General features: G+C 34.8%; 52 protein-coding genes, 7 tRNA genes and 1 pseudogene (1 of these 60 running past the window's edge). 18 read left to right on the forward strand and 42 right to left on the reverse strand.

The features are described from left to right. Nucleotides 1-201: 201 nt before the first annotated feature. Both IP023_RS00005 and IP023_RS00010 read right to left on the reverse strand, forming a co-directional pair. Nucleotides 202-289, reverse strand: a tRNA-Ser gene (locus IP023_RS00005). 90 nt (nt 290-379) lie between these two features. Continuing rightward, nucleotides 380-904, reverse strand: a complete 525-nt coding sequence (locus IP023_RS00010) for a YceI family protein (protein WP_241788195.1) — start codon at nt 902-904, stop codon at nt 380-382. Nucleotides 905-1,112: 208 nt separating this feature from the next. Here IP023_RS00010 and IP023_RS00015 point away from each other — a divergent pair. Next, a tRNA-Arg gene (locus IP023_RS00015) sits at nt 1,113-1,186 on the forward strand. Nucleotides 1,187-1,254: 68 nt separating this feature from the next. Here IP023_RS00015 and IP023_RS00020 read toward each other — a convergent pair. From IP023_RS00020 to IP023_RS00035, 4 genes are all read right to left on the reverse strand, one after another. Next, nucleotides 1,255-2,469, reverse strand: a complete 1,215-nt coding sequence (locus tag IP023_RS00020; RefSeq protein WP_241788196.1) for an exo-beta-N-acetylmuramidase NamZ family protein — start codon at nt 2,467-2,469, stop codon at nt 1,255-1,257. 196 nt (nt 2,470-2,665) lie between these two features. Further along, nucleotides 2,666-2,738 (reverse strand) — tRNA-Thr (locus IP023_RS00025). Nucleotides 2,739-2,757: 19 nt separating this feature from the next. Further along, a tRNA-Thr gene (locus tag IP023_RS00030) sits at nt 2,758-2,830 on the reverse strand. Nucleotides 2,831-2,852: 22 nt separating this feature from the next. Next, nucleotides 2,853-2,925, reverse strand: a tRNA-Thr gene (locus IP023_RS00035). Nucleotides 2,926-3,182: 257 nt separating this feature from the next. Here IP023_RS00035 and clpB point away from each other — a divergent pair. The 4 genes from clpB (at nt 3,183) to IP023_RS00055 (ending at nt 8,413) form a co-directional block, all read left to right on the forward strand. Further along, nucleotides 3,183-5,783: an ATP-dependent chaperone ClpB gene (gene clpB / locus IP023_RS00040; RefSeq protein ID WP_241788197.1), complete on the forward strand. Its 2,601-nt coding sequence runs from the start codon at nt 3,183-3,185 to the stop codon at nt 5,781-5,783. 204 nt (nt 5,784-5,987) lie between these two features. After that, on the forward strand, nt 5,988-7,070 hold the full coding sequence (locus IP023_RS00045; RefSeq protein ID WP_241788198.1) for a PCMD domain-containing protein: 1,083 nt from the start codon (nt 5,988-5,990) through the stop codon (nt 7,068-7,070). Nucleotides 7,071-7,074: 4 nt separating this feature from the next. After that, nucleotides 7,075-7,881 (forward strand): outer membrane beta-barrel protein, encoded by an 807-nt coding sequence (locus tag IP023_RS00050; protein ID WP_241788199.1) that lies wholly within the window; start codon nt 7,075-7,077, stop codon nt 7,879-7,881. Between the two features lie 79 nt (nt 7,882-7,960). Beyond that, entirely contained in the window at nt 7,961-8,413 is a 453-nt protein-coding gene (locus IP023_RS00055; RefSeq protein ID WP_241788200.1) for a GNAT family N-acetyltransferase, read from the forward strand. A 73-nt stretch (nt 8,414-8,486) separates the two neighbouring features. Here the strand turns inward: IP023_RS00055 and IP023_RS00060 are convergent, their stop codons facing one another. The 4 genes from IP023_RS00060 to IP023_RS00075 form a co-directional block, all read right to left on the reverse strand. Then, nucleotides 8,487-10,178, reverse strand: a complete 1,692-nt coding sequence (locus IP023_RS00060) for a GMC oxidoreductase (RefSeq protein WP_241788201.1) — start codon at nt 10,176-10,178, stop codon at nt 8,487-8,489. 30 nt (nt 10,179-10,208) lie between these two features. Continuing rightward, nucleotides 10,209-10,463: a hypothetical protein gene (locus IP023_RS00065; protein ID WP_241788202.1), complete on the reverse strand. Its 255-nt coding sequence runs from the start codon at nt 10,461-10,463 to the stop codon at nt 10,209-10,211. A gap of 140 nt (nt 10,464-10,603) precedes the next feature. After that, nucleotides 10,604-12,733 (reverse strand): cation:proton antiporter, encoded by a 2,130-nt coding sequence (locus IP023_RS00070; RefSeq protein WP_241788203.1) that lies wholly within the window; start codon nt 12,731-12,733, stop codon nt 10,604-10,606. A gap of 103 nt (nt 12,734-12,836) precedes the next feature. Beyond that, on the reverse strand, nt 12,837-14,054 hold the full coding sequence (locus tag IP023_RS00075; protein ID WP_241788204.1) for an ABC transporter permease: 1,218 nt from the start codon (nt 14,052-14,054) through the stop codon (nt 12,837-12,839). Between the two features lie 91 nt (nt 14,055-14,145). Here IP023_RS00075 and fmt point away from each other — a divergent pair, with 91 nt between their 5' ends. Beyond that, entirely contained in the window at nt 14,146-15,072 is a 927-nt protein-coding gene (gene fmt, locus IP023_RS00080; protein WP_241788205.1) for a methionyl-tRNA formyltransferase, read from the forward strand. On the opposite strand, the gene IP023_RS00085 is transcribed toward fmt, so the two are convergent. After that, complete coding sequence (locus IP023_RS00085) at nt 15,069-15,272, reverse strand: helix-turn-helix domain-containing protein (RefSeq protein WP_241788206.1); 204 nt, start codon at nt 15,270-15,272, stop codon at nt 15,069-15,071. The two genes, fmt and IP023_RS00085, sit on opposite strands and share 4 nt — an antisense overlap. Before the next feature lie 254 nt (nt 15,273-15,526). On the opposite strand from IP023_RS00085, the gene IP023_RS00090 reads away from it, so the two are divergent. After that, complete coding sequence (locus IP023_RS00090; RefSeq protein ID WP_241788207.1) at nt 15,527-16,387, forward strand: sigma-70 family RNA polymerase sigma factor; 861 nt, start codon at nt 15,527-15,529, stop codon at nt 16,385-16,387. 437 nt (nt 16,388-16,824) lie between these two features. Here IP023_RS00090 and IP023_RS00095 read toward each other — a convergent pair whose 3' ends face one another. From IP023_RS00095 to IP023_RS00120, 6 genes are all read right to left on the reverse strand, one after another. Beyond that, the gene (locus IP023_RS00095) at nt 16,825-17,694 is read right to left on the reverse strand and encodes a DUF808 family protein (RefSeq protein ID WP_241788208.1); all 870 of its coding nucleotides are present in this window, start codon (nt 17,692-17,694) and stop codon (nt 16,825-16,827) included. Between the two features lie 54 nt (nt 17,695-17,748). Beyond that, entirely contained in the window at nt 17,749-18,423 is a 675-nt protein-coding gene (locus tag IP023_RS00100) for a head GIN domain-containing protein (RefSeq protein ID WP_241788209.1), read from the reverse strand. Between the two features lie 10 nt (nt 18,424-18,433). Next, the gene (locus IP023_RS00105; RefSeq protein WP_241788210.1) at nt 18,434-18,934 is read right to left on the reverse strand and encodes a hypothetical protein; all 501 of its coding nucleotides are present in this window, start codon (nt 18,932-18,934) and stop codon (nt 18,434-18,436) included. A 128-nt stretch (nt 18,935-19,062) separates the two neighbouring features. Next, on the reverse strand, nt 19,063-20,196 hold the full coding sequence (locus tag IP023_RS00110; protein ID WP_241788211.1) for a serine hydrolase domain-containing protein: 1,134 nt from the start codon (nt 20,194-20,196) through the stop codon (nt 19,063-19,065). A gap of 13 nt (nt 20,197-20,209) precedes the next feature. Beyond that, entirely contained in the window at nt 20,210-20,938 is a 729-nt protein-coding gene (locus IP023_RS00115; RefSeq protein ID WP_241788212.1) for a DUF3307 domain-containing protein, read from the reverse strand. Next, the gene (locus IP023_RS00120; RefSeq protein ID WP_241788213.1) at nt 20,932-21,531 is read right to left on the reverse strand and encodes a SatD family protein; all 600 of its coding nucleotides are present in this window, start codon (nt 21,529-21,531) and stop codon (nt 20,932-20,934) included. The genes IP023_RS00115 and IP023_RS00120 overlap by 7 nt, the downstream gene beginning before the upstream one ends. Before the next feature lie 278 nt (nt 21,532-21,809). Here IP023_RS00120 and IP023_RS00125 point away from each other — a divergent pair, with 278 nt between their 5' ends. Beyond that, nucleotides 21,810-22,685: a PPK2 family polyphosphate kinase gene (locus IP023_RS00125; RefSeq protein WP_241788214.1), complete on the forward strand. Its 876-nt coding sequence runs from the start codon at nt 21,810-21,812 to the stop codon at nt 22,683-22,685. A 38-nt stretch (nt 22,686-22,723) separates the two neighbouring features. Here the strand turns inward: IP023_RS00125 and IP023_RS00130 are convergent, their stop codons facing one another. Further along, entirely contained in the window at nt 22,724-23,683 is a 960-nt protein-coding gene (locus IP023_RS00130) for a bile acid:sodium symporter family protein (RefSeq protein ID WP_241788215.1), read from the reverse strand. A gap of 142 nt (nt 23,684-23,825) precedes the next feature. Here IP023_RS00130 and IP023_RS00135 point away from each other — a divergent pair, with 142 nt between their 5' ends. After that, nucleotides 23,826-25,031, forward strand: coding sequence for a pyridoxal phosphate-dependent aminotransferase (locus tag IP023_RS00135; protein ID WP_241788216.1), 1,206 nt, complete (start codon nt 23,826-23,828; stop codon nt 25,029-25,031). Nucleotides 25,032-25,088: 57 nt separating this feature from the next. Here the strand turns inward: IP023_RS00135 and IP023_RS00140 are convergent, their stop codons facing one another. The 4 genes from IP023_RS00140 to IP023_RS00155 are packed head-to-tail and all read right to left on the reverse strand — an operon-like array spanning nt 25,089 to nt 32,193. Beyond that, on the reverse strand, nt 25,089-26,360 hold the full coding sequence (locus IP023_RS00140; RefSeq protein ID WP_241788217.1) for a glucose-1-phosphate adenylyltransferase: 1,272 nt from the start codon (nt 26,358-26,360) through the stop codon (nt 25,089-25,091). Nucleotides 26,361-26,362: 2 nt separating this feature from the next. After that, nucleotides 26,363-27,781, reverse strand: coding sequence for a glycogen synthase (locus IP023_RS00145; protein WP_241788218.1), 1,419 nt, complete (start codon nt 27,779-27,781; stop codon nt 26,363-26,365). Nucleotides 27,782-27,797: 16 nt separating this feature from the next. Further along, nucleotides 27,798-29,708, reverse strand: a complete 1,911-nt coding sequence (gene glgB / locus IP023_RS00150) for a 1,4-alpha-glucan branching protein GlgB (RefSeq protein WP_241788219.1) — start codon at nt 29,706-29,708, stop codon at nt 27,798-27,800. Between the two features lie 7 nt (nt 29,709-29,715). Then, nucleotides 29,716-32,193 (reverse strand): glycoside hydrolase family 31 protein, encoded by a 2,478-nt coding sequence (locus IP023_RS00155; protein ID WP_241788220.1) that lies wholly within the window; start codon nt 32,191-32,193, stop codon nt 29,716-29,718. 273 nt (nt 32,194-32,466) lie between these two features. Here IP023_RS00155 and queA point away from each other — a divergent pair, with 273 nt between their 5' ends. Beyond that, nucleotides 32,467-33,516, forward strand: a complete 1,050-nt coding sequence (queA, locus tag IP023_RS00160) for a tRNA preQ1(34) S-adenosylmethionine ribosyltransferase-isomerase QueA (RefSeq protein ID WP_241788221.1) — start codon at nt 32,467-32,469, stop codon at nt 33,514-33,516. Nucleotides 33,517-33,598: 82 nt separating this feature from the next. Further along, nucleotides 33,599-34,285 (forward strand): IspD/TarI family cytidylyltransferase, encoded by a 687-nt coding sequence (locus IP023_RS00165; protein ID WP_241788222.1) that lies wholly within the window; start codon nt 33,599-33,601, stop codon nt 34,283-34,285. Here the strand turns inward: IP023_RS00165 and IP023_RS00170 are convergent. Further along, on the reverse strand, nt 34,282-34,434 hold the full coding sequence (locus IP023_RS00170; protein WP_241788737.1) for a lmo0937 family membrane protein: 153 nt from the start codon (nt 34,432-34,434) through the stop codon (nt 34,282-34,284). The genes IP023_RS00165 and IP023_RS00170 overlap by 4 nt on opposite strands. Nucleotides 34,435-35,065: 631 nt before the next feature. On the opposite strand from IP023_RS00170, the gene IP023_RS00175 reads away from it, so the two are divergent. After that, a complete protein-coding gene (locus IP023_RS00175; protein WP_241788223.1) occupies nt 35,066-36,481 on the forward strand; it encodes a glycoside hydrolase family 76 protein in 1,416 nt (471 codons plus the stop codon). Nucleotides 36,482-36,579: 98 nt separating this feature from the next. Here IP023_RS00175 and IP023_RS00180 read toward each other — a convergent pair whose 3' ends face one another. From IP023_RS00180 to IP023_RS00215, 8 genes are all read right to left on the reverse strand, one after another. Then, the gene (locus tag IP023_RS00180; protein ID WP_241788224.1) at nt 36,580-37,356 is read right to left on the reverse strand and encodes an MBL fold metallo-hydrolase; all 777 of its coding nucleotides are present in this window, start codon (nt 37,354-37,356) and stop codon (nt 36,580-36,582) included. A gap of 5 nt (nt 37,357-37,361) precedes the next feature. Next, on the reverse strand, nt 37,362-37,628 hold the full coding sequence (locus IP023_RS00185) for a hypothetical protein (RefSeq protein ID WP_241788225.1): 267 nt from the start codon (nt 37,626-37,628) through the stop codon (nt 37,362-37,364). A 27-nt stretch (nt 37,629-37,655) separates the two neighbouring features. Beyond that, nucleotides 37,656-38,663: a glycosyltransferase gene (locus tag IP023_RS00190; protein WP_241788226.1), complete on the reverse strand. Its 1,008-nt coding sequence runs from the start codon at nt 38,661-38,663 to the stop codon at nt 37,656-37,658. Between the two features lie 6 nt (nt 38,664-38,669). Further along, complete coding sequence (locus tag IP023_RS00195; protein ID WP_241788227.1) at nt 38,670-39,620, reverse strand: glycosyltransferase family 2 protein; 951 nt, start codon at nt 39,618-39,620, stop codon at nt 38,670-38,672. Between the two features lie 23 nt (nt 39,621-39,643). Beyond that, the gene (locus tag IP023_RS00200; RefSeq protein WP_241788228.1) at nt 39,644-40,219 is read right to left on the reverse strand and encodes a DUF4199 family protein; all 576 of its coding nucleotides are present in this window, start codon (nt 40,217-40,219) and stop codon (nt 39,644-39,646) included. 3 nt (nt 40,220-40,222) lie between these two features. Continuing rightward, on the reverse strand, nt 40,223-40,891 hold the full coding sequence (locus tag IP023_RS00205; RefSeq protein ID WP_241788229.1) for a hypothetical protein: 669 nt from the start codon (nt 40,889-40,891) through the stop codon (nt 40,223-40,225). Between the two features lie 4 nt (nt 40,892-40,895). After that, nucleotides 40,896-42,164 carry a dihydroorotase gene (locus IP023_RS00210; RefSeq protein ID WP_241788230.1) on the reverse strand — a complete coding sequence of 423 codons (1,269 nt, stop codon included), beginning with the start codon at nt 42,162-42,164 and terminating at the stop codon, nt 40,896-40,898. 177 nt (nt 42,165-42,341) lie between these two features. Beyond that, a complete protein-coding gene (locus IP023_RS00215; RefSeq protein ID WP_241788231.1) occupies nt 42,342-42,908 on the reverse strand; it encodes a UbiX family flavin prenyltransferase in 567 nt (188 codons plus the stop codon). 318 nt (nt 42,909-43,226) lie between these two features. Between IP023_RS00215 and IP023_RS00220 the strand changes: the two genes are divergently transcribed. Beyond that, nucleotides 43,227-43,880 carry an ankyrin repeat domain-containing protein gene (locus IP023_RS00220; RefSeq protein ID WP_241788232.1) on the forward strand — a complete coding sequence of 218 codons (654 nt, stop codon included), beginning with the start codon at nt 43,227-43,229 and terminating at the stop codon, nt 43,878-43,880. Here the strand turns inward: IP023_RS00220 and IP023_RS00225 are convergent. Both IP023_RS00225 and ribD read right to left on the reverse strand, forming a co-directional pair. Continuing rightward, nucleotides 43,873-45,156 carry a DUF2851 family protein gene (locus IP023_RS00225; RefSeq protein WP_241788233.1) on the reverse strand — a complete coding sequence of 428 codons (1,284 nt, stop codon included), beginning with the start codon at nt 45,154-45,156 and terminating at the stop codon, nt 43,873-43,875. The genes IP023_RS00220 and IP023_RS00225 overlap by 8 nt on opposite strands. 107 nt (nt 45,157-45,263) lie before the next feature. Continuing rightward, nucleotides 45,264-46,319, reverse strand: coding sequence for a bifunctional diaminohydroxyphosphoribosylaminopyrimidine deaminase/5-amino-6-(5-phosphoribosylamino)uracil reductase RibD (gene ribD, locus IP023_RS00230; protein ID WP_241788234.1), 1,056 nt, complete (start codon nt 46,317-46,319; stop codon nt 45,264-45,266). A 66-nt stretch (nt 46,320-46,385) separates the two neighbouring features. Here ribD and prmC point away from each other — a divergent pair, with 66 nt between their 5' ends. The 5 genes and pseudogenes from prmC (at nt 46,386) to IP023_RS00250 (ending at nt 50,505) form a co-directional block, all read left to right on the forward strand. Continuing rightward, the gene (gene prmC / locus IP023_RS00235) at nt 46,386-47,240 is read left to right on the forward strand and encodes a peptide chain release factor N(5)-glutamine methyltransferase (RefSeq protein ID WP_241788235.1); all 855 of its coding nucleotides are present in this window, start codon (nt 46,386-46,388) and stop codon (nt 47,238-47,240) included. A gap of 158 nt (nt 47,241-47,398) precedes the next feature. Then, nucleotides 47,399-47,471: transfer RNA gene (locus IP023_RS00240), tRNA-Lys, on the forward strand. Nucleotides 47,472-48,417: 946 nt separating this feature from the next. Then, nucleotides 48,418-49,773, forward strand: a complete 1,356-nt coding sequence (gene clcA, locus IP023_RS00245) for a H(+)/Cl(-) exchange transporter ClcA (RefSeq protein ID WP_241788236.1) — start codon at nt 48,418-48,420, stop codon at nt 49,771-49,773. Between the two features lie 163 nt (nt 49,774-49,936). Next, a pseudogene (locus IP023_RS16010) lies at nt 49,937-50,200 on the forward strand (transposase); the annotation flags it as partial. Nucleotides 50,201-50,432: 232 nt separating this feature from the next. Then, nucleotides 50,433-50,505, forward strand: a tRNA-Lys gene (locus tag IP023_RS00250). Between the two features lie 553 nt (nt 50,506-51,058). Here the strand turns inward: IP023_RS00250 and idi are convergent. The 9 genes in view from idi to uraH are tightly spaced (at most 18 nt apart) and all read right to left on the reverse strand, a layout consistent with a single transcriptional unit that may run on beyond the window. Continuing rightward, nucleotides 51,059-51,580: an isopentenyl-diphosphate Delta-isomerase gene (gene idi / locus IP023_RS00255; protein WP_241788237.1), complete on the reverse strand. Its 522-nt coding sequence runs from the start codon at nt 51,578-51,580 to the stop codon at nt 51,059-51,061. Between the two features lie 18 nt (nt 51,581-51,598). Then, nucleotides 51,599-52,906: a cryptochrome/photolyase family protein gene (locus IP023_RS00260; RefSeq protein WP_241788238.1), complete on the reverse strand. Its 1,308-nt coding sequence runs from the start codon at nt 52,904-52,906 to the stop codon at nt 51,599-51,601. An 8-nt stretch (nt 52,907-52,914) separates the two neighbouring features. Beyond that, nucleotides 52,915-53,634: a lycopene cyclase domain-containing protein gene (locus IP023_RS00265; RefSeq protein ID WP_241788239.1), complete on the reverse strand. Its 720-nt coding sequence runs from the start codon at nt 53,632-53,634 to the stop codon at nt 52,915-52,917. Then, on the reverse strand, nt 53,631-54,089 hold the full coding sequence (locus IP023_RS00270; protein WP_241788240.1) for a sterol desaturase family protein: 459 nt from the start codon (nt 54,087-54,089) through the stop codon (nt 53,631-53,633). The genes IP023_RS00265 and IP023_RS00270 overlap by 4 nt, the downstream gene beginning before the upstream one ends. A gap of 11 nt (nt 54,090-54,100) precedes the next feature. After that, nucleotides 54,101-54,559 carry an SRPBCC family protein gene (locus IP023_RS00275; RefSeq protein ID WP_241788241.1) on the reverse strand — a complete coding sequence of 153 codons (459 nt, stop codon included), beginning with the start codon at nt 54,557-54,559 and terminating at the stop codon, nt 54,101-54,103. A 3-nt stretch (nt 54,560-54,562) separates the two neighbouring features. Further along, complete coding sequence (locus IP023_RS00280) at nt 54,563-55,015, reverse strand: hypothetical protein (RefSeq protein ID WP_241788242.1); 453 nt, start codon at nt 55,013-55,015, stop codon at nt 54,563-54,565. Then, complete coding sequence (locus tag IP023_RS00285) at nt 55,012-55,848, reverse strand: phytoene/squalene synthase family protein (protein WP_241788243.1); 837 nt, start codon at nt 55,846-55,848, stop codon at nt 55,012-55,014. Before IP023_RS00285 ends, IP023_RS00280 begins: the two co-directional genes overlap by 4 nt. Before the next feature lie 5 nt (nt 55,849-55,853). After that, complete coding sequence (locus IP023_RS00290; protein WP_241788244.1) at nt 55,854-57,326, reverse strand: phytoene desaturase family protein; 1,473 nt, start codon at nt 57,324-57,326, stop codon at nt 55,854-55,856. Between the two features lie 13 nt (nt 57,327-57,339). Beyond that, nucleotides 57,340-57,671, reverse strand: the 3' portion of a protein-coding gene (gene uraH, locus IP023_RS00295; RefSeq protein WP_241788245.1) for a hydroxyisourate hydrolase. 79 nt of this gene lie beyond the right edge of the window; 332 of the gene's 411 nt are visible here — the last part of the coding sequence; its start codon lies beyond the right edge, outside the window; the stop codon is at nt 57,340-57,342.

A 57,671-nucleotide genomic window follows, 5' to 3' on the forward strand; every position in this document is an offset into this window, starting at 1 on the left:
TGCGATTAAGCTTTTGTTGGCGGAGAGCGAGGGAGTGGTTTAGCCACACAGACCCCAAACGCAACCCTAAACCTTCATGAATCGAACCCACCCAACCCTTCTGGCTCGAATCTTATCGTGATTTCTAGGAAAATAACAGTGCTAGATAGGCAGGAAATGCATATAAAACAAAAAAGCTTAATCTTGCGATTAAGCTTTTTTTGGCGGAGAGCGAGGGATTCGAACCCCCGAACCTGTGACAGTTAACAGTTTTCAAGACTGCCGCATTCGACCACTCTGCCAGCTCTCCGCCACAAAGGTAGAAATTCAACCCTTATTTCCAAAATATATTTCAAAAAAAATGCCTTTAAACTAAATTAAAAGCACTTTTTACTGATTTCTAACCTTTTACAAGTTGAATATCTGCAGTAAATTTAACCTCATCAGACAACATTACACCACCAGTCTCTAATGCGGCATTCCAAGTAAGGCCAAAATCAGCACGATTGATAGCACCTGTTACGGTATATCCCACTTTGGCATTACCCCAAGGGTCTATTGCTACACCTCCAAGCTCTACTTTGAAAGTTTTAGAATTCGTAACTCCTTTGATCGTTAAATCACCAGTAACTTCAAAATCTTCGTCTGATTTTTTAACAATGTTGGTCGATATAAATGTAATCTTATTGTTTTCGGCTACGTTAAAAAAATCTGCATTTTTCAAGTGCTCATCGCGTTGCTCATTATTGGTATTGATCGAGTCTACATCGATGCTTACCGAAATCTTAGCTTCAGACAAATCTTCGGACGCACTCTCTACATTGATATCAAAATTATTAAACTGTCCTTTTACAGTCGAGATCATCATATGACGCACTTTAAACTCTATTTCACTGTGCGATTTGTCTAAATTCCATGTTGCCATTATCGTAATATTTTAAATTTTTATAATTATTTCCTTTTAACAACACAAAGATATATTCCATATGAAATACAATTCTTAATCTAGATTAAGAAATTAAAAAAAATATTCACTTGAAATGCAAACAGTTAGTGTTTTTCACTAAAAAAAAGATTAAAATATTTTGGATATCACGGTTAAAACCCTACTTTTGTTGAACCGAAAGGCAAACGCGCCAATAGCTCAGCTGGATAGAGCATCGGTTTTCTAAACCGACGGTCAGGGGTTCGAATCCCTTTTGGCGTACTCAAAACCACTTCTAATTCATTTAGAAGTGGTTTTTTGCTTTACAGCAGTTAGTAAACCACAGCCCATCAATCTGGATATAGCAAATATTTTTTGCGCATATCTTTATACGAAGACAAACCAGGCTCCCATGATGCTCTTATCTGTTCCTCAGACCAACCGGACTCTATCTGCTTACGAAAAGCATCGACCCCCACCAGCTTTTCTATACTTCCTATCTGTTTGGAGTAGCTCTGATCAAAAAACTTATCTTTCTCTGGCGAATTAGCATACAACTCTATTATCCAGCCTAGATTAAGCTTTTTACGATCCACCAAGGCCTGCAAATCATAATCACGCAAATCCAAACCATAACACACCTCCCCCATAAACAAAGGAGACTCACTCTTCCCCTTTTTACTAACAGGAACAAACGAAAAATCATACAGCCCCTTATACATCGGAGACCCAAGAAATACAAATGGAAAATCCGTCCCTCTACCATGATTAATCTTCACCCCCTCAAATAGGCATGTGCTAGGGTACAGAATAATACTTTGCTCGGTATTTAGATTTGGCGAAGGGTCAACAGGTAGCTTATACAACATATCATGCCTATAAGATGCAATAGGAACAATCTTGAGCTTTAACTTATCCGCACCCACCATCCATCCTTCTCCTTTTACCATCTGTGCAAATTCAGCAGTGGTCAATCCATGTGCTATAGGCAGTGGAAACTGACCAATACCAGATTTGTGCTTCATATCCAGTATAGGACCATCGATAAGATAGGCATTAGGATTGGGACGATCTAGAATCATCAACTCTTTGCCATTTGCTGCACACGCCTCCATGAGATCGCGCAACACATTGATATAGGTGTAAAAACGAACTCCTAGATCTTGAACATCATAAATTACAATATCTACATCCGCCAAATCCGCACGCGACGGCTTCTTTTTAGCGCCATACAATGAAACGACAGGAATATTGGTCACAGGATCTACCTCATCATGCACTACGGTACCATTACTTGCATTGCCCCGAAAACCATGCTCAGGACCAAAAATCTTCACTACATCGACACCCATAGCACGCAAAGTATCCACCAAATGCACCGCTCCTACCACTGAGGAAGGATTTGCCAACACAGCCACACGAAGACCCTTTAGATATGGAATATACTGCTCTGTCTGCTGCGCTCCCGTTCGTACAGAATCATTACTATAGACTAATTTTGATTGAGACTTTAAGTTAAGCGAATACAAAACACAAAGAAATACAAATATCACGCGCAGTACCATAGGTTTAAGTTTATTGTACTTCTAAATTAACATAAAAAAATCAAACCAAGAACAGTTACATTATATTACATGTATAGAATAGACTAACACAAAGATAGAGGGTTCAAAAAATAAGGTTGGTACCATTGACATTAAGGACTAACACCTCAAAACAAGGGAAACAAAAAAAGCTCATCCATTATTGGATGAGCTTTTGAGCCTCTTATCGGAATCGAACCAATGACCTACTGATTACAAGTCAGTTGCTCTACCAGCTGAGCTAAAGAGGCTTTACTGTTTTATTTTTTGAGCCTCCTATCGGAATCGAACCAATGACCTACTGATTACAAGTCAGTTGCTCTACCAGCTGAGCTAAGGAGGCATTCTTGAAATATATTGCTTTGAGCCTCCTATCGGAATCGAACCAATGACCTACTGATTACAAGTCAGTTGCTCTACCAGCTGAGCTAAGGAGGCATATCCTTTTCAAGAATGTGATGCAAATATCGAAACATTCAACCTAAAAATCAAGTACAAAATGCTTTTTTTCGCCCATAAACAGCTAAAAAACTGAAAATCAGTCAGAATTTTTTTTATCAAAACAGCAACAGCCTGAATTTTTGACATACCCATACAATAAATAGCGACAAAAATTCAGTTTTAGTTTTTAAAAAACAGTTGGGCATTTCCTTTGTTAACTACATAATATAACTTGAAAGGAGAAGTATTATAAAATGAATTTTAACAATTATACGATCAAAGCACAAGAAGCGATACAGAAAGCTTCAGAAATAGCTGTAGGCAATCAGCAGCAAGCGATTGAACCTGCACATATATTAAAAGCACTGCTTACGGTTGATGAAAATGTAATCAGTCATTTATTAAAAAAACTAAATGCTAACATCAATTACATCACTACTGAGGTAACTAAGCAAATAGAAAGTCTTCCCAAAGTATCTGGTACAAATGTATACCTGAGCAATAGCGCTAATGCGGTACTGCAAAAGGCTCAGAGCTACCTTAAAGAATTCAATGATGAGTTCGTATCAATAGAGCATATATTGTTAGGCTTGCTATCTGCAAATGATAAAACGTCTTCGCTGTTAAAAGACCAAGGCGTCAATGAAAAAGATTTAAAAATTGCAATTAAAGAATTGAGAGGAAATAATAGAGTAACAGATCAAAATGCCGAAGCCACTTATAATGCGCTAGGTAAGTATGCACGTAATCTAAACGAATATGCGGAATCTGGAAAATTAGACCCTGTAATAGGTCGCGATGAAGAAATACGCCGTGTCATGCAAATATTATCGCGTCGCACAAAAAATAACCCCATCCTTGTGGGCGAACCTGGCGTCGGTAAAACTGCGATAGCCGAAGGTATTGCACACCGTATCATAAAAGGTGATGCGCCAGAAAACTTAAAGTCTAAAACAGTATTCTCTTTAGACATGGGTGCCTTAATTGCTGGCGCTAAGTATAAAGGTGAATTTGAAGAAAGACTAAAGTCTGTGGTCAAAGAAGTAGCAGATTCAGATGGTGAAATAATCCTTTTTATTGACGAGATACACACTTTAGTCGGTGCTGGTGGTGGTGAAGGTGCAATGGATGCTGCCAATATCCTCAAACCTGCATTAGCAAGAGGTGAATTACGTGCTATTGGAGCTACAACATTAAATGAGTATCAAAAATACTTTGAAAAAGATAAAGCCCTAGAGCGTCGTTTCCAAAAAGTAATGGTCGAAGAGCCCGATACACAAGATGCTATCTCTATATTACGAGGTTTGAAAGAACGCTATGAGACGCATCATAAAGTACGTATACTCGACGAATCTATCATTGCGGCAGTAGAATTATCGCAACGCTATATAACAGATCGTTTCTTGCCTGACAAAGCCATTGACTTGATAGATGAAGCGGCTTCTAAGCTACGCTTAGAAATGGATTCAGTCCCTGAGATAGTAGATGAATTGGACCGTCGTATCATGCAGCTAGAGATTGAACGTGAAGCGATAAAAAGAGAGAAAGACGATAAAAAAGTAGCAGAACTTTCTGAAACAATAGCTAATCTTTCCAACGAACGTGACTCTTTAAAAGCAGCTTGGCAATCAGAAAAAACATTGGTAGACCGTGTCAACCAAGAGGTACAAAATATTGAAAACTACAAGCTTGAAGCAGATCAAGCAGAGCGTGCCGGTGACTATGGCAAAGTAGCCGAATTGCGCTATGGAAAAATCAAAGAAGCGCAAGATCAAGTAGAACAATTAAAAGCCGAGTTGAACGAAAAGCAACAAAGCTCACGTATGCTGAAAGAAGAAGTTACTTCAGAGGATATAGCTGATGTAGTATCAAGATGGACGGGCATTCCAGTGAATAAAATGATACAATCCGAGCGTGAAAAGTTATTAAATTTGGAGGAAGAGTTGCACAAACGTGTCGCCGGTCAAGAAGAAGCTATTGAGGCTATCTCTGATGCTATACGCCGTTCTCGTGCCGGATTGAGTGACGCTAAGCGTCCTATAGGATCTTTTATATTCCTAGGGACAACTGGTGTAGGTAAGACCGAATTGGCTAAAGCTTTGGCTGAATTTCTATTTGATGATGAACAGGCACTAGTACGTATCGATATGTCCGAATACCAAGAGCGACATGCTGTATCTCGTTTGATAGGAGCGCCTCCAGGTTATGTAGGCTACGAAGAAGGCGGTCAATTGACCGAGGCTGTACGTCGTCGCCCCTATTCTGTAGTACTGTTGGATGAGATTGAAAAAGCACACCCTGATGTATTCAACATCTTATTGCAAGTGCTTGATGATGGACATTTGACGGACAACAAAGGTCGTGTTGTAAATTTCAAAAACACCATCATCATCATGACATCAAACACGGGTTCTCATATTATTCAGGAGAATTTTATGCTGCTGAACGATGACAATAAAGATAGCGTCGTTGCGAAAACTAAAGATGAGGTTTTTGAATTATTGCAAAAATCTATTCGTCCAGAATTTTTAAACCGTATAGATGAGATAATCATGTTTACGCCATTGAGTAGAAATGAAATCAGCGACATTGTACGTATGCAATTCCAGCATCTTACGAAACAATTGGCAGATCAAAACATATTCTTATCAGCTACAGATGAGGCATTGGACTGGCTGGCACAATTGGGCTATGATCCTATATATGGTGCACGACCATTGAAGCGTGTGATTCAAAAACGAATCCTCAACGAATTGTCTAAAGAAATCCTTGCCGGTAAGGTAACTTCTGACGCCGTGATACAGTTAGATGTATTTGACAGTAAATTCGTATTTATAAATAAAAAAACGAATTAAAATAGTATATTTTATCTCCCTAAAAAGGTTCTTTCATCAATTGAAAGAACCTTTTTTTATACCCATAGCTTACTGCAGCAACCCAAAGTCCTTAATAATCAATAAGCCGTAAAAAGCATTTAAAAAAAGTGATGTTTAACGAGAACTTATTAAAACAAAAAAAGGCTTCTTTTGTTTTAGATAATAAATAATTCACATTTTATCATGACAAAAAAAAGCGTAGCATTACTCTATTTACTCATTCCTTTAACATTTTACGCCTGCATCAAAGACGAAGAACTAGACACCGATGCAGATATCATCGAGGCTTATATTCCACCTGAATATTTAAAAACAGACCCTATCATCACGAATACTTCTGTCGAATTCAGAGTTAAATCCAATGTAGATTTAACAAAACAAGCGCCATTTTTTACGCTTTCACCGTATGCAACTATCTCTCCAGAAAATGGAGTTATTCGCGACTTCACGACCGCACAAACAGTAGTCGTAACCGCACAAGATTCCAAATGGAAAAAAACATACACCATCACGTTCAATGTGGATGAATTAAGTACAAGATATAGTTTCAATAATGCCGAGCTGACTGACAAGGACAGGTATTATAGATTCTATACTATTGGTTCAACAGGAGATAAGGTGTACGATTGGGCAAGTGGAAATTCAGGTTATGTAACGGTTGCTGGAAGCAAGTCACCGGATGAATACCCTACTGCTGTAGCTGAAGGTAGAACGGGAGGTTTAGCGGCAAAAATGCAAACCGTATATACTAGTAGCTTTGCGGCAGCTACAGGGAATCCTATTGCGGCAGGGAATTTATTCCTTGGAAGCTTTAAGACAAACCTATTAAATACGCTAAAATCGACTAAATTTGGGTTACCTTACTCTGGGGCATTACCAAAATCTGTCCGTTCGTACTACAAATATAAAGCTGGCCCAGAAGTTAGAAATCAGGATTTTGAGGTTGTACCTGATAAAAAGGATTCTTTTGACATCTATGCTATTATATTTGAATCTCGTGCAAAAGACAATTTTATGTACGGTGACCATGACTTCAAAGACCCTCGCAATGTAGCTATCGCTCGAATACCTGCTTCACAACGATTAGAGACAGATACATGGAAAGAGGCCAATTTCCCATTTGAACTCGTTGCGGGCAAAACATTTGATCCAGACAAAGAATATGTTCTAACTATCGTAATGTCTTCAAGTATTGATGGAGCGAAATTCACAGGTGCTATCGGAAGCACTTTAATAGTAGATGATATTGAGTTAATTTACAACTAAACCCATGACAAACATATACAAAGTTTATATCCCTCTTATAATCTGCCTTATTTGGAATAGTGCCAATGCACAAGAAACCAAGGTGCAAGAAACAAAGAGTAATAAAGAGAAAATAAATGATTTCTTTAACGAAAATATAGAATACCAAGCCAAAATTCAACTGAGTATTGGCGGTGCCTCTCCCCTTGGGATACCAGCACAGATAAGAGAGATTGAGAGTTTTAAGCCTATGAACCCTTTTGGCATAGAGATGAATGCTACAAAATGGCTCAACGATAAGCAAGAGTTTGGAATAAGAACAGGGATTAAATTTGAAGGCCGAGGGATGAAAACCCAAGCGAGGGTTAAAAACTACTACACACAGATAGAAGATGATTCTGGTGCACAAACTAAAGGCTATTTTACAGGGCATGTGGTTACAGAATTAGATAATTTCTATTTTACCATTCCGGTATTATTTGTATGGAATGCATCCGAACATTGGAATGTATATGGCGGTTTTTACTTCTCGCTAACAGCAAACAAGTCGTTTACAGGACATATCTATGATGGTGCATTTAGAGAAGGTACTCCGGTAGGCGAATTAACAACATTTGAAGGTACAGCTCAGGGTCTTTATGATTTTTCGGATGACCTTAAAACATTTCAATGGGGTAACCAATTGGGGGTAGAATATAAGACTAAATCTGATTGGCGAATATTTGCGGACCTTACCATGGCAAATACACAAATATTCAAAAGTGATTTTGAGTCCATTTCCTTCAAAATGTATAATATCTTCGGAAATATAGGGGTTAGTTATAGCTTTTAGACCTCAGGTCATTGCTTTCATATAGAGATATTTTGAGATATAAATCCAAATTACTATCTTAAGACAAACCTTATATATTATGAAAGATGAGATTATAATTAGGAAGTTTAAGCTTGAAGATAAGGAAAAATTGGTTCGTATTCTTATAAACAATGTCCCCAGGTATTTTGCCGAAACTGAAGTCGATGATTATGAAGAATACATTAATGGCAAAGTGCAAGATTACTATGTCGCCCAATTGGGGGATGAAATAATTGCTGCCGGTGGCATTAATTATGACAAAGACAGACAATTGGCAAAAATAAGTTGGGATATTGTAGATATTCCATTCCAAAAACAAGGAATTGGTAGATTACTAATGAAGCATAGGCTCGAAGTAATTGCTGCAAAAAAAGATATTAAATCAATAATCGTCCGTACATCTCAACATGCTTACGGATTCTATGAAAAAATGGGATTCAAATTGTTAGAACGTCATAAGGATTATTGGGCAAAAGGATTTGATATGTACAAAATGATTTATAACAATTAATACCTATCTACATCCAAGATCTAATAATAAAAAGTCCACTTGAAGACATTTTATTCAAGTGGACTTTTTTATGCTATATGTTCCCCTTCTTAAGCTCTTCTATCGCATAATTGGATGCGCGAGCTGTCAATGCCATGAAGGTTAACGAAGGATTTTGAGTGCCGGTAGAAGTCATACAAGCACCATCTGTCACAAATACATTCTTACAATCATGTAGTTGATTCCATTTATTGAGTACTGATGTTTTTGGATCTTTACCCATTCGTGCTCCCCCCATCTCATGAATATCCAAGCCCGGGTTTCTATAATTTTTATTGGTACTAATATTTTTAACGCCTGCTGCTTCGAGCATCTCAGCCCCCTGTACAAGGAAATCATCTGTACTTTTAGCATCATTGTCATCGTATACGATAGCGGTAACAACCTGTGGTATTCCGTACTTATCGAATTCCTGTTCACTTAGTCGTACATGATTGTGCTCCTTAGGGATCGTCTCCCCCTGAATCATCATACCTACTCCCCAGCCCCCCAATTCTGTTAAGTTGTCTTTATACACACCGCCTACTTGATCCCCTTCGGTATGCACACCTCTCCAACGACTAGCACTATAAAATGAAGCATAGCCGCGTAAGAAATCAGTCTCTTGTTTATCTACATTTCTAAAGTTTGGTATCAATGGATTGGTGGGTCTTCGCCCATAATAATACTTATCTTCATAGCCCTCCATATTACCCCATATACCGCCAATATAATTATGAAAAGCAACGTACTTACCTAATGTTCCCGAATCATTGCCTAAGCCATTAGGAAATCGCTTAGATTTTGAATTCAGCAGTATCTGATTGCTAGCGATAGTAGAGGCATTAACAAATATTACTTTAGCATAAAATTCTAAAGTATCCTTTGTATCCCTATCAATCACAAGGACACCAATCGCTTTGTTTTGACTATCATCATATATAATAGAATGAACGATAGAATGTGGTCTCAATGTAAGATTACCTGTTTTTTCGGCCCATGGTAATGTTGAAGCATTGGCGCTAAAATAACCGCCAAATGGACATCCTCTTTGGCACAAAGACCTAGCCTGACATTGTGTACGTCCCTGCTTGATATGTATCTCTTGAGGCGCTGTTATATGTGCACATCGACCTTGTATAACTTGGCGTTTCGGATATTTGGCATGTATTTTATCCTGTATCACCTTTTCGACAGTATTCATCTCAAAAGCAGGTAAAAATTCACCATCTGGCATCGCCTTATTGCCATCTCGGTTTCCAGACACACCAATAAACTGCTCTACGTAGCTATACCATGGTGCTATATCACTATAACGAATAGGCCAATCTACAGCAAATCCATCACGCGCTGGCCCCTGAAAATCATAGTCTGACCAACGTTGAACTTGTCGTGCCCACAATAAAGATTTACCACCCACAGCGTCTGCTCTGATCCAATCAAAAGGTTGTTCTTGGACATAAGGTTGTTCTGCATCTTTCAAAAAGAAATGTTGCGCATCTTCTTTAAAAGCATAGCATCTGGATGCAATAGGATTCTCTTTAGATAGAGCTAAAGGAAGATGATTTCCGTGCTCAAATTCCCAAGGATCCATATGTGCAGTAGGATAATCTTTGATATGCTTGACATCACGACCGCGGTCCAAGACGAGTGTTTTTAATCCCTGATCACAAAATTCTTTAGCAGCCCATCCGCCAGAAATTCCAGATCCGATTACAATTACATCAAAATGATTATTTTTTGACATTATTTAAGTTTAGGTTAGGTTATAATATTTTTAATCTAAGAGTAATATCTTCCAAGCCATATCGACATCATCAATCGCTAAGTATTCTTTTGCTTTCAATTGTAAGTGTGTATCTCTTGTTGTCTCATCACCAATGAAAGCATTCATCAACTCTTGTATAAAGGAGAAAGATCTAATCTCGTCTACCTCTATTTCAGTAGGCAAGCGACTTACATGTGCTAATACTTCTTTATCCTGATCAGACAATACTACAGACTCTTTTATATAATTGGGTAAATTAATCATTTCTATTTTAATTTTTATAGATTACAACTGCATTAATTTGTACAATATACTTTTTGCAAACTTACTACCTAATAGTTAGGTTGCCTATTATATCAAAAAAATCACCGGCATTTAGATTGAAGGCATTGATGTATAACTAGCTATTTTTCTTTAGTAAAAATATTACCAATTTCACGACCAATTTTTCTTAAAATTGGTGCTGCTTGAACGTCTTCATATTCATCTATATGTTGGTTCTCTTGGCGACTAGGGAAAATCAAAATTAAGTTTTGATTTTTATAATAACGACCAACTCTTTTGGCTAATCCGTCCAAAGAATCTCTATAGGACACCTCACCATTTCGAGAAGATACGAATATTAGCATCGCTTCCGTATTACTGAAAGTCGCTAAGCCAAAGATATTATCCCAATCTTCATAATTAGAAAATATTATTTTTACACTTGAATTCAATGAAACTGCTACTTCGTCCAAACTATCTTCTGTGCGCGAATTACATACATAATTTACAGGTAAAGACAACTCTTGACCGAGTTTTAATACTTTTTCTACCCAATATTCAAAGCCTACTTCGGATTCTGCCAAAGGCGGCACAAATACAGTAATCAATTTATGTGATATAAAAGGCTTATCCAGCTTACACATCATTAAGGTAGTATCTGTATTATTTAGTATACTTTCCGTTTTCTCTCCGACGATTTTTTCAACAAATGAAGCTACACTCGGCCAGCCCATGATAACACAATCTGCCATAGTTTGTCGCGTCATCCTAGCTATACCTGCGGCAATATTAAAATCGACAGCTGTTATTAGCTCTACTTCAGTTTCGGAACCTGAAGCATATTTCGCCATATTGTCTAGATTTTTTCGTGCTTCAATTATATTTAACTCTGCTTGTTCATTATCTGCAACAACGCTAACAATATTAAGCGGATAGGGGGATTTTTTAGATTTTACCAAAGTAGCAAAGTCCAAAATAGGCTCCATATTATTAAGATTTGCAAGCGGGATCATGATTTGTTCCTCCCCTTCTTCGACATGCTCCACGTGGGAATCTGCTTGATGGCCTTCTAAAACGACTTTCTTAGAAGCACTCTCAGTCACCATTGAGGCAACAATACAAGTCACCAATATCAATAGAATCGTACCATTCAATACATTCTCATCTATTATATTGTTACTGAACCCTACCATAATCACGGCTAAAGTAGCAGCAGCATGCGCATTACTCAGACCAAATATTAAATTACGCTGACTACTAGAATATTTAAAAGATAGTTGTGTTGCTAAAGCTGCGAGATATTTTCCCGCTATAGCTACAACAGTTAATGTTCCAGCTACAATCAAAGCCATAGGCCCCTTTGTTAAAACGCTAACATCCACAATCATACCTACGGAAATCAAGAAAAAAGGAATGAATATCGCATTACCAATAAATTCAATTCTATTCATCAACGCTGATGAGTGTGGTATCAATTTATTGAGCGCTAATCCGGCAACAAAAGCACCAATAATAGACTCTAACCCTGCCATTTCAGCTAAAAAGGCCGCAAAAAAAACAACCGTTAAAACAAAAATGTACTGCCCTGTTTTTTCAGATTGCACCTTTTGAAAGAACCACTTGGCAATTCTAGGAATGATGCCAAACATAATCAACAAGAAAATAGCAAATGAAATACCTAATGTCACCCAAAACTCTTGATTAATCTGTCCTTGTGACGCACCTGTTATAATTGCTAATATGATTAACACTGCGGTATCTGTCAAAATAGTACCTCCGATCGTGATGGCTACAGCTTCTTGTTTAGAAATACCATAACGATTTACGATAGGATAAGATACCAATGTATGCGTCGCAAACATGCTAGCGATCAAAATACTCGCCAAAAAGTTATACTCCAGTAAATAATAACAAACAGGAAATCCAATAGAGATTGGGATTATAAAGGTGAAAAAACCAAAAAGCAAACTTTTATGCTTTGTTTTTTTGAATTCATTCATATCCAATTCAAGCCCTGCAATAAACATAATATACAATAGGCCTATTGTAGAAAACAAATTTACAGCGGAACTTTTCTCGAGCCAATTAAGGCCATGAGGCCCAATAATAACGCCAGATATAATCAAACCAATAATACCAGGTACTTTGATAGAACGTAGTAATATTGGGGACAACAGAATGATAAAGAGTACTAACGCGAAGATTAATACCGGATTAGTTAGAGGCGCTTCAAATGCTTCAGCTAGATGTTCAAATACTTTTCCTTCCATAGAATAAATTAAAACGGCACTATAAAATCAATACCTAAAAAATTTGGAGGTGGGAAAATACGAAAAAAAAAGAAAATTGATACTATAATTCTAAAGGTTAATTCTATTTAAATTGAATAGTCTTAATCGGGGAAATCCGTGAAATAAGCATCGAAGGAATAAATAACGTTATTAACGCAATAAAAACAATACTTAGATTAAGTATAACAACGGTCGCAAAATCTATAGATAAAGGAACATATTCAATATAATAAATAGTAGGATCTAAGGTAAAGATCTTCGTTTGCTGCTGAACAAAATAAAGTACTAACGCAATCGCATTTCCAAAAAACAACCCTAGTCCTATCAAATAAAGTGAATTATATAAGAATACTTTTCTAATCTCTTTATTAACCATACCCAAGGCCTTCAGCATACCTATCAAAAATGTGCGCTCCAAAATTGTAATTAACAACGAAGATATCATATTGATAACAGCTACTATTACCATCAGCACAAAGATGATATCATCATTCATATCTAACATTTTCAACCAGTTAAAAATATCAGACAATTGTTCTACGACATTGGTTGCCTTCATATCAATAGGCAATTCATCACTAATAAGCGCAGTTGTTTGGTCCAATAAAGTAAAGTCTTTTACGCGTACCTCATATGCTCCAGCGTCACGATCCCCCAGGTTATTTAGTTTACGAATTACACCCAAGCTACCAATAACATAATTTTTATCCAATTCTTCCGAATTGGTTCTAAATATACCTTTAACTACGAATTTTCGCTTCCGAGTACGATTATCATCTACAAATGACATAATAAAATCATCGCCTACCTTCAACTTTAATCGGTTGGACAAATACGAAGATATCAAAAGTTGATTATCAGCATTATCGGTGCTTAATGCCAGGGTATCACCTTGAATAATCGTCTTTGCAAGGTACTGCTGATTGTATCCCTGTTCCAAGCCTTTCAATATCACACCTTCGACCTCACCATTGACATTCATAATGCCTACTTTGGTTGCAAATGAAGATATAGACACCACATTTGGAAGACTTTGAATCTTTGCGATTACGGCTTCATCCAATGATATTGCTGTAGCATCATTAGCACCTAATTCTTGTTTGGTAAGAATAACATCACTAAAAAAGCCACGTTGTTTTTCAGTTATTTCATCTTTAAAGCCTCTAAGGATAGCAACAGATAGCAAAATAGCAATAATAGCTAGCGCCAACGCACCAATAGTGACGCGTACAATCAACTTTGAAAAAGTACGTTGTCCCTTAAATATAATACGACCCGCAAGAAATAATGGAAAATTCAAGCTAAAATATAATTTGTAACTTCGCAAAGTTAACAAAATTTGCAACTTGACAAACGGTACTTTTACCGTTTAAAAAAATAATAATAATTCTATGCGTATAATTTTTATGGGTACACCAGATTTTGCAGTAGCTTCGCTAGAAGCATTGTTAAATGCTGGCGAAAATGTGGTTGCCGTAATTACTAGCCCAGACAAACCTGCAGGACGTGGACAAAAATTACAGCAATCCGCGGTAAAACAATTTGCCGTAGCCAATAATATCCCTGTCTTACAACCAGAAAAATTAAAAAACCCTGAATTCTTAACGGAATTAAAATCTTACAAGGCCGACCTTCAGGTCGTAGTAGCTTTTAGAATGTTGCCAGAGATAGTATGGAATATGCCACCTTTGGGTACTATAAACGTACATGCTTCCTTATTGCCACAATATAGAGGCGCAGCACCTATCAACCATGCTATTATTAATGGCGAAAAAGAAACCGGTGTATCTACCTTTTTATTGCAACATGAAATAGATACAGGGAATATTCTGTTGTCTACGAAGGTAAAAATCGAAGAAACAGATAATGCAGGTATATTGCATGACAAACTTATGCGTGCGGGTGCAGACACTTTGATCGAAACGATAAAAGGATTTAAAGCGAATACCTTGGTTCCTATCCCTCAAGAAGAGGTCATAACGGAAGAATTAAAACATGCTCCCAAAATATTCAAAGAAGATTGTAAAATAGATTGGAATTGCAGCAATGACGCCGTTTACAACAAAATAAGAGGACTAAGTCCCTACCCTGCTGCATTCACAACAATAGAAAACAAAACATTAAAAATTTACGAAGTAGAAAAAGAAGCTAACAGCTCCCAAACACAAATTGGCGATTTTATAACAGACAAAAAGACATTCTTAAAATTCGCTTCAGCTGATGGATTGATTAGCTTAAAATCAATTCAGATTGAAGGTAAAAAAAGAATGTCTATCGAAGAATTTCTTCGTGGATTTCGATTTGAAAGCCACGACTAATCCTCGTATACAATAATATCACCCGGTTGGCAGTCCAATGCTTTGCATATCGCTGCCAACGTACTAAGTCGAATAGCTTTCGCTTTTTGATTTTTTAAAATTGATAGATTAGATAAGGTTATACCTACTCTGTCACTTAATTCGTTAAGCGAGACTTTTTTCTTTGCCATCACTTCGGCTAAATGTATGTTTATTTTCATTTGATAAATTCTTAACAATCATAAAACAATTTGAGAACGATAATGTTTTATTAACCAAAGGAAAATATACAAGATTTTAGATGAACATATAGAATTAGAAGAATAAATTGGAACGATTTTTGATAACAATATAACAAAAACAAAGGAATCCTAACTAACTCATAATGAGTGTTTAAATTACATTTTTGTTACAATAAAGATGAATAAATTTTCGTATTTTTGCATAATCCAAAAGAAAGGCATATAATTAATAAATGAGACAGCTCAAAATTACACAATCGATCACGAATCGTGAATCTCAATCTCTTGACAAATATTTACACGAAATTGGTAAAGTTGATTTGATTAACGCAGAAGAAGAGGTAATCTTAGCTCAACGTATTCGCGAGGGGGATCAAGTGGCATTGGAAAAACTAACCAAAACAAATTTACGTTTTGTCGTTTCAGTTGCTAAACAGTATCAAAATCAAGGTTTAACTTTAGGTGACTTGATTAATGAAGGAAATTTAGGCCTAATAAAAGCAGCTAAGCGTTTTGACGAAACTAAAGGTTTTAAATTCATTTCCTATGCAGTGTGGTGGATTCGACAGTCTATTCTACAAGCTATCGCTGAACAGTCACGTATTGTACGTTTACCATTGAACCAAGTAGGTTCATTAAGCAAGATCAGCAAAGCATTCTCAAAACTAGAACAAGAGTTCGAACGCGAGCCTTCTCCAGAAGAATTAGCTATTATCTTAGAAACGACAGTAGACAAAGTATCTGATACATTAAGTAATTCTGGTAGACACGTTTCAATGGATGCACCATTTGTACAAGGTGAAGAGAATACATTATTAGATGTATTAGAAAACTCAGACCCAGATACAGATAGTTCATTAATTGACGAATCATTATCAGAAGAAATCAAAAGATCACTTTCTACGTTGACAGAAAGAGAACGTGAAATCATTGTACTATTCTTCGGATTAGGATCTAATCACCCACTTTCATTAGAAGAAATTGGTGAAAAATTTAATTTAACTAGAGAGCGTGTACGTCAAATCAAAGATAAAGCATTACAACGCTTACGTCACACTTCTCGTAGTAAAATATTAAAATCTTACTTAGGTTAATATTTACATTAACTATAATAGCAAAGCGCAAGAGAACATCTTGCGCTTTTTTTGTCCCCTATTATGACTACTATGATGTGATGCCTCAATGAAATGCACTTGACTATTAACATGTGAGTAGATAGGCTAAAAATAGGATTAGGATAATAATAATATTTTTTTAGGCTAGATAACAGCGGTTATAAGCTATTGCTTCTGCAGCTTAGATAATTATACTTCGAAAATAATACATGCTCAGGGCTTTGGTATCTAATGCAGATGAGATGGAAAGTATACACATCTCCATCGTAGTAAGTCATCATACCCATATTCGAGCACATGAGCCGAAATAAAAAAACTTACTGTACATGCAAAAAAATGTTCCCATTTAATTTGCATATACAGTAAGCTGTATATAATTCAAAGTCTTACGTTTTCAGCTAAAGTATAATATCACATTACTTCTTATTACGTAATGCAATCACTTTACTAAATAAGGTAACGACTATCAGTATAAGAATTCCAGCAATCGTCCCAATCGCAAATTCTTTAATAATAGAGGGAACTGTAGGTAAAAAGTGATGGAAGTAATCTATATTATGCACAAATATACCCCCTGACACCAACAATAAAGCAATAGTCCCTATAACAGATAAGCTCTTAATGACGATCGGCAATCCTTTAACTAGCATATGTCCTATTTGTGCGAGACCACCTTTATCTTGAGCAGAATGAATCAACTTATAGCCTACATCATCCATACGAACTATCAATGCTACGACACCATAAACACCAACGGTAGCAATCAATGCAACGATAGTGACTGTTGGTATCTGTATATTCAATGGACTTTTTGACACAGAATTTAGAGCCAAAATGATGATTTCTACGGAGAGAATAAAATCAGTAGTAACAGCTGACTTTATTTTTGTATTCTCCATTGCAATATCGTTCAATAGCACTTCTTTACTTTCATGCTGTACATTATCTTTCTTATGAAATAGATATTCTACTATTTTCTCTACTCCTTCGTACGCTAAATAACAACCTCCCAAAATTAGAATTACATTAATAGCGACAGGAAAAAAAATATTTAATAAAATTGCTATTGGAATAATGATAATTTTATTGATAAAGGAACCCTTTGTAATAGCCCATAAGACTGGAAGTTCACGAGTAGAAAGAAAACCTGTTGCTTTTTCAGCATTCACAGCAAGGTCATCTCCCAAAATACCTGCAGTTTTTTTTGTTGCAATTTTACTTGCAACTGCTACGTCGTCCATCAACGCTGCTATGTCGTCTAAAACAGCGAAAATACCTGATGCCATATAAGATGTAGATTTAATGAATTAACTGTAAATATATTTAAACTAAATCAACAATTATAAATAATTTATTTTACCTCCAACCAATTTCTTTTCTTTCTTGTCTTTAGGATTACCATAAATATCGACTATACCGCCTGCACGTGTTTGAACATCTACACTTTTGGTAGCATTAATTTGGATTTTACCACCACCGCTAACACGGGCAATGGCTGTATTCGACAGCAGATATCTTCCGAAATAACTACCTCCTAAGGCTACATTTACATCTTGAGACACTGCATTTCCTTGTAGCATAATAGAACCGCCAGTAGTGACCAATGCCTTGAGATCTTTTGTATTTACCGTCAAGTCAATATTGCCCCCTTCGATCGCCGAAAGATATAAAGAATCACCTTTAAGTTCGAGTTTTGGATTAGTTACTTGGGCACCTTTTTTAGCGGTTATACTAGCGAGACGAGAAGAGTAAAGAGTTACGAAAACCTTATCTCCCTTCATAATATAACTTCCTGTCATTGTTAAGCGAAGCATATCATTCACCTGTGTTAACTCCATTTGATTTGCTAACTCGCCTTCTATTACTATTTTGTCGGTTGTACTTTCTACAATTTTGACATTAATTTTGTCCGTTACTTCTAATTCTCTAAAAGCATTTAATTCTCTAGACAATTGCCCAAAAGCAATTGTAGTTGTGGCTAATAAAAATAGCGCTATAGCATAAATTTTCTTCATAAATTTCCTTTCACCTCCCTAATAATATCAATTCCTGATCTGTATACATATTAGCTGCTTTTAAATATTTAAATAACAAGCTTTTTACTTCTTTATCCTTTATCTTGTATAAATTATTAACCAAAAAGTCTTTATCTTCTTCAATATCTCTTTTGTACCCAACATATTTTGGGAGATGATATTGAATACAAAGCCTAATAAAACGGAGCTCTGTATTATTAGGGTTATCTGCTATTTGTTGCTCTAATAAATCTTTACCTCCATTAAAATATCTCATCTTTTTGAATGGATTGCTGGTATGTTTTGCCATAAACATTTGAAAAGCCGCTGCATAACCTTTTTCTGTAACTGTATTTGCATTTTCTTTTAGTAATTCATAATGTCTTTTACAAAGGTCCTCATCTTTAACACCTTTATTAAAATCATTGCGGATCATATCCAAATTTACATTCTGTGCTTTTGTAATTGAAACAAAGCAAAGTACGATTACACACATTAATATCTTATTCATAAATAATCAGACAAAATTGGCTAACAATGAATCTTTACAAAAAACAAGCCAATCGTTTACAAGGACTAACAATTTATCATTAATTAACGATTACCTAAATAAGCGATTTACAATACGTAGTAGGAATATTACTGTTGAATAATACGGCTATAAAGGAGATTAGCAATTTCTCTTAGAAGGTCCACTTTGCCATCTGTATATGTGGGTATACAGCCGTTTGTAATCACCACAATACCGTATTTATCTGCAGGGGAGAAAAACATAGTACTGTACAATCCGTATGCCGACCCCGTATGTCCCACCATCACTATTCCGGGAATGAAATCAGTTACCTGACGCAATCCTAGGCCATATCCTTCTTTATCGGAAATTTTCGTTTGCATAGTTAGTGCTGATTCTTTGGAGATAATTCTATGTTTATCACTTTTTCCGTAATTCATATGCATTTGCATATATTTAGCCAAATCAACAGCAGATATCTTCATTCCTCCTGTTGGCGAAAAAACTGGAGTTGATCTTCCTAGCTGATAATTTTTTATTTCTTCTGATCTAGGATTATAAGCCGATGGCTGAATCTCGAAGGTATTATTCTCATAAGCATATAATTGTGCAAATCTATTATTATCCAAAGAATCTACGCAATATCCGCCATAAATCCCTATTGGAGATAGTATTTGGTCTTTGATATATCCATCAAAACGCTGTCCTGTCAATCGCTCTAAAACAGCTCCAGTCATATTAAAATTTAAATTACAATAATCATATGTACTCCCGGGTTCATTCTTTGAATAGCTATTTTTCCAATTGTTATTAGTAGATGGATTTATTACTGCAAGATCAAAGTAACCATTAGAATCATTGATACTAGAAGTATGCGACAATACCATTCGTAGGGTAATCACTTTATCTGGATAAAGGGGATTACGTATAGGAAAACCTATTAAATCACCAAAATCATCGTCAAGGCTAATTTTCCCTTGCTCTACCAATTGCATGATCGCTGTTGCCGTAAAAGATTTAGAAATAGAAGCTATTCTAAAAAGGGATTTTTCAGCATCTAAAGGAATACCAGCAGCTACATTTTGATAGCCTACAGCTCCATCATACACGATTTTATTATCCTTAACGACAGCATAGGCGACGCCAATAGCTTTGTATTTGTCTGCAATTTGTTGAATCTCATTTTGTAGCTGCTCTTGAGCAATAGCAGCACTTTCACACACATAAAGAAAAATGCTAATAATGAATAATATTCTTTTCATAATCTAGGTATAGTTAAGTAAGTTTAAGTCCTAATCGAAGCATATAACCAATGGTAATAGCGATCAAAAAACTAGCTAAAGTGCCCACCAATATATATTCTGTAAATTTAGTATCTTTTGCCTTTGTCAAATCCCCAAATCTAAAAATAGATTTAGCCGCCAATAAGAAACCTATTCCTGACAAAAAACCAACTTGAATAAAAAGCACAATAATCAAGCGCTCCATCACGCCTATCCACAATCCTGCATTTCCTAGGGTTTCACTCTTTTTTAAAGCAAATTCATTCTGTTGATTCCATTTACTGAAAACGACTTTCAAAAATACGGGACTCACTACTGCTGTCAATAAGAAAGCAATTAGATACAATAAACTTTTTACAGTTAATAATTGCTGTAGCAGATCGTAAGGTATTCCGTATTTAGCAAAAACAATAGCTACTAAAATAGTAATATGTAAAAATTGATCAACTACAAATAAAACCGCTTGGTTACAATTCCATTTTTTTTCAACCCATATTTTAAGACTATCTATTGCTAAATGAGATACAACAATAAATGATAATAAAATATAATATTGTGGCAACTGATCAACAAATATCAAGCACAATACCGCAGCATGTATTATTACATGGAGGAATAGATACATTACATTATGCTTTCGCTTCTCTACTAAAAAATTGGATTGCAATACAAAATCACCCAATATATGAGCTAGGAGCAATTTCAAAAATAGCATTAACATATTTTCATCAATTCAATTTGACAGTAATCAATAGCCTTTTTTATTTTCCACCAATTCGCTTTCCCTAATTCCGTGCTAATTTGACTTTGGTATTTTCGTTTCAATATTTTAGCAAGCTCTTTTTGGTTGTAGTTTGGATATTCAATAGCCACAGCCACCGTTTCCGCCATATTGACGGTCCACTTATTGGCCAATTCCATCGCTAATGACATCATTGTATTGGTCACATTATCCCATTCGGGGAAAGCAGATTTTGCAGCAAATAAATCCTTATTAAGATGATCAAATGCTTCACCAGAATAAATAAATGCTTCGCCTGTAGAATTCTTTATATAATTATCGACATAATCAATACCTCCTATACCAAGACCAATTCTAACATCCAAATTCTCTAAGGACTTAATACGCGATTTAATATAATAAATAGCATCGAGACAATTTTCAAGTTGTAATTCTGCTTGAAAACTATCTCCCCTAAAAATATCAAATTTTTTGGAATATTTAGTTAATGCTTCTTCTAAAACATTTAGCCAAGTGCTACTATGTAAACTTCGTGAGTTAACAAGATCTCCTATTATTATTACATGCATCATCTTTATTTAAAATTATCATCAATAGCAGTGATAATCTCAAATATCATCAATATCAGTGATAATTCCAAATATCATCAATATCAGTGATAATTCAATATATCATCAATATCAGTGATAATTCAATATATCATCAATAACAGTGATAATTTAAATATTATCTAAAAATTGGCAACAAAATATAAGTATAAAATAAAGTTTCATATGCTAAAACAATCCATTCATCATAAGGGTTCTATAAAAGAGAGCAATTATATTACGTGACATAATACATTAGACCAATGCTAAAATATCAACAGAAATTAAAAGCTAACAGTAAGTGTAAAATAGAGGATTTCCCAAGTTATCTTGATAAAATAGATACAAAGGATGCAAAGGAAGAGCTCAAGAATGTAAGAAAGAGAATAGCAAAAATACAAGACATCATGTATGCACATAATAAATATGCGGTATTGATATGTTTACAAGGAATGGATACCGCTGGTAAAGATTCTTTGGTGCGCGAGGTGTTCAAGGATTTTAATGCTAGAGGTGTTAATGTGAGTAGTTACAAAACACCATCCTCTTTAGAACTAGAGCACGATTACCTATGGCGCCATTACATTAGTTTGCCCGAAAGAGGGAAATTTACGGTGTTCAACCGTACACATTATGAAAATGTCCTTGTGACGAGAGTACATCCTGAATATCTTCTTAAAGAAAACCTACCGGGAATTAATTCTGTAAAAGATATTCCTAAGGATTTTTGGAAGAAAAGATACAAACAAATAAAAAACTTTGAAAACCACCTTATAGAGAACGGTACTATAGTCTTAAAATTCTACTTAAACCTAAGTAAAGGGGAGCAAAAAAAAAGACTATTAAGAAGGTTAGAAAAAGATGAACACAACTGGAAATTTTCCCCTACCGACTTGACAGAAAGAAAGCTATGGGATAAATATATGGAATACTACGAAGATGCTATACAGCATACATCAACAAAAAAATCTCCTTGGTATTTAATCCCTTCGGATGATAAAGACATCTGCCGATATCTCGTTGCCAAAATAATACTTGAAGAATTAGAAAAATATAAAGATATACAATATCCAGAGCTAGACAAGGATATTGACAACCATAAAAAATTATATAAGAGCGAATTAGAAGATGAAAAATAAGATAGTATTGTAATAAAAAGCTGTACTACAGTAATATGCTATTTGCGCTTATTGTGATATGATTGTGCTATAATGGTGACTATAAAAATCTGTAAAGCATGAAAAATCATAAGTGGCAAAAAGTACAATCCTGCATTTGGATTGTTAACGAATAGAAATTTTCCAAACACAGAGCCGTGGGTTAATGACTTTTTAGAGCCACAGAATAAAGCTGTAATTTGGTCAGTTTGTGAGAATTTAAATACATGCTTAGATAGAAAAAATACAATCGTATAGACCAAAACAAATAATAGGCTTACAGCTATAAATACATATAATAAATATAGATTACTGATTTTATCAAAAACACCACTCACAAAAGATTCTGCAAAACTACCATAAACAATAAAAAGTATTACTGTCTTATCAAATTGAGATAGCTTTTTACTATACTTGGAGGCCCAATGCCCTAAATATCGTTGTAAAAATAACCCTAAAGCTACTGGTATTATAATCTCTTTAATTAATCCCCAATAAACATCTACGAACACATTCTCCGTTTGAAAATCTAAAAATAAGGACATCCATAAAGGCGTAATTATAACCCCTATTAATCCTGAAATACTAGCGTTAAAAATTGCAGCGGGAATATTTCCCTTAGCAATAGACACCATCACAACAGATGATGAAACAGTAGATGGTAATGCCGCTAAAAAGAAAAATGATATCCAAAAATTATGCTGTGAAACTGTCTCTATTAAAGGATAAAATAGCAAGATAACAATAGGAAACAATAGAAAAGTAGTAGCTTGTACTAGAACATGTAATTTCCAATTACTTAACCCAGTTTTAATATCATGAATAGACAATTTAAGTCCATAAAAAAAGAAAATTAAGGATACGCCTATTGTCGTAATATACCCTAAAATATCCCCATTATGATAAACTGCTAATTGAGGGAACAGGTAAGCTAAAACAATACTTAGTAGTAAAAAGAGAATAAAGCTATCAAATTTCATATAGAACAAATATAAATTATTATTAAGAATAACTTATATTGCTTTAGTATTTATTAAATCGATAAATGCACTACTATTTTGATTATAATATCAACAAAAATTAGCTGAAAAATTGAAGATTATATAATATATTTGTATCACCATGAGCACAACATCATATTTATCAGATAGAATCAACAGCCTTTCAGAATCGGCTACATTAAAAATGACCAAATTGGGTCGTGAATTAGCTGCCAAAGGCATTAATGTTATTAGTTTGAGTGTAGGTGAACCAGATTTCAATACACCAGACAATGTTAAAGAAGCTGCTAAAAAAGCTTTAGATGAAAATTACACTAGATATTCTCCAGTACCTGGCTACCCTGATTTACGTCAAGCGATTGTTAATAAACTAAAGACAGAAAACAATTTAGATTACGATATTTCGCAAATCGTTGTATCAACAGGTGCAAAGCAATCTCTTTCGAATGTAATACTAACGTTGATTAATCCAGGAGAAGAGGTAATCATCCCTACTCCATACTGGGTTTCTTATTCAGAAATGGTTACTTTGGCGGAAGGTAAATCCGTATTTATAAATACCGATATTGAAAGTGATTTCAAAATTACGCCAGCGCAATTAGAGGCCGCAATCACGCCAAACACTAAATTATTCATGTTCTCTTCGCCTTGTAATCCTACAGGTTCGGTATACAGCAAAGAAGAGTTAGCTGCATTAGTTGAGGTATTTGAAAAATACCCTAATATCTTTATCTTATCAGATGAGATATACGAGCACATCAACTTTGTAGACAATCATGAATCTATCGCGCAATTTGACAGCATTAAAGACCGCGTAATCATCGTAAATGGTTTCTCAAAAGCATATGCAATGACAGGATGGCGTTTGGGCTATATTGCTGCAAACAAAGAAATTGCTGCTGCAAATGATAAATTACAAGGACAAACTACATCGGGTACATGTTCTATAGCACAACGTGCAGGTATTACAGCATATAATGATGGGTTAGCGAGCGTAATGAAGATGAAAGAAGCTTTCCTTCGTCGTCGTCAATTGGTTTATAATTTATTAAATGAAATCCCTGGCATAAAAACAAATTTACCGGAGGGTGCTTTTTACTTCTTCCCAGAAGTAAGTGCATTCTTTGGCAAGCAAGATCCTGATGGAAATGTAATTAAAGGATCAGCAGATTTGGCTTTATATTTATTAAATCATGGCCATATTGCTACTGTAGGAGGAGATTCTTTTGGTAATGATAATTATATCCGCTTATCATACGCTGCTGCTGACGAAGTGCTTGTAGAAGCATTACGTAGAATGAAAGAAGCTTTAGGAAACTTAAAATAACCGTAGTATTGCTATATTAAAAAGGGACTTTTTCAGGAAAGTCCCTTTTTTTATGTACTAAAACCCAATGGTAGTTCCATTTGGAATAATCGCATTTTTCTTAATTACAACAATCCCGTCACAAACGGTATAGTTATCGAAATCACCATCTTTAAGGTGCTTCCCTCCTGTAATACGCACATTATTTCCAATACGGCAATTTTTATCTAAAATAGCCATTTCAATATAACATCTTTCCCCTACTCCAATTGGTGGTGGCGTCTGTGTATTTCCTAATTCTACTACATCGCTCAGATCCTCATAATAATCTGCCCCCATCATGTAAGTCATCTTCATCACCGTACCTTTTCCTATGCGAGAACGAATACCTATTACCGATCTTTCGATCTTATCCCCCATTAATATACAACCATCTGCTACCACTGTATTATTGAGTGTTGTACCAGACACTTTGGACGGCGGCAACATACGTGCACGTGTATAGATTGCTTCACCAAATAGGTTAAAAGAAGGAAGGTCATCCGTCAAGTCAATATTAGCTTCAAAGAAAGAAGAAATCGTACCAATATCAGTCCAATAACTATCAAATTGGTAGCTTAAAACTTTATTATGCCCAATAGCTTCAGGTATAATCTCCTTGCCAAAATCCATCCCGGTATTTTCTTCTAACAAACGGCGCATCACCCCTTTAGAAAAAACATAAATCCCCATAGAAGCAAGATACTTACGTCCTTTGGCAGCCAAATCTTCAGAAACTTCGGAGGTCCAATCCTTCAATAAATCACGATTGGGTTTCTCTATAAAAGAGGTAATTTCATTGTTTTCATTGGATTTCAAAATACCAAAACCAGTGGCTTCTTTTGCGGTAACAGGAATCGTAGCAATCGTAATTTCACCGCCATTTTGAACATGAAAATCCACTAATTTAGAATAATCCATTTGATATAATTGATCTCCAGAAAGGATCAATACATAATCATAATCTACATTATATAGGTTTTTATGTGTTCGACGTACCGCATCTGCTGTACCTTGAAACCAACGATCTCCATCATTCGTTTGCTCAGCAGCGAGAATATCGACAAAACCACTACTAAACACACTAAAATTAAAGGAATTTTTGATGTGTTTATTGAGAGAAGCGGAGTTAAATTGTGTTAACACAAAGATCTTATTATAGCCCGAATTTAGGCAATTAGATATCGGAATATCTACTAAACGATATTTGCCAGCGATAGGAACGGCTGGTTTTGAGCGTTGGTCTGTCAGAGGATATAGGCGCGTACCGCGACCTCCCCCTAATACAATAGAAACTACTTTATGCCCCATAATTATTTAAGTAACTGATTATATAATGCTACATATTTTTTAGCGGATTTATCCCACGAAAAATCCAATTTCATAGCCTTTCCACGGATACTTTCCAAGGATTTAGGAATATTAAAAACAGAAATTGCACGATTTATAGTCAAGGATATATTTTTTATATCTAATTCTTCAAATACAAAACCATAACCATTATCATGATCAATATCGATTACAGTATCTTTAAGTCCCCCGATATTACGTACAATCGGAATAGTACCATACTGAAGAGCATACAATTGATTGAGTCCACAGGGCTCCACACGCGAAGGCATAATCAACATATCCGAAGCAGCATATACTTCATGTGCTAGACTTTCGTTATAACCAAAGAAAACACTGACTTGATTAGGATATAATTGTATGATATTAGCGATCTCACCTTGAATAATATCATCGCCTGAACCCAAAATAAATATAGCGATTTTATTTTCATTTAAAGAATACATTTCTCGTATCAATTCAGGCAATAAATCGGCTCCTTTTTCAAATGCAAATCTGCCTATATAACTCAAAAGAGGGATATCAAAAGGTAAACCTACTTTCTCACAAAATATTTTCTTATTCTGTTCTTTACCTTTTTTCACAGTAGTACTTGTGTAGTTTAGCGGTAATAATTGATCGATAGCAGGGTCCCAAAATTCAACATCAATACCATTTACGATACCTATTGCTTTTGCACGTTCATGCTTAAATAAATCTTGTAAACCATTGGCTTCAACAAATAGCTCTTCCAAATATCCTTCTGAAACTGTCGTATAACGATCACAACATTTTAATGCTGTTGCCATCGGATTGATGACACCATCCCAATCTAACAGCCCCCCGTGGTAACCATCAAAAGATGGTAGCAAATGCGCCTTATCCCAGCTAAGCCATCCTTGATATTGCCCATTATGAACCGTGAACACCGTTTTTATTCCCGCTAAGGATTGAAAAGAATAGGCATATTTAATCAAAAAAGGAACTAGGCCTACATGATGATCATGACAATTGATAAGATCTGGCTTATTATCAGTATTTACTATCCAATCCAAAAAAGCATGCTGAAAAGCAATCCATTGCTCCGCCTCATCGGGATAACAATACACCTCTGGACGATCCAACTTACCTTCGATATAAATAAGATAGACTGGAAAACCCAGTGTATCATATTGCTCCTTCCACACGGTATATGCCAATATCTCGTCCCCTTGAGAAAAAGAGCCTTCATATATGTTCAACAAAGCATTTTCGGTAACAAATGGTCTATTATAATAAGGCATCACAACAGAAGCATCAATACCTAATTTTCGTTGGTATTTTGGTAAGGCACCTACCACATCTGCCAATCCTCCAACTTTAGCTATAGGAAAACATTCTACACTCAAATGAATTACCTTCATATACAATAATTATATTTTATTTCGTTAGTTTTAAAATTACTCCAGCTAATGGAGGTAAATCAATTTCTATAGAATTCTCCTGATTCATCCAAGGAATTTCTTGCGTTTTTATATTCGAGAAAACAACACCCGACCCGTAAAATGATATATCATCAGAATTAAAAACTACCTCCCAATTGCCGGAGTAAGGCATCCCTAATCTATAATTATAACGAATTAAAGGTGTCATATTTAGCACGATAACAAGATCATTAGCTGCATCATGCCCTCTACGGATATAAGCTACCACGCCATTATCACTATCTCCAGCTTCTAACCATTCAAAACCGTGTACAGAGAATGCTTTCTCGTATAATGCGGGTTCACTTCTATAGATTTGATTCAGCTTCTTGACATAATGATGCAATTTCTTATGCGGTGCTTCATATAGTAAATGCCAATCTAGTGAACGATTTTCATTCCATTCGGAATTTTGTCCAAATTCAGCCCCCATAAACAAAAGCTTAGCGCCAGAAAATGTAAACATGTATAAATACAGGGTACGCAGATTAGCAAACTTTTGCCATTCGTCGCCTGGCATTTTATTTATTAATGATTGTTTGCCATGCACAACTTCATCGTGCGATAGTGGCAGCATAAAATGTTCACTAAAAGCATATACAGTTGAAAATGTCATTTTATCGTGATGATATTTTCGATTTATAGGATCTTCTTTAAAATAATTAAGGGTATCATGCATCCATCCCATCATCCATTTCATGTCAAAACCTAAGCCACCTTCTTGGATTGGTTTACTGACTTGTGGCCATGATGTTGATTCTTCGGCTATCGTCAATACATCTGGAAAATTAGCGTTCACTGCTTCATTAAACTCCTTAATAAAATGAACAGCTTCTAAATTTTCACGACCACCAAACTCATTAGCTATCCATTCACCATCCTGGCGCGAATAATCTAAATATAGCATAGAAGCAACTGCATCTACCCGTAAACCGTCAATATGGTACCTATCTAACCAAAATAAAGCATTACTTATCAAAAATGAACGTACTTCATTTCTACCATAATTGAAGATGTAAGATTTCCAATCGGGATGAAATCCTTTTCGAGGGTCTTCATGTTCAAATAAAGCCGTACCGTCAAATCGATATAATCCATTGGCATCACCCGGAAAATGAGAAGGAACCCAATCTAATATAACAGCGATATTATTTTTATGCAATGATTCGATCAGAAACATCAAGTCTTGCGGTGACCCATAACGTGAACTTGCGGCAAAATACCCCGTAATCTGGTAGCCCCAAGAAGGATAATAGGGATGCTCCATGAGGGGCATAAACTCTACATGCGTAAAACCCATATCTTTTACATAACCAATCAAACTATCGGCTATCTCTCGATAAGACAATTGTCTATCAGGTGTATTAGGATCCCTAATCCAAGAACCTAAATGCAATTCGTAAACAGATATAGGTCGATCTAATCGATTTGATTCTTTGCGTTGACGCATCCACTTTTCATCGTTCCATTGGTACCAATTGGTACTCACGACAGAAGCTGTACCGGGTGCTAATTCCATCGCTAAAGAAAATGGATCTGCTTTCTCTAATCGTTCATTGCTTTTGGTTAGAATACTATATTTATAAACTTCACCTAAGCCAATTCCAAAGATTACACCTTCCCAAATACCACTCTCATCCCAACGAACGAATAGCTGATGACTATTGGGGTTCCATCCATTAAAATTCCCTATTACAGACACCCCTTGTGCATTGGGTGCCCATATCGCAAAATAAACACCCTGTTTTCCATCTATATAAACAGTTTGGGCACCTAACTTTTCATAAAGCTTAAAATGCTTTCCTGCACAAAATAAATTAATATCAAATTCAGTAAGTAAGGAGAATACTTCAACAGGATTGTTCATATTAGGATTATTCTAAGGTTAGTTTTTTGAAATCATTATCGACAACTACGTATTTCTCTCCGTTATCATCAATTTCAATAGAGAGCTGAACCCCATCTACCAAAACTGTAGACCATTCGAAAGGAATACCTACAAAATAGATCTTATAATCATCATATCGCTCGCGATACAATCCTTCTCTATGCTGAAGTACGCTCAAAGAATTCTCATTAGCATGTTGAATAAAATGCTTTTCTAAGTATATATTTTGCTCATAGGCAAAAGTTTCCCCATGATCTGTATAGCCATAACTATGCTCTTCTGCTGCTGCATAATAAACGACTATTTTTAGTTTATCGATTTTCTTTTCTCCCGTATATTGCATAATAGGAAACTCTGGCAAAATCGTACCGCCCTTTATAAAAATTGGCATTTCATGCAATGGAGTTGCTATATTTATCTCTTGTCCACCGACAAACTTTTGATTATTAAAATAATAATACCAATCGCCTTCAGGAAGATACACTACCTTAGATTGCTGACCAGGGTGTATAACTGGAGAAACCAATATTTTATCACCAAAAGCAAACTCCTCCTCTCGCAATAGATTTGTATAATGTTTCTGTTCTAATACAGAAATGGGTCTTAAAATAGGTAAACCATACTTATGCTGTTGCCAAAAAACAGAATAGATATAAGGTAACAATTTATACCTGAGCTCAATAAATTTCTTACATATTGCTTCCCATTCTGGTCCAAAGCTCCAAGGCTCTCTATCCACAGTATCTCCCGCAGAATGCACCCGCATAAACGGTGAAAATACCCCAAACTGCATCCATCGTGTATAGAGTTCACCATCAGGATTCCCCGTAAAACCGCCAATATCTGTACCACAAAAAGATAGCCCTGATACCGACAAGCGCTGCAACTGCAAAGTACCGATACGCAAATGTTCCCATGTCGCTATATTATCACCTGTCCACACCGAAGAATAACGTTGCGTCCCCGCGTAAGCAGCACGAGTAATTGTAAAAGGCCGTTTATTCTTATACAGTTCCTTTAACCCTTCGTAGGTGGCCCTTACCATCTGCATACCATATATATTGTGTGCTTTACGATGCGAGCCACGATGTCCATCATACTGATGTCTTACATCATTTGGAAAGCTCCCTCTACCAAAAACAGCAGGTTCATTCATATCATTCCAAAATCCGGCTACGCCATCCTCGACCAATCCTTTGTATAAACCTCCCCACCATTTCCTCACCTCAGGATTAGTATAATCTGGAAATTGACACCTCCCTGGCCACACAAAGCCTTCCATAAAATAATCATCACCGCGTCTACAGAAATAATTATTGTCGTGTCCTTCTTGGAAAACCCAATAATTCTCATCGACTTTGATTCCTGGATCGATCATGACTACAGTCTTGAAGCCATTGGCGGATAAGTCAGCAATCATTTGCTTGGGATCAGGAAAATATTTCTTATTCCACGTAAAACATCGATATCCATCCATGTAATCAATATCTAGATATAGCGCATCGCAGGGTATTTCGCGTTTTCTAAACTCGTTAGCTACTTCTTTAACTTTGTTTTCTGGGTAATAACTCCATCGGCATTGATGATAGCCTATAGCCCACATAGGTGGGAGATAATGGGTACCTGTCAATTGATGATAGCGTCTGGTTACATCTAGCAATTGTGGCCCATGTATATAGTAATATTGTAGCTCTCCCCCCTCAGACCAAAAACTCGTTTGATCATCATGCTCAGCCGCAAAATCAAAATACGTACGGAAAGTATTGTCAAAGAAAATACCATAAGCATCGCCATCATTGACGCCAAGATAAAAAGGTATGGTCTTATAAAGAGGATCCTGATCAAAGGCATAGGAATACGTATCGGAGTTCCAATTTGTAATGCGTCTACCTCGAAGATTCAAGTTGGACGCTTTATCGCCACAACCAAAAAACACTTCTTTTTCATACGCTTTTTTGGTACAATACACATAATAACCACCAAAATCAAGATTCTCTTCCCAATGCATTGGTGCGTGATCAGCATTTAGTGTTTTCCCTTCTACATCTTGAAAAGAAACTAAAAAATTAGCCTTCTCAATGGCGCATATCACCTTTGGTGTTTTTACATAATAAAAATTATCATCTTCGGAGCAAGAAAATCCATGCGATGGATGTTCCTGTGGAACAACAGCGTAAGAAAAATCATCCAAAAATATCCCTTGGGGAGCCAATCTCACACGAATAATTTCATCAGAAACAACATTTATCTCTACTTTGGCTTTGCCATCAGAAAAGATAAATTTAGAACCATCCTTATAATAGCTATTGGCTGCATGCAGATATTTTTTCTCAATTACAGGTAGGTCAAGGACAGGATTATTAACGTGTTGAATATCATTTTCTAAAGATTGATCTGCAATTATATCAGTAGCAAATTCTTCTTTTTTCGTTTCTTGTTTGGACTCTTTATTAGATTCTCCCATAACTAATTTATCAAAATAGCAGACGCTGGTTAAGTTTATAATTTAAGTACCCTTAAAATACGATTAAAAAAAATGATTCCCACCAATATTCCTTAAATTAAATACTATTTATTTTGAAGCATATATTTATTATGAAGCTATCTTATTCATTATATTGTAAAATACAGTAATCATACCCCCATAAAAGGGGTTTTATGAATAATTTTATTTACTTTTGTATGCTTTATACTGCACTTTCACTAGTTAGTGTAAAATCATAAATATTGATTACAAATGAAATTATCACAATTTAAATTCAATTTACCAGAATCTCTATTAGCGTCGGAACCTTCTGAACAACGCGACGAATCTCGTTTAATGGTATTACATAAGGATACAGGTAAAATTGAACATAAAATTTTCAAAGACGTTTTAGATTATTTTGATGACAAAGATGTCATGATCTTAAACGATACCAAAGTATTCCCTGCACGTATGTATGGTAATAAGGAAAAAACTGGTGCTACCATCGAGGTTTTCTTATTACGTGAGTTAAACAAAGAATTGCGTCTTTGGGATGTATTAGTAGATCCAGCACGTAAAATCCGTGTAGGTAATAAATTATATTTTGGTGATGATGATTTATTAGTTGCTGAGGTTGTAGACAATACCACATCCAGAGGACGTACAATACGTTTCTTATTTGAAGGTACAGACGAGGAGTTCCGTCGCAACATCGAAATTCTAGGAGAAACACCACTTCCTAAATATATTACGCGTAAAGCTACTCCAGAAGACAAGTTCCGTTACCAAACGATATACGCTAAAAATGAAGGCGCTGTTGCAGCACCTACAGCAGGACTTCACTTCTCTAGAGAATTGATGAAGCGTTTAGAGTTAAAAGGTATTGATTTTGCTGAAGTAACATTACACGTAGGTCTTGGTACTTTCCGTACTGTTGAAGTAGAGGATTTGACAAAGCACAAAATGGATTCAGAGCAATTTATCATTACTGATGAAGCTGCAAAAATTGTAAATAAAGGTATTGATAACAAACGTCGTATTTGTGCAGTAGGTACTACTTCAATGCGTGCAATTGAATCATCTGTTTCTGCAGATAGACATTTGAAAGCCGCTACAGATTGGACAAGTAAATTTATCTATCCCCCATATGATTTCAGTATTGCGAATTCAATGATTACGAATTTCCATACCCCAGAATCAACATTACTAGTGATGATCGCTGCATTTGCAGGATATGAAAATGTAATGAATGCCTACGAAGTAGCTGTTAAAGAAAAATACCGTTTCTATAGCTATGGAGATGCTATGTTGATTATATAAGAATATTAAAATATATTTCAATATTTTTGAAGCGTAAATGGTTCTACCATTTACGCTTTTTTAGTACAGTACAAATAATCATATGTCACAAAAAATAGTAATTATAGCAGCAGGAGGAACAGGATCTAGATTAAATGCAAATCTACCCAAACAATACATGTTGCTTAATGAAAGACCCGTATTGATGCATACCATTGAAGCATTTGTCGGAATAACCGACAAGATTGTGGTAGCCTTACATCCCAACATGGTAGATTATTGGCTCGAGTTATGTGCTTGCTATAATTTCGAAATACCACATGAATTGGTAAAAGGTGGAGAGACCCGCTTTCAGAGTGTGAAAAATAGTATTTTGTATTTACACAATCTCCTTACGGAAAATATATTTGGGCAAGCCCTCATTGCTATACATGATGCTGCACGTCCCTTGGTGGATCGAGAATTGATAAAGCAATCCTTCAATCAAGCACAAAAAGGTATCAATGTGACATTGGCAGTAAAAAGTACGAATTCCATACGCATTGGAGACATCAATACCTCAGTATCGATAAATCGAGATACCGTTTGGCAAATCCAAACACCACAAACATTTCCAGCAGATATATTAAAAAAAGCCTATCAGCAAGAAGAAAGTCCCTTATTTACAGATGATTGTTCTGTTGTAGAAAAATTAGGCTATTCTATTCACTTGTTAGAAAGTAGTAATAAAAATATTAAACTAACTTTTCCTGAAGATTTTAAAATAGCCCAAATTTATTTAAATAATTAAGCATTACCTCTTATTATGCGTAGCAATACTACAATAATAGCAATTACCAAAAGTATATGAATAATTCCACCACTTACAAAACCGCCGAAAAAACCAATAACCCACATGATAACCAATATAACTGCGATTAAATACAAAAAATTTCCCATAGTAGTAAATGTATTAATAGTTAAACCATAATCTATATATAGAACACCTGATGTCATAAAATAGTTTTAATATTATTTCAATTTCACAGCTAGTTAGTCACCTCAACAAAGAATAATTCGAATTATTCATACCTCCCTAATCCATTCCAGTTAGTGATACAATAAGCTAAGGACGTTTATTTTTTTTACAAAAGCAACCATTATATTCCAAACCACATGGTTTGAACAATATGAGATTCTCACTACTTTAATGGTATTTGTGACGATCAGTTAATTATTCTCCGTCCGATTAGTGACAAATAGATTTTTGTATTAAACAATAAAAATAATTACACAAACACATTACTAAATCGTTTTATCTTATTATATTTAATATAAATATTAACCTATTTACGAAAATCAATTATAAAAGAATTCTCCCAGCTTATATAAAAACACTTATTAATCTGGCAGGTCAACAATTATCAACTCTTCCTTCTATACAAGAAAGAATAAGTAAGATAAATAGAGATTAGAGAAATTTAAATTCACAGAAATACGCTAACCAATAATTAGCATAAATCAAAAAATAACCATTATGAACTTAAAAAACAAAAATTTCCTATTGATTTTGTTAACCATATTTATAAGTATGGGTTGCAATATACAGCAAAGTAATAAGGCTAAAAAAAATAGACATACGAATATAAGTCAGCAAAAAGAAACCCTTATAACAAATAATATAATTCGATCGATGGCTATTACTGATGCTACATTTAAGCATTACTTTAAGGGCGATAATCAGGTAATGGCTCGATTCTATAACCCAATAGAAGACAAAAGCTCTAGTGAGATTGGTAGTGTATGGATGTATTCAGCTTCTATAGAAGCTATAAATACTATCCTTCAAGCACTAAAGACACAAAAGCTAATGGGTAAAGATTCATTACATAACATCCATTATAATAGATACGAAAACCTATTGACCAGATTATATGATAATCTAGAATACTACAGTGGCACATTCGAACATACATCTTTTACACAGACTAAGGATTGGACAGTATATGGTGTCAATCGAGGCGCAAAGAAAGGACAAGCAAAAGTAGCGGGAATTGAAAATGTGTATGATGATCAACAATGGTTAATACGTGAATTATTACATTCGTATAAAATCACAGATAACAAACATTACCTTAAAAAGGCTGAATACCTTACAGAATATGTAATTGACGGTTGGGATAGTACATTAGATGCATTCGGTAAACCAAATGGAGGGATACCTTGGGGACCTGGTTACACGACTAAACATTCGTGCAGTAATGGCCCTTTCATTAGTCCATTAATATGGCTATACGAACTGTACAAAGACAAAAATGATGAGCTAACCTATCTATATATTTCTCCTACTGGCGAAAGAATAGAAAAAAAAGTAAAAAAATCATCTTATTATTTACAGTTTGCAAAGGATATTTATCATTGGCAGAAAAGCAAATTAATCCGTTCAGACGGTATATATGATGATTTTTTGGGCGGATGTGATCCTGATTGTGCTGTTGCTTACGAAGTAGTTAATGGCACTACCTATAGAGCGAATACAAAGCTAAAAGACGTAGTAGGGCCAGCATATTCGTACAATACTGGTACTATGCTTTCGGGTGCTGTAGATTTATTCCGAGCAACAAGCAACAAAGAATACCTTGAGGATGTAAAATCACTTGGAAAGATGAGTTTTAGATATTTTGCTAAAGAAAGTAATACTTTGCCGGGATATTATGAATATGCTACTTCTGGTTTCAATAATTGGTTTAATGGTGTATTGATGAGGGCATTTATTGACGCAAACACATACGATCCAAACACAGAACTTTATATCGAAACATTTCAAAAAAATCTAGATTATGGATACGAAAAGTTTGCCAAGAAAAATCTATTACCAACTAATTTACTTCATGGCTGGGATCCCAAAAACGCTGATGTAGAGGGCATGTTTCAATTAACCTTTGCTGCAGAATATGCTTTATTAGCTACTTATGAGATGGGAAAGATAATATCAACCAATAAATAAAGTAAGGAGATATCTTTATTAAAAACTAATCATATATGATAAAAAATATGGAAATTTTTTTATTAATTATCAATACTGCCCAAATCTAGCGCTTAAGATTAATAACTACTGTCAACAGTAATGGTAAGCTGATCGTAAGCTACAAAAACATTGGAAGGGAGTTTTGATTGAATATAATCATTTGTGCCAAACCTATGACTTATATGCGTAAGATAGGCTTCTTTTGGTCCAACATCATTGATAAATGCAAGTGCCTCATCAAGAGTAAAATGTGAAATATGAGGCATTTCTTGTAATGCGTTGACGACCAATACATCTACCCCTTCTAACAATTGACGTGATTCTAGCGTTACTGATTTAGCATCAGTAATATAGGCAAAATTACCTATTCGGAATCCTAAAACAGGCATTTTATAATGCATTACCTCAATAGGCATTATTTCATGACCGAATAAAAATAATGGTTGTCCGGCATGGATTTCTTCTAAATCTAACTGAGGTACACCAGGATATTTTAAAGGCGAAAATGCGTAGTAAAATTCACGCTTTAATGCTTCTAATGTTGGCTCATTAGTATAAATTGAGATAGATTCATTCTGCTTATAGTTAAATGCTCTTACATCATCAAGTCCTGCTATATGATCCTTGTGGGAGTGCGTCATCAATATCGCATCTAAATGTTGAATATTAGCTCTCAACATTTGATACCTAAAATCTGGACCTGTATCGACAATAATATGACGACCTTCCACTTCTATTAATATAGAAGACCGCAGGCGTTTGTCTTTATAATCCGTTGATTTGCAAACTATACAATCACAGGCTATAACAGGTACACCTTGAGAAGTTCCAGTTCCTAGAAATTGAATTTTCAAAATTATTATTCGTTAGATTTTGTTAATGTTTTATAAAAAGCCCATTGCTTTTCATCCAGATCTTCCTTGTTGACCTCAAAATCTTTCAAAATCAAGACTAAAGAGTTTATTTTTATTTCAAGATTAGAGAATTTATTTACGACGATTACTTTGGTATTTTGTATTACACAAGCACCCGTCCTAAAATTACCTTTCTCGTATCGAACCTTATACCCAATTTGATCTAAAAGATCTTCTATTTTATCTAAATTATACTGTGTAATCGAAATCACTATATTATTATATTACTATCAAATAGATTATTGTTTTGTATCTCTTTTTAACAAAGCAACATCTACATAATTACGAATGAAGCCCATTCCATAGGCTAATAATTGTGTATACGCTGTAGCTATAGATAACACAGCTACGTGGAGACTTTTTGTATTTAGGAGGCTATGGATAAACAAAAAGACAGTATACAGGAGTAAGAATGTATTACCCATAATCACCAAAGAATGCAATATAGCGATTTGATCTAATACGAGTATATTCATCAAATTCAGTATTAACAAGGTAAAAAAACCTACGGTGAATACTGCCGGCAGAGCGTGTACTAACTTTAGCTCTCCTGGATACATCTGTCCAATATCTATCCTCCCCTTTCCAAAGCTAAAAATTTGCTTGTAAAATAAGGCTAAACTTGTACGTCGTTTATGATATACAAATGCATCTGGTATCAAACCTACTTTATAACCATTATTAATCATACGGATACTAAATTCAATATCCTCTGATCTCCTAGACAATTTATACCCTTTCGTATCTTGAAATACCATAGCCGAAATACCCATGTTAAAACTTCGCGGGTGAAATTTTCCGACATGTTTTTTATTTCCTCTTATTCCTCCAGTGGTGAAAGGCGATGTCATCGAATAACTAATAGCCTTTTGCATCGGTGTAAAAGATTCATGCGCCGCATCGGGCCCCCCAAAAGCATCCCAAGCATTGACCTCAATGCTTAATTTTACGGCGGCTAAATAGCCTTTTGGAACGATAACATCAGAGTCAAAGACGATAAAGAAATCACCTTTAGCACGTTCAAAGCCATAATTTCGCGCAAAACCCTGCCCCGCATTAGGTTTGAAGTAGTAATAAATATCTAACTGATCTTTAAAAGAATCGACTATTACTTTTGCGTCTTTTGTAGATCCGTCTTCTACAATTATCACCTCAAAATCTGTATAGGTTTGTTTTGTCAATGACTTCAACAACTCACGGATTTCGTCAGGACGATTATATAAAGGTATAACGATAGAAAAAAACATTATTTATTATATAACACGCTCTATGTGATAATTATTACGATCTGTACTGTTCCGAGATACCAATTCAGCAATAAACCCAGTCAAAAACAATTGTGTACCAATCATTATCGTTAATAGCGAAAGGAAAAATAAAGGTTGGTCCGTAATATTACGATAAGAAGTACCATTGGCTATAGAAATTAATTTTTCTGCAATCAAATATACTGTACAGAAGAAACCTACAAGAAAACTTATAACCCCCACTGGCCCGAAAAAGTGCATCGGACGTTTACCGAATTTTCCGACAAAAAAGATGGACATTAAATCCAAAAAACCTTTTATAAAACGTCCAGCACCAAATTTTGTGGTTCCATACTTGCGTGCCCTATGTTGAACAACCTGTTCTTGGATATTCGAAAATCCGGCCCATTTGGCAATTACAGGAATATAACGGTGCATTTCGCCATATACTTCTATACTTTTAACGACATCCTTTTTATAAGCCTTAAGTCCACAATTGAAATCATGCAAATTATTAATTCCTGACATACTACGAGTCACGGAATTAAATAATTTTGTGGGCAATGTTTTTGTTAATGGATCATAGCGTTTTTGTTTCCATCCTGACACCAAATCAGCGCCCTGATTTTTTACGCGATCGTACAATTCTGGTATTTCATCTGGACTATCTTGCAAATCGGCATCCATCGTAATGACCACATCACCTTGAACAGCGGCAAAGCCGACATTTAAAGCTGCGGATTTTCCGTAATTACGTCTAAATTTAATACCTGAGATTTGCGGATGTTCTTTTTTAAGATCCATGATCACTTGCCATGATTTATCATTACTACCATCATCCACTAAGATTATTTCGTACGAAAAATTGTGGTCAAGCATTACTTTCCGAATCCAATCCGTCAATTCGGGTAAAGATTCTTCTTCGTTATATAAAGGTATTACTACTGAAATATCCATAAAAAAACTATTGCATGATACAATTACGACTTTTTGTGTACGTGTGAACGAAACAGAAAAGCCAATACTAATGCAAATATAAAGTTAAGCAAAAGACTAATAAACATAGGAGGAATGACATTTTGAAAGGTAATTCCCGAAAAAGCGAAGTCACGATCTTGTTCAATTACTACTAACTGTTGATCGATCTCTTCATCGGTTGCACCTTTAGCTTCCATATCCTCGATTTTCAAATTCATCAGGTTTTGATACCCTGCTTCAACCACATCTTTGGGGATAATAACTTTCTGACACAAGGTAATCCCCAAGGAACTGACAATAATACTAGCTGCTAATAAAATATAGATACTTTTTAAAGCTCTACTAAATATCCAAACATCACCGTTTCTAACTTTCAACAAATACACAAAACCTACAGGTACTATAATAGCACCGATTATTTTGATGATCGTACTAACCACAAATAAACTAGAATAACTTGCTGCAGACTTTGTGTAAAAAATACTAAAGACAGAAAAAGCAATAGTCAATAAACCTACGATAACACCATAGATAATACTATCTTTTTTTTCTTCTTTAGTTAATTCGTTTGGTGACATACCTTACTTATTAAAATTAACAATTACTTCATACACTGAGGTTTCAAATGATTTATTTGAGGCAGCGCTTGTAAAAGCTTTCAATTGTTCAGCATCAGGATTCTGTTCGTAGAAGAATGATACAATTGGGTAAAACAATTCGAATAATTCATCATTAGATTCTACAGTATTAGAAACTTTAGCTATCTCAGGATAATCAGATTCAATTAAGATTTGATTGGCTATTACTTTTTCATAAATACGGTACTCATCTTGAAATTCGTCTTCTTCAACCAATAAGAATTCTTTCAAATAATCTTCCAAATCGGCTTCTATTTCTTCGTCAGCACATTCTTTAAGGTATAAAAATACATTTAACAATTCTGTACCTCTATCAATAGTGTCTTCTTCAATAGCTTCCCATTCTTCAGAATCTAAATAATCTTCTTCTAATTTCTGAACATCTTGTGCAAAGAAATTGATCATTATTAAATCGAAGAATATCTCACGTAATTCCTCAAATGGTTGCTCGTTATCAAAAACATCATCCATCAATTGGACTTTATCCATAAAAGGAGCATCAGCATCAAAAGCAGCTTCTATTGCTTTCAAAAATGATGTTGCATCTATATTTTCCAAAGAAGCATAACTCTTCGCGCCTGCTTCTACTGCATTTTTTACTTTAGCATCCATAGTATTAATTATTTATAATCACTTGATTATTATTTATCACTAAATTAACTTTACCCGTCAATTCTTGACCAAATAAAGGGTTATTTGCGCCTTTTGACTTATTTGTATGAACGTCAAAAGTCCATTTTTCGTGTATATTAAAAAGTACTAAATTTGCTTTAGTTCCAGTTTCCAATGTAGGCACTTCAATTCCTACAATTTGACGCGGTCCTACAGCTAATTTATCTACTATTTGTTCATCTGTCAATCCAGCCTTAATCAATAAAGGTAAAGCCGTTTGCAATCCAGTAATCCCATTTTTAGCAATATGGAATTCTACATTTTTAAATTCTATTTCTTGCGGTGTATGTTGTGTCACCACAGCATCAACAACACCATCCTTAAGTCCTTTTAATAAAGCTTTTATATCTTTAGATGTACGTAAAGGAGGATTTACTTTATAATTAGCATCAAAACCTTTTACCTCTTCATCTGAAAACACAAGATTATGTGCTGCAACATCACAAGTAACTTTTATGCCTTTAGCTTTCGCTTTTTTGATTAAATCTACTGATTCTGCAGTAGAAATAGTAGTGAAGTGGATCGGTGCTTCATTATATTCCGCTAGGAATAAATCACGTGAAACCATCAATGCTTCTGCTAAGTTGGGGCTCCCCTTCATGCCTAAATAGGTACTTACTATACCTTCATTCATTTGGGTTCCGCCGGCAATAGATTCGTCTTGTGCAAAAGAAATAATCAAACCGTCAAAACCTTTTGAATACAATAAAGCTCTTCCCATTAAGCCAGCTTGCTGAAGAGAACGTGTACCATCACAAAAAGCAATAGCGCCATTCAATTTCATATCGTACAGCTCCGCAAGTTCATTTCCTTCTCTTTTCTTTGAAATACTTCCTATTGGAAATACATCAACCAAATTCCCTTTCGCAGTATTAATAATTAGCGAAACCTCAGAACGTGTATATATAGGAGGATTTGTATTGGGATGAACAGATACTGCAGTAAAGCCTCCCGCAGCGGCGGCAGCTGTTCCCGAACGAATATCTTCTTTCGTCTCTAGCCCGGGCTCACCAATATTAGTATTCAAATCAAAAAAACCAGGACTCACAATCGAACCCTTAGCATCAATAATTTGAATCGTATTATCTGTTGCATTTATCTTAGTGTCAACATCTACAATTACACCATCTTTTATTAAAATATCAACCTGCTGACCATTAAGTTTGTGCGAAGGTGAAATAAGTTTGGCAGAAGTAATTAAGATCGAATTCATGGAATTTAGAAAAAATTAATTTAATGAAGTAATTACAGGTGAGAAAAAATGTGATATGCGACACATAAAATCTCTAAAAAAAGACTTTAATCGTGCTAAATAGGCTAAAAATATAGAATATTTATGTCGCTTCATTAAAAGACAAATGTACAAAATACCTAACAAAAATAAGGCTTTTTATTTATCTTTCCCCCACTCATAGCTATCAACATGTAAATCAGCTAATGACAACACTCTATCAATAACTGTAGCAGCCAATTCTTCAAAAGAATTCGGCAAACTATAGAAAGAAGGACTTGCAGGACATATTATTCCACCAGCCTGGGTGATGAGTGCCATATTCTGAATATGAATAGTACTTAATGGTGTCTCACGGGTAACTAAAATTAATTTTCGTCTTTCCTTAAGTATTACATCAGCCGCTCTAGTTGTCAAATCCGAAGAGGTTCCGTGCGCAATACGTGATAAAGTACCCATGGAACATGGACAAATAATCATCGTATCAAAACGCGCCGATCCGGATGCAAAAGGTGCCATAAAATCACTTTTAGCATAAAACTTAAAGGGATAGTTATTATAATGCTCATTTTCAAGTTCGTATTTCCATACATACTTAGCATTATCAGACATCACTACTGCTACTTCCTGAATTTGATCTTGAAGTAATATCAACTTATCCAATAAAACTTTAGCATATATCGATCCCGAAGCTCCTGTTACTGCAACTACTATTTTACGTCCCATAAAACAAAGCTATAAAAAAAGGGCCGAATAAGAAATATCCGACCCCTACATCTACCTATGAAAAACATGCCCTTGGGGAGGGCCTATACAAATGTACAAATAGTTTCAATAATAGCAATACTCAAAGGAATATTTTTATCTTAAATAGAAACATTTGTAGCTCAAATTTTACATAAATGTCGCAAAAGAACAATAAACGATGTTTTAGCGGAGAAAATCAAATTTCAGTTAAATAAAATAATAATTGATAATTAATATATTTTTACTCTTTTTTAGTTTTTTTTTATTTACTTAGAAGTATTATAACCAATAAATTGTATGAGCACATCAGTATTAGAAGAATATATAGAAACTGGTAACTTTCAAGATCTAGACTTATTACTAAGTAAAGATCCTCAATTAGTTAATGAAAAAACCAGTCAAGAGATTTCAGCATTATTATTAGCATGCTACTACCGTAAGCCTCAGATAATAGAGGTTATACTGAAACACATCACTACCATCACAATACACGAAGCTTGCGCAGTCGGACTAAAAGATCATGTACAAATGATGATAGATTATAAAAAAGATATTGTAGATGAATTATCCACTCATGGCTTCACCCCTTTGGGCATTGCCACACATTTCAATCATGAAGATATTGTAGGATTATTACTAAAGCACCATGCAGATCCAAATATCTCTTCACAAAATGGATTTAATGTTTTCCCATTACACGCTTCAGTAAGTGCTAATAACACAAGTATTAGCAGAATGTTACTTGAAGCTGGCGCTGAAGTTAATATTTTCCAACAAGGAAATATGACACCATTGCATTTTGCAGCACAACATGGTAATATCGATCTTATTATTTTACTACTTGAAAAAGGGGCCGATATTCATGCGATTACTTCGACTGGCGACACGGCATCCATGATTGCAAGTTCCAAAGGCTACCATGAATTAGCTAGTATTTTGCAGATTAATTAGTTTTTAAGATTGCTAATCCTATCGTACAGCTTAAACATTGCTTGTTATCGCAATATTGTTTCTTCATATACAACAATGCTTGCGAGTCAGCTGCAGATAGACACTTTATATTATAACGCGCAAATTCTTTTGTAATTTGATTATTTTCTGATGGAAGGCTATGTAACCAATCTAATGCTTTTTCTTTGTATTTATCTTGCTTCATAAAGGTCCCATACGCAAAAAGCATAGGTATAATGCAATTAATAGTAAGGTGTATTTTAAATGATAAAGACCAATTGATACTATGTTGCGCTGTCTCCACCCCAAAACGATAATGTGTAGCCCAATAACTATTCATGCCGCTAGAGTCAAAAATAGCATATAAATCATTCAGATTTTCTATCTCTTGAATATAAGAAAACCAATAAGATTTATGAATAAGAAGTGCCGTAAACTGAGCTAATCTATAAGTCGGGAAATTATAAGGCCTCATCCGCATAAATCGCCACTCTTCTACTTGTATTTCCTCCAAATGATGCAAATGTTTCAAATACAAAAATTCATCTTGAAGTTTCCATGCGTAATCATCTTCTTCCTGGTGTAAAAATCCAGCAAGTCCAAACATTATACTTTCAATTTTGATAGGATTAGACTGATATTTGTGTACCAACTTCAGATCTATACGTAAAGCTAAAGCCTCAAAAGCAGCAGCATTTACTTTCATCCCAAATGCACGTCCTAAAATAATTAAAAATACACGTTCCCAATCATAGTTTGTTTTGGCTAGCAAAATTGCAATAGCTTCAAATTTTTGTTCCATCCTACCCACAGTCATTCGAGCTAACCAACTATTTATGGTTACACTATTTAACGATGGCAACTGTTCGGAACAGGGAACCCAGTTTAGATTGTGCATCAGATCAGCATAGCGCGCTAACATATTAGTATCAACAAGATGCTTCAACTCCAATGTAGGGATTGAAGAGCCGTCGGTTCTATGTATTGATTTATTTGAATTTTCCCAAACAACATGAAGAATAGTAGCGTCGTATCGTTTATCTAGCTGATGCTGATGTAACAACCAATCATCCTCATTGACATGAACTTCTACTTGTCCCGACCAAAGTGTTCCTGCAATACGAATTTTGGCAAATTCAAAATCAGGCCCGGCATTATGATTATATATACCGACATCATCAACACTTAATACCTCTCCATCAACAGTACGCAAATTTAGCTGATCGAAAAGACGAAAACGCCAAATAAAATGCAGTAGTACTTCTTTAAATACCATTTTACTATCTTAAATAATTCAATTTATGCCCTACCATTAATAGTCGACATATTTAAAAAATTTAATATAGCGATTTTTAATATTAATTTAAAGTAAAATAAATAAACTTAATAATTATAGTAATAAAATAATGAATCTGTTGACACCTTCTTGATATCTAAAGGTTCTACAGATAAAGTAGGGGCCTCCACCCCATCCAACCATTTTGTATCCCCCACAAAAACACGTGCTTCATCCCATAGCCCTGCTTCAATAAAATGATTAAGCGTTTTTGCTCCTCCATCGATAATAATAGATTGTACATCCATTAAATAAAGTTGATACAATATATTTTGAGGTAAGTATAAATCAAAATTCTCTAACTCAATAAATTTAATATTTCCTTGCCAATCAGTTTTGTGGGCATTAAATATAATTAAATCAGTTTCTATATTATGATACAAAGGATGATCTTTAGGCAAAGTCAAATCTCTATCTATCAATACTCGCTTTGGTGACTTACCTTCCCAAAGCCTTGTATTTAAAGAAGGATTATCGACCAATGCTGTGCGAACTCCAATAAGAATAGCATCTTCTTCAGATCTCCATTTATGGACCAATTGTTTGCTTGCATTATTAGAAATCCATTGCTGGGTAGTATCTTTTGGTGCAATAAAACCATTTTCAGTCTGTGCCCACTTAAGAATTACATAAGGACGATGCTTACTGATACGGGTAAAAAAACGGCGATTCATAAACTGGCATTCTTTTTCTAACACCCCTACTTCAACCTCAATTCCGGCATCGCGTAATTTTTCTATACCTAATCCATTTACTTTAGCAAACGGATCTAAGCAACCTACTATAACACGTTTGAATTGGTATTTCACCAACATATCAGCACAAGGCGGTGTTTTTCCAAAATGAGCACAAGGTTCTAAGGAAACATAAATTGAACTTTCGCTCAATAACATTATTGCTACTTCCTGACCATAATGAGACAATACGGCATTTATGGCATTCACTTCGGCATGTGGTCCACCATAAGGCGAAGTAAATCCCTCACCAATTATTCTGTCTTGGTACACGATCACAGCACCTACCATTGGATTGGGGCTTACTGAATTTGCTCCTTGTATGGCTAAATCCAAACAACGCTGCATATATTGTTCACTCTTACTCATAATACAAACTTATGCATTTTATAGTATTTTGATAAAAAAGCTTTTATAATATTCTATTTTTGTATTATGACAAAAACATGGACGCAAGTAGCCTCTGATTTTCAACATGAACTGGCTGATTTATATCCTAAAGGAGAAATTCATCAATTATTTTTGATTATTTTCGAACATATCACCGCTAAAAAAAATATCAATTATGCGCTGATGGCGCAAAACAATGTAGGTGATAACGATATTATTAAAATCCAAACAATACTAGATGAATTAAAATCAAACAAACCTGTTCAACACATTATTGCGGAAGCTTATTTTTATGGAAATGTGTTTGAAGTATCAGAACATACACTTATCCCTCGCCCAGAGACAGAAGAGCTCGTAGATTTGATTATAAAAGATAATAAAGGAAAGCGTGATTTACATATTATAGATATCGGTACTGGCAGCGGATGTATTCCAATTTCATTGGCACTCAACCTACCAGGGCAATATACAGCTGTAGAAATATCTCCAGATACTATGAAGGTTGCAAAGCGTAATGATCTTAAGCACCAAACAAAAGTTCAGTTTATTGAAGCTGACATATTAGAATGGGATCTAATATTTCCTGCGGAAGCACAATTTGACATCATAGTAAGCAACCCTCCTTATATCACACCGAAGGAAAAATCAGAAATGTCCCCAAATGTATTGCAATTCGAGCCCCACCTCGCTCTATTTGTTGAAGATGATGCTCCTTTACTATTTTACGACTATATCGCAGACTTTGCTTTAGCACATTTAGCGAAGAATGGAACCTTGTATTTTGAGATAAATCAATACTTAGGTAAAGAGACTGTTGATTTATTGCATAAGAAAGGATTCGGGAAGGTTGAGATTATTCAGGATATTAATGGCGCAGACCGTATAATACGTGCAAAATGAGTTTAAATATCTACTAATTGAATCCAATGAATTATTTTTTTAGTTTGAATAACACCTACTTAAGTATATAACTAAAAAAATAAGCTAAAATCACTTGGCATGAATAAATGTTTTTTCTACCTTTGCATCACTCCAAACAACAAGGGAGTAACAAACAAGATTCTGTAGCTCAGCTGGTAGAGCAATACACTTTTAATGTATGGGTCCTGGGTTCGAATCCCAGCGGGATCACAAAAAAGCAACTCCAAAAGAGTTGCTTTTTTTGTTTCCCCTTGGAAGAGTACCCAAGGGTTCGATTCGAGAAGGCTCAAGGAAAGTGTGGATCATGCACAAAAGTTGTGGACTAGGCAAATAATTTAGTTAATCTATACAGAAAGAAATTTACATCTTTTACGCCTCTAAACTGTGCTCTGAAAGCTTTTATTTTAGCATTAAAGGACTTACTTCGTAGCTGCTTCGCGGTCAGCGGAAGCGTTGGTTTATCTATTGATAAAGTAATTGAGGATGGATCTGTAATTGACTGATATCGTATTTACAATTGTCTAGAATGCTTTAAGCCCTGTTAATTCTACATCTTTATACCAATGCGCTAACTTTGTGTAAGCTAACTCTCGAAATGGCTACTTAAAAAAGGAGATAGCTTGTAATAGATTTTCTATCTCGACATAGTAAGCTTTTAGAAATGATTCGTATTAGAATATATTCAACTTTACTGGTGCATATGAGTTTATTGTTATATTTAGTATAGCGTATAAATCCTCGCAGTAATATCAATAAACCTACCTAAATTGATTTTGGTCGTTAATTGCATGTAAATATTTTTTCAAATGACCGAATTTATTTTGGAAAGACATATCCTAGTAAAAGGAATCTTAATGCTAAACTCATAATCTTCAAAATAACTACAGCTAAATATACGGAGTTTTATAAAGCATAATTGTTTTTTCCTAAAAGCAACGACTGGAATTAATACCTAAAATTCGAAACAGTTTGGAGTATATTTTAACCTTTTCACTATAAAATAGCGTACGTAAATTGGTTTTTAAAATATTTTAATAAAAAGAATATTATATAGATTTGAAATAAATTATTACATATTAAAAACATTAGGTCGAATAATTAGGTTTTAATTAAAAAATGTATAATATTTTCAATTAAAAGTTAGCTATTACGTGATATGTATATTTATAACCAAATTATTTTACCAACAATAAAAAAAATGATAAGCTGGCAAAACCGCTCACCATTTTTTATTCTTATCCTAGCCGCTATTGTTGGTGCTCTCACAGGCATGCTAGGTTCTATATTCCAAATCTCTCTTAATGTTATCATAGATTGGCATCAAAACTTTTTAAAAGATTCATTCACCTCTTCTAAGTATCTGAACTACTTTTTAATATTTATTATTACCGCCATAATGGGTGCATTTTCTTATTTTTTGGTTCAAAGATATGCTCCAGAATCTAGCGGTTCAGGAATTCCTGAAGTCGAAGGTGCTTTAATTGATTTAAGACCTATTCGTTGGTGGCGTGTGTTACCTGTCAAATTTTTTGGAGGTATAGCGGCTCTTGGTAGCGGAATGATTTTAGGCCGAGAAGGGCCTACAGTTCAAATAGGAGCAAACTTAGGGAAAATGGTTTCAGATACATGTAAACTTAAAAATAAAGAATCACAACATACACTTATTGCTACTGGTGCAGGTGCGGGAATCACAACTGCATTTAACGCCCCACTAGGGGGTATACTATTTATTATTGAAGAAATGCATGATGAATTTACGTACACTAAGTCTTCAATTAAAGCCGTATTAGTTGGATGCATAACTGCATGTATCACCTATCAATTAATTATTGGCAATGCATCTATTTTAACTATTCCTGCACCTAATTCTGTGTCCTTAAATAGCTTGTGGATTTTTATTTTTTTAGGATTGATACTTGGTATAATTGGATCTTTTTCTAATTTTTTAATTTTACATACACGTAGTTACCTCGCTAATTTTTATAAAAAGAATAATTATAATATAATACTAACTGGCGCTATTTTAGCAGGTATTTTTGGACTATTATATTCAGTAATTTCACAATTAGCTGGAGATGGTTTTAATATTATTCCAAAAGTAGTTGATGGGCTCTATGCTTTTTATCCTTTACTGCTGATTTTTGTATTTAGATTTTTTGCAACTATTATTTGTTTTGGTTCAGGAGCTCCTGGAGGAATTTTTTCTCCAACGATGGCTTTAGGTGCAATAATTGGTGTATTATTTGGTTTCATAATTCAAAATATCTTCCCTAGTTATGATATTAATCTGAGCTCATATGCAATATTAGCAATGGCAGGATTATTTGCCTCCACAATTCGAGCACCTCTTACAGGAATTGTAATTATCATGGAAATGACAAATGGTTATATGCTAATTTTACCTTTAATTTTGACTTGCGTTTCTGCTACTTTTATAGCTCAAACCTTGGGATCTTCACCTCTGTATTCGGCGATACTTCAAAATACTTTACAAAGTAAAAATTCAGAATAATATATTAATTTTTTTTTAGTTTTAACGTGCTTCCAATTTTCTATTAGTAATATTTTTTAAGAAGAGTTATATTATGATATTCCTTTAACTCCTAAAAATAGACTGTAACGTAAATTGTATCAACGGAATAATTGATAAAATATTTAATTATTCAAACATATATAAGGCTCATGGGACTTCAAATAAATACAAAAGAAAAACAAAAAAGACAGTTATAGGTTTTAATATAGGAACTTTTGACCTTGAATCTGGCCGCTATCGATCAGGAACCTTTGAACCTAAAGATATCCCGAAGCGTCAGCGGATTATTACACAGCAGTTGGAAGGTCATAAGCTAAGCAAGTAGGTTAAAGATATAAGGACACGTGCTATAAGTGATTTGAGCAGAGATATTTATGCTATGGAAACATCTCGTATCACAGAAAGCAAAACAAGCTACCATATCTTAAATACTACTATAAAAGTTGATAACAACATTCTTACATACTATTTCATAAACACCTAAGTATAAACGCAAATCATAGAATTTTATTTGTAAAAACTACAGTAAAACACATTTAAAAGGATATAACAGCAAAAAAAAAGCATAATATATTTGGCATATATTATATATTTTTCTACCTTTGCATCACTCCAAACAACGAAGGAGTAACCAAAAAGATTCTGTAGCTCAGCTGGTAGAGCAATACACTTTTAATGTATGGGTCCTGGGTTCGAATCCCAGCGGGATCACAAAAAAGCAACTTCAAAAGAGTTGCTTTTTTTGTTTCCCATTGGAGGAGTACCCAGGGGTTCGATTCGAGAAGGCTCAGGGAAAGTGTGCGGGAATAGCGGGGCTGAGACAATCCCAGCGGGATCACAAAGAAGCAGCTCCAAAAGAGTTGCTTTTTTATTTCCCATTGGAGGAGTACCCAGGGGTTCGATTCGAGAAGGCTCAGGGAAAGTGTGCGGGAATAGCGGGGCTGAGACAATCCCAGCGGGATCACAAAAAAGCAACTTCAAAAGAGTTGCTTTTTTTGTTTCCCATTGGAGGAGTACCCAAGGGTTCGATTCGAGAAGGCTCAGGGAAAATGTGCGGGAATAGCGGGGCTGAGACAATCCCAGCGGGATCACAAAAAAGCAACTCCAAAAGAGTTGCTTTTTTTGTTTCCCATTGGAGGAGTACCCAGGGGTTCGATTCGAGAAGGCTCAAGGAAAGTGTGCGGGAATAGCGTGATAACATACAATAATAAAATATCTTATCCGGGATAAACCAACTAACAAACGCTTATAAAACAATAAAGAATCATTTATCGATTAGTTTACGAGCTACCAGAGGAAAAGCTTCTTTAAACCAATATGTGTATTTAGATGGTTGGACAGCGATATCACTAAATATATCCTCCAAATGCATCCACTTAAAATCTTGTGCTTCGTCCCTATTCAAATTTGGGTCTTGGTTACTAAATCCAACAAAAATATGGTCATACTCATGTTCAATAAGATTATTCTCAACATTGGCCTTATAGATAAAAGAATGTGAATATTCTAAATCACATTGTAGGCCCATTTCAAAATATAATCTTTCTAAAGCACTCTCCTTCAACTGTTCGCCCGGTTGTGGGTGTGAGCAACATGTATTGGTCCATAAATCCCCACCATGATATTTCTGAGAGGCTCTTTGTTGTAATAAAAGCTCGGATTTATCATTAAATATAAATATTGAAAATGCACGATGAAGGTTACCATTCTTATGTGCAAGTAACTTATCCATCTCCCCTATCTGTTGATCATTTTCATCTACCAATATCACATTATTTCTGTCCATGATTATTCTATTAAAGTACTACTTATTATTATCTTTCAAAGCTTCACCATATACCTTTAAGGCGCGCTCCCGGGCAAAGCTATGCTCTACGATAGGTTGTACATAGTACTCTGCCCCGTATTCTGCAACCCACATCTTTACATATTCTAGATTTCTATCAAATTTTTGCGTCTGAAGCGCTGGGCTAAAAACCCTAAAATAAGGCGCAGCATCACAACCGCAACCTGCTGCCCACTGCCAGTTACCATTATTGGCAGACAAATCAAAATCATTGAGCTTTTGCGCAAAATACGCTTCTCCCCATCTCCAGTCTATCAACAAGTGTTTACAAAGAAAGCTTGCTACAATCATACGTACACGATTATGCATGAAACCCGTCTCATTAAGTTGTCGCATACCGGCATCTACAATTGGGTATCCAGTCTGACCATTGCACCAACGCTCAAAATCATCTTCATTGTTGCGCCATTTTATAGCATCATATTTGGATTTAAAAGCACGATCTACCACCTGTGGAAAAAAATACATTATCTGCATAAAAAACTCACGCCATATAAGCTCCGACAACCAAACTTGATTATGCAATAGGGCAAAGGATACACATTTGCGAATACTTATTGTCCCAAAGCGCAAGGCAATACCTAGCTGCGTAGTTTTTTGCATTGCGGGATAGTCTCTATATTTATCGTATTCATCGATAATAGAAGCATCCAATTGCGGATTTTCAAAATTTAGATCTGATTTTTCAAATCCAATATAATTTAATTGAATTATTGCGCTTGGAGGCTGTTTATAAAAACTATCATAATTTGTTTCACTTATTTGAACACCTACTGCAGAGAGGTTTTCTTTCCATTTTTTTGCATATGCTGTATATACTGTATAGGGTAAACCATCATTTTTTACAATATCATGTTTATCAAAGATGACCTGATCCTTAAAAGCTTTAAACTGTATAGTATGTTTTTCAAAAAAATCGTAAATACGTTTGTCCCGCTGAATTGCTTGCGGCTCATAATCACGATTACAGCAGATCATTTTAATGGTATACTGTTTTTCTAATTGCTCAAATATTTGATCTGGATTGCCATAATATGTATTTAGCGTAGCACCATACTCCTGCAGTTCCATATTAATTGCAGTCAGTGCCTGATGTATATAATCTACACGCCTATCCTTCTTATCTTCAAACTGATTTAGAATATTTTCATCAAAAATAAAAATAGGTAATACAGGAAAACCACTGTTTAACGCTTTCTGCAAACCGACATTATCTTCCAATCTTAGATCCCTACGAAACCAAAAAACAACAACTTCATTCTTCATCACCCTCCCTATTTTAGCATTCTCAGATTTGCTCTTTCAGCATAATATTTCTTTGCAAAAAGATGAAAAAAGTATAATACTAAAAGAAACTGCGTATATCCATATACTGCATCTTCTACAGGAATAGTAAACATCCTTACCCCCATAAAATCAGCTGGATTATAATTGACAATAGGCGATTCTAATCCAGAACCAGTAAGCACACCATTGACAGGGAAAAATCCAAGCATCAAAATTCCGTACACAACAGTAGCTTTAGTAATCCAATCGACACGCACAATAAAATGTAGATATACCAAAGTCAGCACGGTAACTAACGCTGTCACAAAGGTGTAGATATTATCGTAATGTAATAATCCGACAACAGCGCAAATAATAATGATAATAAAAACAATGATGTTATTAAAACCACTCAATGCATCCCAATTAAAAAATTTATCAAAACAGAAGTATGTAAAGACACAAGAAAATGGAATACAAACAAAAAATAACCATTCTTCAATCGGTAGACCTGCTACCACAATACCCAATGTATAATCGGTATTGAACCACCAAACACCATGTGCTGTAAACCATATATCCCAGGCGATAAAAGGAATCGCTACAATGATCGCAGAGAACAAAAAGGGTCCAAAAAAACGGTAAAATAAAATCCTTTTATCAAAAGATGCAATGAAACAGATGATAATAGTAAAAAATAATATTAATGCGTATGTATATGCTATCATTTGTCTGTCTTATTTAAATACATTCTAAAATATTTGTGTGGCACATATAAAAAACCAAAACACTCCCCTTCTTCTTTACCTATATGTTTATGATGCTGCTTATGTGCTCTTCGTAAAGCCAAAAAATATGGGTTTTTCGTATTCGAGAACACCTTAAATCTTTGATGTATGAATATATCATGGACAAAGAAATAAGCCATCCCATATAACATAATACCCAGACCTATATAAAATAAATAATTGAACTCCTGCAAAGAACCATAATACATAAGTGCTATAGTAGGCAATGCAAAAATCACAAAGAAATAATCATTCTTTTCAAAAAAACCTTCATTACTATGGTCATGGTGATCCTTATGCAATATCCATAGCAATCCATGCATGATATACTTATGTATAAACCACGTGGCGCCTTCCATTAATACTATTGTTATTAATACAATTAAAAAATTCATCTTTACAACTACTAATGGTTAAACTTCTTATCTAAAACTGCTCTCCGATAATCAAAAATATGTACCAATTTATTCTTGATCATTAGTTTATGTGCTAAATCCCCTATAACACCAAAGGGCAACTCATAATCTATGGTATCTTTCATTAAAACACCATGCTCATTGGGAATAAATTCGTGTAAATGATTCCAAAATTTATAAGGCCCTTTCGCCTGAAAATCTGTAAAACTAACTTGAAAATCCACTTTACGGATTATAGTTTTCCACTTTAGGGGGATTTTAAACAATGGAGACACAATATAATCGATTACCATACCATCATAAATAGTGACGTTATCGTAATCCGAAATCACTGTAAATCCCATATCCTTAGGCGTGATGGTAGATAGATTTTTTGGTGATGAAAAAAAATCCCAAGCCGTCTCAATAGAGCAATTCAATTGTTGCTCTCTATACAATTGGTACTTCATTTATCAATCCTTAATTAATGTTTCAATATTTTTCAATACGATATTCGATGTAATATTCTTTTTATGGGCTTTCAAAAAATCAGTATCATTCTGTATCATACTTCGGTACCCCAAAATAGCAGGTATATTTTTTTGAATAGACAACCTGATATACCGTAGCTCTACATTATTCTGATCTTCTCGTATTGCTTTTTCAATATTATCTTTCCCTTGGTTGAAGGTTTTCAGCTTTGTTATTGGATTCATCACATGATTAGCCCACACAGCTTGATATGCTCCTAGATACCCCAAATATATAGGTTGATTTGTGCTACTTTGCAACTCTTGAATCATCGCCTTACACGTTTCTTTATCTTTTACAGCTGCGCTGTAATTCAATCTCACTTGCTCCAAACTAGTCTGTGCACCTAAATAATTTGAAAACAACAAGCATACTAAACAAATCGATATCCTCATAAAATGGCTACTTTATAACGAAGATAGCTTTTGAAAGCGACAATAGCTTTCTGAAAATTAGGAATACGTGTTCTACTTTGTAAAATCTCTTGTGAAGATTTATTTTTTATTTTCTTAAACAAGGATATATAATACTTATAAGCTAAATACACCCCAAACTTGGAAGAATTGGGCAATTTTTTTATACCTATTAAAGCTTCCTGAAATTCCTTTAATATTTCATCTTCTATTTGGTATTTAATATTATTATCAAATACTAACAAATCTACATTAGGGAAATAAGTACGTCCAAGCAATTGGTAATCATCTTTCAAATCGCGCAAGAAGTTAATTTTCTGAAATGCAGAACCTAATTTCATAGCGTATGGTTTCAATTCTTCATATTGAATCTTGTCACCTTCTGTAAATACTTGCAAACACATCAATCCTACTACTTCAGCCGACCCATGTATATATTCATCATACAATTCAGAATTATAATCTATCTTACGCAGATCCATTTCCATACTATGTAAAAACTGATCTATTAACGTTCTATCGATATTATATTTGTTCACAGTATCTTGAAAAGAATGAAGAATCGGGTTTAAAGAGATCTTTTCTTCCAAAGCTTTATCCGTTTCCATTTTAAATCTAGTAAGCAAGCTTTCTTTATCATAGCCATGAAAACTATCTACAATTTCATCTGCTAAACGTACATAACCATAAATAGCATAAATACCTTGTCTTATGGAGGCATTTAAGGCCAAAATACCAAGAGAAAAACTTGTACTATACTTCACTGTTGTTTTCTTGCTTATGTCATAAGCCAATTCATCGAACAATTTTTTCATCGTTACTACTTATTTAGTTTACTAACTTCATTTGCTACTATTTTTCCCGATATGATAGACGGGGGAACACCAGGCCCAGGTACAGTAAGTTGTCCTGTATAAAATAAATTTTTAACCTTCTTATTTTTAATTTTAGGTTTTAATACCGCTGTTTGTCCCAATGTATTTGCTAATCCGTATGCGTTGCCGCCATAAGCATTGTAGTCCGTTACAAAATCAGACACACAATAGCTACGTTTATATTCCAATTTGTCATACAGATTCTTAGCACCGGTATGTTTTTCTAAACGATCCAACATATGTTTCAAATAAGATTCACGTGTAGATTCTCCATCGTCCAGAGCTGTAGCGACGGGCATCAACAAAAATACATTCTCCCCATATTCGGGTGCGACATTAGAATCTGTTTTAGAAGGACAACAAGCATAAAACAATGGATCTTGAGGCCATTTCTTATCTTCATATATACAATCAATATGATTGTCCAGTTCATTCTCAAAGAAAAGTGTATGATGCTTTAGCCCATTAATTTTTTCTTTAAAGCCTAAATAATAGATTAATGATGAAGGTGCAAAAGTTCTATTTTCCCAATAATTATCGTCGTAATTCTTGTATTTCTCTGGGAGCAAACTTTCTGAATGGTGGTAATCGGAAGAGGCGATGACATAATCAAAATCATACTTATCTCCATTGATTATCAAAGAAGCATGATCATCAGTAGAGATTTCTATTTTGTCTACATTATGACTAAAATGAAATTTAACACCTTGCCTTTCGGCAACTTCTTTCATTGCTAATACCAATTGGTAAAACCCCCCTATAGGGTAATGGGTACCTAATACAAATCCGCCATAGTTCATCAAACTATATAATGCAGGAATATTCTTTGGTGAAGCTCCTAAAAATATAACGGGAAACTCCATTAAAGATTTTATCTTTTGATTGGTGAAATATTTACCGACATATTTTCTAAAACTAGACAGTAAATCTAATTTTAAAGCACTTTTGGCAATTTTTGGAGATACAAATTCAAACCAATTATGACAGGGTTTGTTTACAAAATCTTGCATACCTACCTCATATTTATATTTGGCAGACTCCATAAATTTATCCAATTGGCTTCCTGCACCAGGTTCCAAGTCTTCAATTACACTTTTTAGGTCATCGTACTTTTCGGGCACAGCAACTACAGCGTCTGAAAAGATCATTTCAAACTGTGGATTTAAAGAAATAAGATCATAAAATTCAGCTGAGGAATAGCCAAAGTCCTTAAAAAAACCTTCGATAATATCTGGCATCCAATACCAACTTGGGCCCATATCAAATACATAGCCGTTATCGGTTTTAAACTGCCTCGCTCTACCACCAGGTTGATTATGCTTCTCAAACACATGTACTTCATGACCGTCTTTAGCTAAATATGCAGCAGCAGATAAACCTGAGAAACCTGATCCTATAACAGCAATTTTTCTTTTCATTAAAATTTATATATTAATTCCCTTTGTATGTAGAATAACCATATGGACTAATTGTAATAGGCACGTGATAATGTGCTTCATCTTTTATCGCAAATACTACTTCAATAAAAGGGTAAAAAGTATCAATATGGCTATTATCAAAATATGGTTTAGTCTCAAAAGTTAGTTTATAAACTCCGTTATTATTTTTATTATTTTCATAAGGCAGAAAATCCGTAACACGACCATTGTTATCAGTCTTTAAGGTACGAATAGTTTCCCATTTATTGTCTTTATTTAATTTCTCCAATTTAATAAAAACATCTGGTGCAGGCTTCCCTGTCGAGATATCCAGAATATGACTAG

Source organism: Sphingobacterium rhinopitheci (assembly GCF_022627575.1).
GTDB lineage: Bacteria > Bacteroidota > Bacteroidia > Sphingobacteriales > Sphingobacteriaceae > Sphingobacterium > Sphingobacterium rhinopitheci.

Excerpts from the sequence above, each read along its gene's own strand:
- IP023_RS00115 (WP_241788212.1), bottom strand. The coding sequence starts at position 20,938 with ATGTTAATGCTATTTTTGAAATTGCTCCTAGCTCATATATTGGGTGAT.
- ribD (WP_241788234.1), bottom strand. The coding sequence starts at position 46,319 with ATGAGTAAGAGTGAACAATATATGCAGCGTTGTTTGGATTTAGCCATA.
- IP023_RS00085 (WP_241788206.1), bottom strand. The coding sequence starts at position 15,272 with ATGAAAATAAACATACATTTAGCCGAAGTGATGGCAAAGAAAAAAGTC.
- idi (WP_241788237.1), bottom strand. The coding sequence starts at position 51,580 with ATGGACAGAAATAATGTGATATTGGTAGATGAAAATGATCAACAGATA.
- IP023_RS00220 (WP_241788232.1), top strand. The coding sequence starts at position 43,227 with ATGAGCACATCAGTATTAGAAGAATATATAGAAACTGGTAACTTTCAA.
- IP023_RS00155 (WP_241788220.1), bottom strand. The coding sequence starts at position 32,193 with ATGGGAGAATCTAATAAAGAGTCCAAACAAGAAACGAAAAAAGAAGAA.
- IP023_RS00275 (WP_241788241.1), bottom strand. The coding sequence starts at position 54,559 with ATGAAGTACCAATTGTATAGAGAGCAACAATTGAATTGCTCTATTGAG.
- fmt (WP_241788205.1), top strand. The coding sequence starts at position 14,146 with ATGCGTATAATTTTTATGGGTACACCAGATTTTGCAGTAGCTTCGCTA.
- IP023_RS00130 (WP_241788215.1), bottom strand. The coding sequence starts at position 23,683 with ATGAAATTTGATAGCTTTATTCTCTTTTTACTACTAAGTATTGTTTTA.
- IP023_RS00165 (WP_241788222.1), top strand. The coding sequence starts at position 33,599 with ATGTCACAAAAAATAGTAATTATAGCAGCAGGAGGAACAGGATCTAGA.
- IP023_RS00135 (WP_241788216.1), top strand. The coding sequence starts at position 23,826 with ATGAGCACAACATCATATTTATCAGATAGAATCAACAGCCTTTCAGAA.
- IP023_RS00140 (WP_241788217.1), bottom strand. The coding sequence starts at position 26,360 with ATGGGGCATAAAGTAGTTTCTATTGTATTAGGGGGAGGTCGCGGTACG.
- IP023_RS00145 (WP_241788218.1), bottom strand. The coding sequence starts at position 27,781 with ATGAAGGTAATTCATTTGAGTGTAGAATGTTTTCCTATAGCTAAAGTT.
- IP023_RS00065 (WP_241788202.1), bottom strand. The coding sequence starts at position 10,463 with ATGATTAATTTACCCAATTATATAAAAGAGTCTGTAGTATTGTCTGAT.
- clcA (WP_241788236.1), top strand. The coding sequence starts at position 48,418 with ATGTATATTTATAACCAAATTATTTTACCAACAATAAAAAAAATGATA.
- IP023_RS00055 (WP_241788200.1), top strand. The coding sequence starts at position 7,961 with ATGAAAGATGAGATTATAATTAGGAAGTTTAAGCTTGAAGATAAGGAA.
- IP023_RS00265 (WP_241788239.1), bottom strand. The coding sequence starts at position 53,634 with ATGATAGCATATACATACGCATTAATATTATTTTTTACTATTATCATC.
- IP023_RS00280 (WP_241788242.1), bottom strand. The coding sequence starts at position 55,015 with ATGAGGATATCGATTTGTTTAGTATGCTTGTTGTTTTCAAATTATTTA.
- IP023_RS00260 (WP_241788238.1), bottom strand. The coding sequence starts at position 52,906 with ATGAAGAATGAAGTTGTTGTTTTTTGGTTTCGTAGGGATCTAAGATTG.
- glgB (WP_241788219.1), bottom strand. The coding sequence starts at position 29,708 with ATGAACAATCCTGTTGAAGTATTCTCCTTACTTACTGAATTTGATATT.
- IP023_RS00125 (WP_241788214.1), top strand. The coding sequence starts at position 21,810 with ATGCTAAAATATCAACAGAAATTAAAAGCTAACAGTAAGTGTAAAATA.
- IP023_RS00070 (WP_241788203.1), bottom strand. The coding sequence starts at position 12,733 with ATGGAAGGAAAAGTATTTGAACATCTAGCTGAAGCATTTGAAGCGCCT.
- IP023_RS00090 (WP_241788207.1), top strand. The coding sequence starts at position 15,527 with ATGAGACAGCTCAAAATTACACAATCGATCACGAATCGTGAATCTCAA.
- IP023_RS00285 (WP_241788243.1), bottom strand. The coding sequence starts at position 55,848 with ATGAAAAAATTGTTCGATGAATTGGCTTATGACATAAGCAAGAAAACA.
- IP023_RS00120 (WP_241788213.1), bottom strand. The coding sequence starts at position 21,531 with ATGATGCATGTAATAATAATAGGAGATCTTGTTAACTCACGAAGTTTA.
- IP023_RS00110 (WP_241788211.1), bottom strand. The coding sequence starts at position 20,196 with ATGAAAAGAATATTATTCATTATTAGCATTTTTCTTTATGTGTGTGAA.
- IP023_RS00210 (WP_241788230.1), bottom strand. The coding sequence starts at position 42,164 with ATGAATTCGATCTTAATTACTTCTGCCAAACTTATTTCACCTTCGCAC.
- IP023_RS00225 (WP_241788233.1), bottom strand. The coding sequence starts at position 45,156 with ATGGTATTTAAAGAAGTACTACTGCATTTTATTTGGCGTTTTCGTCTT.
- IP023_RS00170 (WP_241788737.1), bottom strand. The coding sequence starts at position 34,434 with ATGGGAAATTTTTTGTATTTAATCGCAGTTATATTGGTTATCATGTGG.
- IP023_RS00020 (WP_241788196.1), bottom strand. The coding sequence starts at position 2,469 with ATGGTACTGCGCGTGATATTTGTATTTCTTTGTGTTTTGTATTCGCTT.
- queA (WP_241788221.1), top strand. The coding sequence starts at position 32,467 with ATGAAATTATCACAATTTAAATTCAATTTACCAGAATCTCTATTAGCG.
- IP023_RS00045 (WP_241788198.1), top strand. The coding sequence starts at position 5,988 with ATGACAAAAAAAAGCGTAGCATTACTCTATTTACTCATTCCTTTAACA.
- IP023_RS00190 (WP_241788226.1), bottom strand. The coding sequence starts at position 38,663 with ATGTTTTTTTCTATCGTTATACCTTTATATAATCGTCCTGACGAAATC.
- IP023_RS00050 (WP_241788199.1), top strand. The coding sequence starts at position 7,075 with ATGACAAACATATACAAAGTTTATATCCCTCTTATAATCTGCCTTATT.
- IP023_RS00175 (WP_241788223.1), top strand. The coding sequence starts at position 35,066 with ATGGGTTGCAATATACAGCAAAGTAATAAGGCTAAAAAAAATAGACAT.
- IP023_RS00060 (WP_241788201.1), bottom strand. The coding sequence starts at position 10,178 with ATGTCAAAAAATAATCATTTTGATGTAATTGTAATCGGATCTGGAATT.
- IP023_RS00010 (WP_241788195.1), bottom strand. The coding sequence starts at position 904 with ATGGCAACATGGAATTTAGACAAATCGCACAGTGAAATAGAGTTTAAA.
- IP023_RS00270 (WP_241788240.1), bottom strand. The coding sequence starts at position 54,089 with ATGAATTTTTTAATTGTATTAATAACAATAGTATTAATGGAAGGCGCC.
- prmC (WP_241788235.1), top strand. The coding sequence starts at position 46,386 with ATGACAAAAACATGGACGCAAGTAGCCTCTGATTTTCAACATGAACTG.
- IP023_RS00205 (WP_241788229.1), bottom strand. The coding sequence starts at position 40,891 with ATGGATGCTAAAGTAAAAAATGCAGTAGAAGCAGGCGCGAAGAGTTAT.
- IP023_RS00095 (WP_241788208.1), bottom strand. The coding sequence starts at position 17,694 with ATGGCATCAGGTATTTTCGCTGTTTTAGACGACATAGCAGCGTTGATG.
- IP023_RS00290 (WP_241788244.1), bottom strand. The coding sequence starts at position 57,326 with ATGAAAAGAAAAATTGCTGTTATAGGATCAGGTTTCTCAGGTTTATCT.
- IP023_RS00200 (WP_241788228.1), bottom strand. The coding sequence starts at position 40,219 with ATGTCACCAAACGAATTAACTAAAGAAGAAAAAAAAGATAGTATTATC.
- clpB (WP_241788197.1), top strand. The coding sequence starts at position 3,183 with ATGAATTTTAACAATTATACGATCAAAGCACAAGAAGCGATACAGAAA.
- IP023_RS00195 (WP_241788227.1), bottom strand. The coding sequence starts at position 39,620 with ATGGATATTTCAGTAGTAATACCTTTATATAACGAAGAAGAATCTTTA.
- IP023_RS00100 (WP_241788209.1), bottom strand. The coding sequence starts at position 18,423 with ATGAAGAAAATTTATGCTATAGCGCTATTTTTATTAGCCACAACTACA.
- IP023_RS00105 (WP_241788210.1), bottom strand. The coding sequence starts at position 18,934 with ATGAATAAGATATTAATGTGTGTAATCGTACTTTGCTTTGTTTCAATT.
- IP023_RS00215 (WP_241788231.1), bottom strand. The coding sequence starts at position 42,908 with ATGGGACGTAAAATAGTAGTTGCAGTAACAGGAGCTTCGGGATCGATA.